Genomic DNA, 57,671 nt, shown 5'->3' on the forward strand with positions numbered 1-57,671 from the left:
GCATCCTACGACCAAGCACTGAAATTTAAACCAGATTACCACCAAGCTTGGTACAATCGCGGCAATGCGCTAATAAATTTAGGACGCACTGAAGAAGCGATCGCATCCTACGACCAAGCACTGAAATCTAAACCAGATGACCACCAAGCTTGGAACAATCGTGGCATTGCGCTAGATGATTTAGGACGCACTGAAGAAGCGATCGCATCCTACGACCAAGCACTGAAATTTAAACCAGATTACCACCAAGCTTGGAACAATCGCGGCTATGCGCTAAATGATTTAGGACGCACTGAAGAAGCGATCGCATCCTTCGACCAAGCACTGAAATTTAAACCAGATGACCACCAAGCTTGGTACAACAAAGCTTGCTGTTATGCCGTTCAAGGTAATATTGAGCAGGCGCTGGAAAATTTACAACAAACAATTAATCTAAGTCCTGATGAATGCCGTGAATGGGCAAAAACCAACTCAGATTTTGATAGTATCCGCGAAGATGAACGCTTTCAAGCCTTGATTCAATTACCACTATAAAAACTAAACTAATGTAGCGATTAATTTAGCGATCAGCTTCACACATTGACTGAAAATTAAATGCGATGCCAATACAATACTAAATATAAATTTCACCCATCTTCAGGAACATAAATCAAATGTCAGAAAACGCCCAAGAGCAAAAACAGCTATCTCTGAAAGAAATTGCTAGCCTATCTTTGGCAGAACGCCACAAAATACTAGAACCTTTTATCGCTGCCATTGCTGAAGATTTTTTGAATGAGCCGGAATTAGCAGAATTCTCGATTTTGGATAGTGAAGACTGGGAAACTGAAAATAAAAATATAATTCATCTGGAAGAAATTGAAAGCATTCGTAACCATGATGGCTTTTTGAACGGCTACGCACCAGAAGACGAAGGACTTTATGACGACTTCACTTCAAAACGATCATCCTGAGAAAATCATGTCACAACTTAAAATTGACTATCCAGAAACTTTACCAGATGCCTTACAACAAACACGAGAACAGTTTGAACAAGAAGCAAAAATGGCAATGGCAGTTAAACTCTTTGAAATGAAACGTATTTATTCTGGTTTAGCTGCACAATTAGCAGGGATAGATAGGGTAACTTTTTTACTTAATTTACACCGTTATGGTGTGGCAATGATTGATTTAACAGAAGAGGAGCTTATATCTGATTTAGCGAATGCTTGAAAGTAATATGCTCGATTTGTGAGTTAGTATCACCAAAATAGCTTCAAATAAATACCCACCGTGAACTAATTACTAATGCATCCCTCAAAGGAGAGAGATAGGAGCCGAAACCCTGTTGTAAAATAGACCTATAAGGATTCGGGGGGCCATTTAACTGGTCATAAACGCCTATAGAAACTATTTTTGGAAATCTCCAAGGTCTGAAGTCCAGCCAGCTGAAGCAACTACAGCGGCTGTATCACCAGCGCATACCGGGCGATCGCATCACCACGCCTGAGTTTTCCCAGCGTATGGCAGCAATTAGCACAGAAGTCAATCAGCCTATATGCGCCTACATCAACCGTCGCGGACAAGTGATTCGCGTCGGGGTAGGCACACCGCGTCAAACGCAAATACCACCGATGGAATTGCCCCGTTACGGTGCAGAACGACTCAGTGGTATTCGTTGTATCGCCACCCATCTGAAGCCAGAACCGCCCAACGAAGCGGCGCTCACGGCTATGGCACTACAACGCCTAGATGCCCTAGTTGTCCTAAATATTACTGGAACCGGATTTACACGGCGGGGAGGCGGTGCGACTGGGTATGTCAAAGAAGCTTATCTAGCTCATCTGACACCCCAAGAGTCTCGCACCCTGATTACTAGTCCTGCGGCTCTCAAAGTAGAGGAAAGCCAAATCCAAACCCCAAGTTGGAATATATCGCCACCTCTGGACTTAGACGATCTGGCAGACCAGGATTTAGTAGACTTGGTAGAAAATCTGGAAGCGGAATTCCAGCGCGAATTTATCGCCCAGGAAGTAGATGCTGACCACGATCGCGTGCTGATTGTGGGGCTGATGACCAGTGAGATGACTCCCCTACAATTCCAAGACACCCTAGTGGAATTAGCACGGTTAGTTGATACTGCTGGGGGAGATGTATTACAGACAATACAACAAAAGCGATCGCGCGTTCATCCCCAAACCGTAGTTGGCGAAGGTAAAGTGCAAGAAATTGCCCTAACTGCCCAAACACTAGGAGTCAACCTCGTTGTCTTCGACCGCGACCTCTCACCCTCCCAAGTCCGCAACTTAGAAATGCAAATTGGTATCCGGGTGGTTGACCGTACCGAAGTGATTTTGGATATCTTTGCCCAACGCGCTCAATCCCGTGCCGGTAAGTTGCAAGTAGAACTAGCACAGTTAGAATACATGCAACCGCGACTGGCTGGTAGAGGTCGCACTATGTCCCGATTGGGTGGTGGTATTGGGACTCGTGGCCCTGGTGAAACCAAACTGGAAACTGAACGTCGTGCCATTGGGCAGCGTATTTCCCGACTGCAAAAAGAAGTGAACCAGTTGCAAGCCCATCGTTCGCGGTTACGGCAGCGACGGCAGCATCGAGAAGTTCCTTCAGTGGCTTTGGTTGGATATACCAACGCTGGTAAGTCCACTTTACTGAATGCTCTCACGAATGCAGAAGTTTATACAGCCGACCAGTTATTTGCTACTCTCGATCCCACCACGCGCCGTCTGGCGATTCCTTATGGCGAAACAAATGAACATCAGGAAATTCTGATTACAGATACAGTAGGGTTTATACACGAACTGCCTGCATCGTTAATGGATGCCTTCCGCGCCACCTTGGAGGAAGTCACAGAAGCCGATGCCCTACTACATTTGGTAGATTTGTCTCATCCTGCTTGGTTGCGTCATATTCGCTCAGTCAGAGAAATTTTGGCGCAAATGCCAATAACTCCTGGCCCGGCCCTAGTGATTTTTAACAAGATCGATCAAGCCAATAGTGAGACACTAGCTCTAGCTAGGGAAGAATTTCCCCTAGCGGTATTTATTTCTGCGAGTCAGCGCTTAGGATTAGGAACCCTGCGTCAGCGCCTTGCCAAGCTGATTGAATACGCTGTTGACTCCCAGTAAATACCGAAAATAAATTTTGAATTTATAAAAACTAATGCCCTAGTTAATATAACTATGGCATTAGTTTTAGATATTTATATATGTCCAAAACTTATAAAGTAAATACCATAAGTTGATAGGACTTTTACTTAAAAACATTTTATTTAATACAATAAAATGTTTGATGTGGGCTTAGATTAAAACAGGATAGAGTCGCTAGAGCCAGTGGCAAAGCTCTAAAATTAATAAATATTAAATCAAGTTGAGGACATCATGGCTACAAAAGTAGAAATTTACACCTGGAGGACTTGCCCATTTTGCATTCGTGCCAAAAGTTTGCTGAAGAACAAGGGAGTTGAATTTATCGAATACAGCATTGATGGAGATGAAGTAGCCAGAAATAAAATGGCTCAAAGAGCAAATGGACGCCGTTCTTTACCGCAAATTTTCATCAATGATAATCATGTAGGTGGTTGTGATGATATCCACGCTTTAGACAGTCAAGGCAAGCTGGATGAGCTACTAACTTCTAGCAATAGCCTGTAAGTTTAGAAGATATTGCGATCGCTAGCGACAAGCCGCTGCAAATTACACGGCAGTCTCTACAACTCTAGAAAAAAAACGCCCTGCCTTGTGTACGGGCTTCCTCACAAAACTGATATCTGTCCACAAGACTTTACCTTCCAGGTTCTACTCACCAGTACACATGTACGTCAATTGGTGAGAGCATCAAGAGATAATAATTGAATAACCATTTAATTTCTTGGTGATTGAGGTATAAAGGGTGAAACTGGCTTTTATCATTGATCCTATCCATCTACTTGACCCGTGTCATGATACCAGTGTTGCCCTAATTGAAGCAGCCCAAATCCTGGGACATGAAGTTTGGGTGACTCAGGCAAATCTGCTGAGTGTGGTGGAGAGCAAAGCTTGGGCTGTCTTACAGCGAGTCGAACTTGTACCAGTACAGTTAGTCGAGGGACGCTGGGTAGCGGCGAATCCTTGGTATAAGTTGAGCGATTCCTTCTTAACTTCTTTAGAGACAATGGACGCCGTATTTATGCGGACAGATCCACCTGTCAATGATTCTTACCTATATGCCACTTATATTCTCGATTACATTGACCAAAATAAAACTCTGTTGATTAACAGTCCCAGTGGCATCCGAGGTGCAAATGAAAAAATGTACGCCCTCCAGTTTACCAAAGCGATTCCAGAAACCATTGTCAGTGCTGATAAGCAGTTTATCCGACAATTTGTAGAAGCAAAGGGGGCAGGGGTTCTCAAACCACTGGGTAACAAAGCTGGCGAAGGAATTTTGTTTTTGCAATCAGGCGATCGCAATTTTAACTCCATTGTTGAACTCAGTACCCTCCAAGGTAAAGTCCCAGTAATGGTACAAACTTATTTATCGGAGGCAAAAGAAGGAGATAAGCGGATTATTTTGCTCAATGGTGAACCAATTGGTGCGCTCAATCGCCTCTCTAGTGGAACTGATTTTCGCAATAATATGGCAACTGGTGGTACAGTCGCTCAAACCGAAATTACCCCAAGAGAGTATGAAATTTGTACCCAAGTAGCCGAACGCTTATGCCAAGACGGCTTAATTTTTGTGGGTATTGACGTTATCGGTGGCTACCTAACTGAAGTTAACGTTACTAGTCCCACCGGCATTCGTGAGATTGACCGCCTAGATGGTACTCGCCTTGGTCATCAGGTTATTCAATGGATTGAACAGACACTAAAAATCTAAAAATAATTTACATTTATTTTTTTGGTTGATGTCCTATTCCCTAGCAAACAGACTTTCTTCGGACACTTACGTAGGTAGGTTCCCTATGCTACTGCTTGCCAAACAAATATATTTACTTGTGCGGAATATAAGTTTAATAGATGGTGAGGGGTAGATGTATCAATGTCTAAGACGGGCTGTGACACTCTTGCGGACGCTCGCGGACTCGCTACCGCTACGCTATCGGTGATGCATCCTTAGTTGGGCAGGTATTCCTATTGTTTATCTTCTTAAAGCATAGCCGGACATGCAAGCCAGTAACACTCCTGCCCAAATTCATTCTATAAAGTAGTGTTGACGAGTTTTTTTACCAATTGACAAAATTGGGGACGGTAAAAGATTGCTTATCCCTGCCTTTGGTAAAACCCTGGCGGAAGTAGCAAATTTTATACAGCGTTCAGCCTGACCTGAAACTGCTAAGTTAATCTAAAATCCAAAATCTTTTAATTCCTTGGTGTACGTCGGTTTCTCAGAAAATCAGGTATATCTAATCCAGGTTTTTCTTTTGGTTCTGGAATTGGAGTTGGAGTTGGAGTTGAACTTGGAGTTGGAGTTGAGGTTGGGGGATTAACTACAGGTTGCTGTGTTGTTGGACGCTTTGAGGTATTAGGTGCTACTCGAACGTTAGCCACGCTTTGTTGTACCGCAGCTTGCACTTCACCTGTAAATCCGGTGGCAATTACAGTAATTCTTACCTCACCTTGAAGTCTGTCATCAATTACAGCCCCAAAAATAATATTGGCGTTGGGATCAACTACCTCATAGATTGCTTCTGCGGCTGCATTCACTTCATGCAAAGTGAGATCAGTGCCACCAGTAATATTAAATACAACTCCCCTAGCGCCTTCAATAGAACACTCTAGTAATGGTGAAGAAATAGCTGCGATCGCAGCTTCTCTAGCTCTGGATTTTCCAGAGCTAACGCCTATTCCCATCAATGCCGAACCTGCATCTGCCATCACAGCTCGAACATCAGCAAAGTCAACGTTTACTAAACCGGGGATCGTGATGATATCAGAAATACCTTGCACCCCTTGACGCAGCACATCATCTGCATAGCGAAAAGCTTCTTGCACAGGCGTTTGTTCGGGGATCACTTCCAGCAGTTTGTTGTTGGGAATAATGATCAGTGTATCTACTCTACTTTTTAGTCCTTCAATACCTTGTTCCGCTTGACTAGTGCGGCGGCGTCCCTCAAAAACAAATGGACGTGTGACTACACCAACAGTAAGAGCGCCCATTTCTTTGGCCACTTCTGCCACGATTGGTGCTGCACCTGTCCCAGTACCACCCCCCATACCAGCAGTGATAAATACTAAATCTGCACCCTCTAAAGCCGTAGCAATTTCGTCCCGTGATTCTTCAGCTGCCTTTTGACCGATAGCAGGATTACCACCTGCTCCTAAACCTCGTGTTAGCTTCTGTCCGATTTGCAATCGACTTGGAGCGCCAGCTAAGGTAAGAGCTTGGGCATCAGTGTTAATTGACCAAAACTCTACCCCAGAGACATCAGACTCGATCATGCGGTTAACAGCATTGCCACCACCACCACCGACACCAATCACTTTAATGTTGGCGACCCGACCAGGAACAATCTCGCCAATTCGGCTATTTTCCGGGGAAATTTTCTTATTATCGTGATTTTGCCCGAAGTTCAGTCCAGAGTTATTAAAGGGATTGGTCGAGTTAACTGCCAGAGAGAACCCCGGCTGTCCCGTAGATTGGGAATTTTTATAGTTAAGTCCTTGGTTATTATCAAGTGTCATTGGATTTGTGAAAGGGTAGATAAACGACTTTTTCAGGTGTTATTCACCTAAGAGTCAACTTTAGTTTGACAATGCCACAATACTATGGCGTTGTTCTTTATTGTTTTCACTACTGCCAAGCCTAACAGAATTGGCAGTGCGAAAATTTGCTATGGGATAAGCTTTTAATACAGCCGATCGCACAGCCAATTCTAGAGAAGTATACCTATATTTATCTAAAACTGACCTGTATAACTTCAACCAGACATTAATCTCTTCATTATTCTCAGCAGAGGGCATAACTTGTAAAGACACACTACAGCGTATCTTCTCTGCCTCAATAATAATATTGTTAATAGGTTTCACCATTGGGGGTGATTGCAACTTTAGACACAAAATTTACCTTCTACTTACTTATTCTTAAGGTTAAACTAAGCCAGATTTACTTGTCAGACTATACCTGATTAATTTGTTGTTTGGGTGGTCTCAATGGACACTTTGTTGGAGCAATAGTCTATCCTACAAGAACCCTGACTAGTGCGGCCAACAAATTTAGATTTCCTAAGAGATTTCGTTACCTAATAGGAATTACAGCACAGAGCAGTCCAAACTTATTGTCCAGAAGCAATGCTTACGCAACTTTGGGTGGCATTTTTCGTTACAGATTGAAACTTCGGTAAACTGTCTTTGGAAGTGTCCTCAACAGACCAAAGTCAGAGCCTTTTTGCCTCTACACTTGGATGGCGGCGTAAACCGTTCTCATTAGTGCCCTCTGCTCACGAGTCTGAATCTGAATTAAAAACTCAAGCAACTTTCTCGTTTTTGCACTGGGTTTAGTCAAAGAACGTATGGACAGAAGGCGTTTTGCACGCCATAGACCATCATTAGATTGTCTGACATCTTGCACCCTACTATTAGATGTTAGGGTAACAATTAAGGGTCTGTTACTCCCAATAGAGATTTTATGATTGATCTTCTCATTTTAATTAGAAGTTAATGCCGATTTTTGTGCGATTTGCTGGAAAACTGAAAATAATAAATATATTTATCAGCATAAAGCTTCTTAATTTACTAGGAGCTATCAAAATAATAAACATGCTAAATGTTTTTAGGGATTTTGGGAGTTAATTTTTGGTCTTTTTGGTTCATTTGTACTAATGGAAAATCGGGATTTTTTAGATCAATATACTCTATTTGACTGGAATTAAATTTTGTTGTTAAATGGCGCATTTGGGCGAGTACCTTAATTTGTTCAGATAACTGGGGGCCTGGCACACCGAGATGCACGTTTCCTAATTCTGTTTTCAAAATTAAATTTGTTGGATTTTGGCAATCAATTTCTATAACTTTCACGGGACTTTGGCTCACAGCTTCATGGAGTTGAGTCCAGTAAAGGCAGTATTGATTTGGCGAACCAATTACTCTGAGATTGGGTAATTTTTTAGTGGGATTCAGTGATGTATATTTTTCTAAAGGCATCCAGGCCCCACTTGCATCTAGTAAGCCGATTGTTACTTTTTTGTTACCACGTGTTTGAGTTACCGCAACAGGTACTCGTTCTTGGATTTCAATGATTAATCCAGGAGGAAATAGGCGGCGTCTGACGATCGCTTGGGCAATAGTTGGTTGTTTCTTCAAAGAGTTAGCGATCGCTGACGGTTCAATCCGCCACAAAGACTGAGGGTAAGACAGCACCAACAATGACTGAGTTGTTTGATCCGACAGCAATTTATTGCCTGATTTCATTACTATTTGTTTGGGAGCTTTTAGCATCCACACTGGTTGGACTGCCACCCACAACAATCCACCCGCCAAACCAGTAATGGCAAAGGTTCGCCAAATAGCTTGAATAATTCTCATCCGCCGCTGCCGACGCAATTTCTGACGACGCTGGGCTAGATGCGTGCGGGAAACTGATATTATGCCAGCCATTCACACCCCTTTTTGGTTGCAATCTAAATTCCTTGACAAGCTCGTATCATTATTAATTTCAGTAAACATTGCTGGCATCTTTTAGCCGCTCTCCTCAAGACTTTTTTTATTTTTAGTAACACTTTACAGTAACTACACAAGAATTATGGCGCTAGTCATTATTCCTATTAAAGTTTACGGTGTCCATTTTTAACTGACTGTAGTCTTTTTGACAAGTTATTTTTGAAGATTTTCCCTTAAAGATTACAAAATATTAATTGAAATGTATGGGATTTTGCCTTCTTGACAAATAGAATGCGAAATGATAAATAGGTATTCCTGGATCTCTGTATACCTTGCTATAATTCATACTAGTTAGAATCATTAGCTATCCAAACGGAGGATCATGAAATTTTGTAGCTTTTTTTACTTACTTCCTAAGCCATATAATTTTGTGGCAGGCCAAACAGAAGCGAGAGATTGTCAAAACCTCAATAGCAGGTGTAAAAAGGACAGATATGCTTAAAGACTGAGGGATCGAATGGTACGAATAAAAGATGAAATCCTTGCCAGACATGGGTGTAGGGCATAGGTGTAGGCTCGGAAAAATCAAGAAAAGTAAAAATAAGTGCGAACATAAATAAATTTCTTTGCTACGCAACACTGGCGCGAACGTCACTATACCCCACACCCTACACCCCACACCCAAAAGCTTTGCAGATAATGGGTTTGCATTATCTTAGTGCCATTCGCTATTAGGGTCAATTAAATCTCTAACCTACTACTGACAGTAATCTGGCGACAAGTGCTGTCTTTTGCAAGACACTACCACCTTGCGAGTTAATCTTGTGTCTATATCCTAGATCAGGATTAATTGTATAAAAAATCCAAACTAAACTGCATCTACATAAACCTCTACATACATGAAAACGACATTAAATCTGTCACGTTTTTATAAAGCATGTAACCCTAGCTACACGCTAAATATAAGTAACGTACTAGATCGGCAGTATTACATAGATTTTGCTGATGTACGTGGTTGCAAGATTGTCGAAGAATTGCAACGAACTATCGTTCGTATTTCTCCTGACGAGCCAACCTGTCAGTTATTTACGGGTCATATCGGCTGCGGTAAGTCAACGGAATTGCAGCGCCTCAAGACAGAACTAGAATTGGCAGGATTTCATGTAGTTTATTTTGAGTCCAGTCAAGACTTAGACATGGCAGATATTGATATCAGCGATATTTTGCTGAGTGTAGCCCGTCAAGTCAGTGCCAGTTTAGAAGGGATTAGCATCAAACTTAAACCTGGTTACTTTACCAATTTGTTTAAAGAAGTAGGCGATTTTTTGCAAAGCCCCATAGAGCTTTCTGGACAAGCTGAGTTGTCCTTGGGGATTGCCAAAATTACTGCGAAAACTAAAGATAGCACCCAGATGCGAAATCAACTGAGGCAGTATCTGGAACCACGTACCAATAGTATTTTGCAGGCGATTAACGAAGAGATTTTAGAAAAGGCTGTTGAACAGCTAAAGCTAAGGGGTCAAAAAGGACTGGTAGTGATTGTAGATAATTTGGATCGAGTGGATATGCGTCCCTTAGCATCGGGGCGATCGCAACCAGAATATCTCTTCATTGACCGAGGCGAACAGTTACGCCGACTTAAATGCCACCTAGTTTACACAATTCCCCTAACGTTAATTTTCTCCAATGAGTATGAGACACTAAAAAATCGTCTGGGGGGAGGAATTGCACCAAAAGTACTACCGATGGTATTAGTGCGGCAAAGAGATGGCAGTGACTACGAACCGGGAATGTCACTAGTGCGCCAGTTAGTTCTAGCTAGAGCTTTTCCAGAAGTTCCTTTGAATAGCAGACTGTTATTAATTACAGAATTATTCGATCACTCCCAAACCTTGGATCGTCTATGTCGTGTTAGCGGTGGTCACATTCGTAACTTATTAGGCTTACTTTATAGCTGCCTGCAACGACAAGATCCACCTTTTTCTAGGGATTGCTTAGAAGCAGTGATTAAGGACTACCGCGACGATCTGCTATTAGCTATTGATGAGTCCCAGTGGGAATTATTGTTTGAAGTGGTACAGCAACAGAGAGTTAAGGGTGAGTCTGACTATCAGAGCTTATTAAGAAGCATGTATCTGTTTGAATATCGCGATCCTGTAGGGCGTTGGTTTGGCATCAGTCCAGCCTTGGCAGAAACAGAAAAAGTTTTGGCTTGGCAACAAAATAAGTAACAGTCAATTGTCATTTTTCATTGGTCATTTGTTAGTGAACTAATGACCAATGCCCCATATCCAATGCCCCATATCCAATGCTCAATGCCCCATATCCAATGACTAATGACAAACAGCTACGCGTCTACACCAAAGAAAATCAGCATACTTTGCAAAGACTGATTAGAGCGATCGCACTTTCTGAAAGTCAATTTGCTCTGATATTAGTTCGATGTAACTATAGGCGATTACGCGAGCAAATGTTAGAAAATATTCGCTCGAACACCAAAGAAATTAATATCAGAGAAATCGTTCTCAATCCATCAACTACTTCTTTACACAGCACAATAATCTCAGACCTATCTTTAGATAATCCTGCCGTCCTTACAGACTCTTTACCGTCTGCTGTAATGATTTTCGGTATTGAGTCAACTACCGACCTAGAAAACTTACTTACAGGTGTCAACCAAGCACGACATATCTATGCTGCTACTTTTCCATTTCCAGTGGTATTGTGGCTACAAGATGATGTGGCATCATTGCTTTCAAGATTAGCGCCTGATTTCAAAAGCTGGGCTGCAACCACTATTAAATTTGAAATGGCCAAAGCAGATTTAATTGCTTTGATCTCTCAAGAGGAAGAATCTCTATTTGCCAAAGTTTTAGAAGCAGGTGCTGAAACTTTTTTATCTAATGCCTTCCTAGATTTAGATCCCAAATCCCAACACCGCCACGAAATAGAATCAGCGCGTAATGATTTGCTGCGCCTGTATGGCGTTAAATTAACACCAGGATTAGAAGCTAGTTTAGAATTTGTGTTGGGGCGAGATAAATACGCCAACGATCAAATTAATGGTGCTTTAGCCAATTATCAAAGAAGCTTAGCGTTGTGGCAGCAGGAAGCGAGGAGAGTAGCAGAGTGGGAGAGTAATTCTTCTTTGCCCCTCTCATCCCCTCACTGTATACCCCCCTCATCTTTACTCAAGCAAGCAATAGTACTATTCCACCTGGGGCTTTGTTATCACCGAATGGCAGACTTATATCAGAATACTAGTAGCTATTGCGAACATGCTCTGTCGTGGTTTAAACAATGCTTGGAGCTATTGGAGGAGGTACAAAGAGAAGACTTAGTTGCTAAATTCATTTTGCCTGCTTGTGAAATGCTGCAACGTCTACAAGCCTGGGATGACTTAAAAGAATTAGCTCAAAAGTCATTACACCTACATAAAACTTATGGAACTCCTGCACAAGTTGCTCAAAATTATGGTTTTTTGGCAAATGTAGCGGCTTCAGAATCGAATTGGGTACTGGCTCATGAATTAGCAAATACAGCGCTTTCTATCTCCGAAGAAGTAACACAAGTTTCTCTGCGAGACGCTTTGCAAAGACGACGACAAGAAAGTTGGTATCTTCTGTTGTTAGCACGCACACAACGGCATTTGGGTGAGTGCGAGGAAGCTATCAATAACTTGGAATGGGCGAGGGTAGTTTGTGAGCTACAACATCAGCCATTACTTTACTTAGAGATTTTAGAGGAACTGCGATCGCTTTACTTTTTTGAGTGTCATAACTATACAGAAGCCTTTAAGCTGAAGCAAGAAAAAATTAAAATAGAACATCAGTATGGGTTTCGTGCCTTTATCGGAGCAAGTCAATTACAGCCACAACGCCCCAGAATTAACCCAGTACTAGAACCTCACAAAATACCGTTTATTCCTGAAGAAATTGCTCAAGAAATATCTGCTTCTGGACGGCAACAAGATGTCAATCGCTTCATTGAAAGAATTGCCCGCGCTGACTACAAACTCACAGTTATTTATGGACCATCTGGTGTAGGTAAAAGTTCAATTCTCAAAGCTGGTTTAGTCCCAGCACTCAAGGGAAAAGTTATCGGTGAACGCATTCCTATACCGATTGTTTTATCTGTTTATACTGATTGGATAACAATCTTGAGCAGCAGTATTAACCAAGCGCTAGCATACACGGGAATATCGGTTAATATTGACTCTACACCCACTATAATACTAGAAAGAATCCGGTTAGCATGTGAGCGCAATTATACGATAGTTATCATATTAGACCAGTTTGAAGAATTTTTCTTTGTTAGTAATCCTTCTACACAAAGAATAGAATTTTATAAATTTTTTAGTGAATGTTTAAATATTTCTTATGTAAAAATAATTCTTTCATTACGAGAAGATTACTTACACCATTTATTAGAGTTTGAACGTTTGAGTCAGAAAAATAGTACTGGTTTATATGATTTGGGAGTAATCAATAAAAATATTCTTGATAAGGATATTCGCTACTATTTAGGAAAATTCTCTAGCCGAGATGCCAAAGCCATAATTCACAGTCTTACTCAACGTTCACATTATGAAATAAGTGAGGAATTAATTAACCGATTAGTCCAGGATTTGACAGGAGAACTAGACGAAGTACATCCAATTGAATTACAAATAGTCGGTGCTCAACTACAAATAGAAAACATTACCACACTTGCAGAATATAAGCTTTGTGGTGGCTCGGCAAAATTGGTAGAACGCTGGTTGGGGGAAGTTATCAAAGACTGCGGTCAACAAAACGAAGAGTTAAGTTGGAAATTATTATTTGAGTTAACAGATCAAAAGGGGACGCGACCTTTAAAAACTAAAGCTGATTTAGCGGCTGCATTAGTTAATAATTATGATATAGATACGATATCAAGTTTTGACAAAGTTGGAGAACTGATTTTAGAAATATTGGTAGGTTCAGGATTGGTATTGCGAGTCAGAGAAGAGTTAGGCGATCGCTACCAGTTGGTTCACGATTATTTAGTTGAACCAATTCGCCAAAAGAACAACTATGGGATGCTCGCCGAATTAGAAAAAATCAAACTTGAAAAAACTAGAGCGGAAGCAGCCCAACAACTTAGTCAAAAGCAACTCAATTTGGTATTGCAACGACGACTGCGGGAAGCACGGATAGCAGGTGCAATCCTAGCAATTATGGGGGGAACAATAGCAGCGTTATGGTGGCAAGCCGACTTACAAAAAAGAGCAGCAGTCCGTCAAACTCTACGAGCCGAAAGCAGTGAAACCAACTTGAAAATTAGTGCGATTACTGCTGCTAGTGAAGCTCTGTTTGCATCCAATAAAGAATTTGATGCCCTATTAGAAAGTTTGCGGGCTTGGAGAGGACTTAAACAAGCAGATGGAGTTCAGCCAGATACCCGAATGCGGGTGGTGACAGCCCTGCAACAAGCAGTTTATGGGGTAACAGAGGTTAACCGCCTGGAAGGGCACACTGATGTTGTCTGGGGAGTAACTTTCAGCCCGGATGGCCAGCAGGGCAAACGCATCTAAATTACTCTTGATCACAACCAAGGTTAAGAACCAACGAAAAAATCAGCATTTATCGTTTGGTTTAGTTTCCCAAGCTCAAAGTGATCGCTTCAACCTGTGTCAATAAGCAACAATTAATGCGACTATTTGGGAGCTTATTGAAAATACAATCCTTTTGTTGACATGATGCGGCCGCCCTGGGATGGCCAGTTGCTAGCATCAGGTAGCCGAGATCGGACGGTGAAAATTTGGCGTCCTGACGGTATCTTACTCCAAACCCTCAAAGGTCACACTGATGCTGTTAATTGTGTAAGTTTCAGCCCTGATGGTCAAACCCTAGCGTCGGCCAGCCTCGACAAAACAGTGCAAATATGGCACAAAAACCCGGTTACAGGCCAATTTGACCCCAAGCCATATAAAACCCTGAAAGGACATGGTGATTCAGGTGACAGCGTTAATTTCAGTCCTGATGGCGAGTTGTTAGCTACTGGCAGTAAGGATACAACAGTAAAACTCTGGCATAAAGACGGTAGCTTAATAAAAATACTGAGAGGACATCGAGGGTCGGTTAACTGGGTCAACTTCAGTCCCGATGGTCAATTCATCGCCTCGGCTAGCGACGACAAAACAGTGAAAATTTGGCGACGGGACGGTAGCCTCGTTACAACTTTGCAAGGACATCAGAAAGCTGTGACTGTAGCTGTTTTCAGCCCAGACGGTAAATTGTTGGCATCAACAGGTCTAGATAAGACAGTAAAACTTTGGCTCAGGGAAAGTAACAGCAACAAAGACGGTTTTGACTTTCGTGCTTACAAAACTTTACGACACCATAGCGATATAGTGTGGAGTTTGAGCTTTAGTTCTGATAGTAAAAAGTTAGTTTCTGCAAGTGAAGACAAAACCATAAACCTCTGGCATATCACTGGTACTTTACTCAGAACTTTCAAAGGACACAGTGATCGTGTTGCCAGCATCGCTTTCAGTCCAAATAACAAATTGCTGGCCTCAGGAAGTTTCGACAAAAGTATAAAACTATGGAGTTTAGATGCTCCAAGACCGTCTATTCTTCAAGGGCATCGGAAGCCAGTTTTGAGCGTTGCTTGGAGTCCCGATGGCCGGATGCTATCTTCTGGTAGTAGTGATCGCACTGTCAAACTTTGGCAACGATACACCAGTAATGGCGAGGTCAAAACCCGACTTTACAAAACTTTAGTGGGGCACACAAATAAAGTTTCTAGTGTCAGTTTTGACCCCAAAGGTGAAATGCTGGCCTCAGGAAGTTATGACAAAACAGTTAAACTTTGGCTGCTTGACGGTACTTTAATCATGACTCTCTATGGACATAGCGATAGTGTGATGAGCGTGAATTTCAGTCCTGATGGTCAGTTTTTGGCATCAGCTAGCAAAGATAAAACAGTGAAACTTTGGAACCGTGAAGGCAAGTTACTCAAAACCTTAGTGGGGCATCAGGATTCGGTAAATAGCGTAAACTTTAGCCATGATAGTCAGGTTTTAGCCTCTGCCAGTGATGACCAAACTGTTAAGCTTTGGCAACGGGATGGTACATTGTTAAAAACTTTTTCACCCCATAACAGCTGGGTGACAGGTGTCAGCTTTAGTCCCACTGACGAGTTACTGGCTTCTGCCAGCTGGGATAACACCGTAAAACTGTGGCGACGGGATGGCACGTTGTTAAAAACGTTATTAAAGGGGTACAGTGATAGCGTTAATGCCGTGACTTTCAGCCCCAATGGTGAATTACTCGCCGCCGCCAGTTGGGACAGTACAGTGAAACTCTGGAGCCGTGATGGCAAATTAATTAAAAGTCTTAATGGGCATCGCGCTGGGGTATTAAGTGTCAGTTTTAGCCCAGATGGTCAAACACTAGCATCAGCCAGTGCTGACGGGAAGATAATTCTATGGAATTTAAATCTTGACGATCTGCTTGTTCGTGGTTGCGATTGGGTGAGCGATTATCTCAAGTACAACCACAATCTTGAGGAGCACGATCGCCTTCTTTGTGATGGCATAACCCGGACAAACCCTTTTTAATTACAAATTATGAATTAGGTTGAAGCCTCAAGGAGCAACCACTCTTGGTTTAGCGGTTGATGAGGCGATCAAAGTTGTTAATTCAGAGCTAGAAATAAATTTCGAGCTAATCAGCCAAAAGAGCGATCGCTCTCCAAAACTTCATGGCTATTTTCTTCGGGAGCCTCTGGCAAATTCGCTAAAAAGGCTTGTAGCCTCATGCGCTCAATATAGGGCCAGCCTCCCTCAGACTCAATATCTTTCAGCAGTGAGTAAAGTTGGCGGCGGTTAACAGGCAAACTCTCTTGAAAAACCCCATCCCGGATCTCTCGGTGTAACTGCTCTAATTGCCGCAGCAAAGCCAAAAGAGCTACAGTATCGCCTTCACAAGCTGTAGCGGCATCATACACTACAGTTGCGATCGCTTGCAGTTTACCAGACAAATTCTCTGATTCAATATTTTTGCGATCGTTCATGCCATCCTTTCCGTATAAATGAGGTCAACTCAAATTTACCGGAGATTTTCAATTTTCCCTAGTTTGTCAGTTGTCTCCCTGTTACCGGATTTCATTATTTGCCTTAGTTAGGGGTGAATATAACTAGATTTGTATCTTTATTAAAAGCAATTGCGATCGCTCCAAAAAGAGCGTAGTAACCTTTAGCATAGGCTCTACAGAAGCTAGATGCGATCATAAGGAGACTTTCTTGGATTTTGATAACTTTGATTTTGAGTTAAAAAAAATCGTATGATCTGGCTGATTTACCCATCAAACAATGGGCTGTATGTAGTGGCGTCACATACATGATACAAAAAGACTTGGGCGACGACGCTTTTGCCATCAGCAAAAGCAAAGTGCGAAGCAGACACCCCTGTTCGCACTCTTCAAGGCAAGCATTTATGCTGCTCTGTGTGAGGTTTATTCATCCACCCGCCCAACTTTAATAAATGCCACCAACAGTAAAACTGCTGGTTTTTTGCTCCCCTAGTGACACACATCCGAAATGGATGCAGTGTGCTACTTAGTCTGGGGTTTACACCCCAAGCTCAAGAGAGCGACACGTTTAACTACGTTTAGCAACAGAAAAGTTTGAGCAGCGGCTAACAAACTAGACGCCCGGACACTTGCTTGAGCTCTCTTAATCAGAGCAAAGCCGTGTCTGACCAAAGGTAGCTTTTCGCAGAGTAGCGGCTTCTCATTAGAGATCAAAGCTTCGATGCAGTTTTACAACTTAGATATTAATTTTTGAGATTGAGGTTGACCATGAGGTATCGCGCTTTAATTGTTGCATTCTTGGCTTTATGTCTGGGGCTAATAACTGCTTGTAGTGATGCTCCTGCTAGTAGTAGTGGTAGAGATGTACTGACTTACGATCAAATTCGCGGGACTGGCTTAGCTAACAAATGCCCCCAACTCGGAGAAACACGCCGTGGCTCCATTCCCATTGATTCTAGCCAGTCTTATGCCATCAAAGAACTTTGCTTGGAACCAACTAGCTTCTTTATCAAAGAAGAACCTGCTAATAAACGCCAAGAAGCAGAATTTGTTGCTGGCAAATTGTTGACCAGATACACTTCCACCATTGACCAAGTGCAAGGCAACCTAAAAATCAACTCAGATGATAGCCTGACCTTTGTGGAAACTGATGGTCTTGACTTCCAAGCCATCACTGTGCAACTTCCTGGTGGTGAGCGAGTACCTTTCCTCTTCACTATCAAAAACTTGGTTGCTCAAACCCAACCCAGTTTGACCAGTATTAACACCTCCACGGACTTTGAAGGCACTTTCAAAGTTCCTTCCTATCGTGGTGCTGCCTTCCTAGATCCCAAAGGTCGTGGTGTCGTCAGTGGCTACGATAATGCCGTGGCTCTCCCCGCCCAAGCAGATGATGAAGAACTTACCCGCACTAACGTCAAGCGTGCTGAAAATCTCAATGGCAAGATTTCTCTGCAAATCGCTAAAATAGATGGCTCTAGCGGTGAAATTGCTGGCACTTTCGAGAGCGAACAGCCATCTGATACAGATTTAGGTGCTGGCGAACCTAAAGAAGTCAAGATTCGCGGTCTATTTTATGGACGGGTTGAATTGACTCGTGGCTAAATCCTTGAAAGTAAGGCAACTGACTGGCACTCAAAACGACAATTCTGTAAGTATCAGACTTGATCGCAAAAGTTAAACTATCCACCCTCTTTAAAAAAGAGGGTGGATAGATTTTTTACAAAAATGGGAAAAAGTTAAATCTGAGTAAAATTGGGGGCAAAATAGCTCTGGCAATTGGGAAAATTTTTATCCCTCAGTCCTATGGGTCATTTGATTCATCTCTTTAACCTTTTGCCTTTCATTAAAACACTATAGACTTAAGTACAAAAAAGGGTGAGATGCCCTTTTTTTTATTGGCTTGCGTAAATATACATAAGATTTTTTTAAATTATTAGTAATTTTTAATTATTAGATAAATTTTCGTTGAAAGAGTACGTAGTTTCACTGTAAATCTAACTTTTGCTTATTAAACAAAAGCTCAACTACTGTTGTTTTTTTTCTCTAAATTAACTTCATCATTAATTAATTCAAGTTAAGTACAATCTCGGTTTGATATTTAGTGATTAATTTAATATTTTATTTCTATGTGGTTCTAAAACAGCTACAGGTCATACCAAAGATAAAAAACCAACTAAATAGCTATTTCGCCCATTTAAATTTTGCTCGATTGTCAAGTAACCTATGGAGTTTTGATAGAAAATCTTTATTATCTACCATAGCAAATGCTTAGGAAATATAGCGCAATATTTCCTTTAATATCGTGCGATCGCAGCTGAATTTAAAAGCGAATAATTGATTCTTTATTTGCTCAATAAACCCGGTGCTATGCCTACCACAGTCACCACTGAACTAAAGCACGAAATTTGGCAGTTGTTGCGAGAATATCAGCAATCTCCGTCAGAAAATATCCGCAATCAACTAGTAAAACTCAATTTTGGACTGGTGAGAAAAGAAGCTCACTACTGGACAAATCAATGTCATGAAACTTACGATGATTTGCTTCAGGTTGGATGTTTGGGTTTAATCAGAGCTATTGAAAGATTTGAAATTTCTAAGGGACATGCCTTCAGTTCCTACGCTCTTCCCTATATTCGGGGTGAAATTCAACACTATCTCCGAGATAAAGGTGTCACCGTGCGAATTCCTCGGAGATGGTTAGCGCTCCAACAGCAAGCAATAGGAATATCACGTTCTTGGCGTGAAAAACACAATCGTCAACCAACCGACTCGGAATTAGCAGCTGCACTGGAAATTTCTCCAAACGAATGGCAAGAAATTAAATTAGCATGGGTTAATCGCGCTCCCTTGAGTCTTGATGTGCCAATCCAAGATGGAGAAGAAGGTTCTACCTGCTTGGGAGAATTGGTTCCAGATCCTCACTATCGCAGCTTTCAACTCGCACAAGAAGACCAACTTCGCTTACAACAAGCGTTAGTTCAACTAGAAAAACGCACCCGCGACGTGTTGGAATGTGTGTTTTTGCAAGATTTGACACAAAAACAAGTTGCAGAACATCTGGGCATCAGTGTAGTAACGGTTTCCCGTAGAGTCAAGAAAGGACTGGATTTGATGAAAGAGCTTATGGGTGTGGCAGAAGATTGACTGCTAGCAAACACCAAGCCGCAGTTATACTGGGTAGGCAGTGCTATAAATAACCCTTGAAATGTAAAAAATTAGGTTATAAAGGGAACATACTTTGCCTTTGATCCAAATTTTAGGCATGTTGATTTCCACTTTTCAATTTTCCAATGGCTTTTGAGAAAGGCTCATGGGCAGAACTTCAAAAATTACAATTGCAGCTATTCTAACTTTGGCGATCGCTGGATGTGCTTCTGAAGATACACAACAAGCTATCAATCCTGTGCCAATTCCCAAAATAGCAAAAAAGTCGCCACCAGCGGCTCAATCCTTTAAGAATCCAGTGATACCTGCCAAACAGGTTTCACAAGTTAATCTTGCATCCGTTAACTTGATTCAATCCACTAATGCTACAGAGCGGGCACGAGAACTTGTGGTATCAAAAGATCGAAGCGATCCTTTTACACAACTTTTCGGGCAGACTCTTCCCGGAATGGCTAAAACATCTGGAAGACCAGTTCCCGTGTTGCCTAAGCTACCTACTGCAACCATAGTAAAACTAAAACTTCCAACACGCAGCATTGCTTTAAATCCAAACAAAAACAACGTTTCTTCTCTACCAAAAAAAGTCAATCCTACCTTGACTAAAAAAGTCAATCCTACCTTGACTTCAGTATTGCCTAAGGTTTTGCCTCAAGTTGTCCCCAACCCCACTTTAGTCTCTGTATTGCCACCGCCAGCACAACCTGAGTTAGCAAGGGCAGTAGTTGTGACTGGTGTAGTTCTAATTAGTAAGGAACCACAGGCAATTATTAAAGTACCCGATGAACCGACAAGTCGCTATGTACAGGCGGGACAGCGATTAGCAAATGGCGTACTGATTAAACGTATTGAAATGAATCAGGGCTACAACCCGATCGTGATTTTGGAACAATATGGTATTGAAGTTGCCAAAATGGTAGGGGAAGGGGCTGTCAAATCAACGTCGTCAGCTGCATCTGCTACCGGCAATGCTATCTCAGTGACAACGCCCCCCCAAAATACCTTTAATGTGGGAGCTTCATAAAGATGGAGACTAAGGAAAAAGTTGAATTTGCTGGTTTGCCTTTAGCTGTTTATAGAGAAATAGCAGCTCATTTACGTCAAGTTGAAGGGGTGGAAGTGGATTTAATTCCCCAGTCATCCCAACAGTTTGATTACAATCAAAGTCAAATTGCTGGCTTGAGCCTCTGGTGGACAGCAAACTCTAGCTTAGAAAATCGGCAACGAGTTAACCAGATTTTGGCTTACTATCAAAATCGCTATATGAATCCTATTTGATTTGTGAGAAGTGCAACCCACAGAACCCCGACTTATTAAAGAAGTCGGGGTTCTTGTTGTTCGCGAATCATCCTAAAATTCATTCCACAGAACAGCGATCGCAGTAAGCATTATTTAACATAGGTTCATAAAGAATACTGTCCAACGACCTTATAACACGCAGCAAGGTGAGGATTTCAAAAAGCAACGTTATGATAATTAATGCATTAATCGAGCTTGGGTCTAATAATAAATAAGTTGGCGCAAATAAACCTTCTGAGTACGGAGACGATTAATCGCCTTTGTACAGCAGTCAAAAACCATTGCTCTTGACTGTATATTTAAGTGCTGCGTCCAACCAAAATCAGCCGTTGTACAAATTTCCATAAGGATAATTGAAGTGACTAGGACTAATTCAGACTTTCTTTCCTCCTGCGATCCGGCGATCGCAGGATTAATCAACGACGAACTACAACGTCAGCAAGACCATTTGGAGTTGATTGCTAGTGAAAACTTTACCTCCGCCGCTGTACTGGCGGCTCAAGGTTCGGTACTGACAAATAAATATGCTGAGGGTTTACCTGGTAAACGCTACTATGGCGGTTGTGAATTTATCGACAAAATCGAGCAACTAGCGATCAACCGCGCTAAACAGATATTTGGTGCGGCTCATGCGAATGTACAACCTCATTCTGGCGCACAAGCCAATTTTGCAGTATTTCTATCGCTGCTAGAACCAGGAGATAAAATTATGGGGATGGATTTGTCTCATGGGGGACATCTCACCCACGGTTCCCCTGTAAATTTTTCAGGTAAGTGGTTTAAAGTTAGCCATTACGGTGTCAGTCAACAAACAGAACAGCTTGACTATGACCAAATTCGCGAGCTGGCGCTAAGGGAGCGTCCTAAGCTCTTAATTTGTGGTTATTCGGCTTATCCCCGTGTAATTGACTTTGAAAAGTTCCGTAGTATTGCTGATGAAATCGGCGCTTACTTACTTGCCGATATTGCTCACATTGCTGGTTTAGTTGCTAGTGGTCTTCATCCCGATCCCATTCCTCACTGTCACGTAGTAACAACAACTACCCATAAGACTCTACGCGGCCCTAGAGGTGGTTTAATCTTGACTGGCGATGCAGAACTAGGTAAAAAGCTAGATAAATCTGTTTTTCCTGGCAGCCAAGGCGGGCCATTGGAACATGTTATTGCTGCTAAGGCAGTAGCTTTTGGAGAAGCCCTCAAGCCTGAATTTAAAACTTATTCTGCCCAAGTGATTGAAAATGCTCGTGCTTTAGCCGAACAATTGCAAAATCGTGGTCTAAAGTTAGTATCTAACGGCACTGACAATCATTTAATACTGGTAGATTTACGTTCTGTGAGTCTAACTGGTAAGCAGGCAGATCAGCTAGTAAGTACCGTGAATATTACTGCTAACAAGAATACTATTCCCTTTGATCCGCAGTCGCCATTTGTTACTAGTGGTCTGAGGTTAGGTTCGCCAGCAATGACCACACGGGGCTTAGGAGTAGCAGAATTTACTGAGATTGCAAATATTATTAGCGATCGCCTGCTTTCTCCAGATTCTGAGGTAGTAACCCAAGATTGTCGGCAAAGGGTGGCAGCATTGTGCGATCGCTTCCCCTTATATCCTCACCTGGAAATTCCTGTACCAGCATTAGCATAATTGGGCATGGGGCATTGGGGAGCCAGTACGTTGGGCGGGCAATGCCCGACTTGAAGCAACTGGCGTCATGGGGCATTGGTCAATAGTTCTTCTTCCCCATTCCTCATTCCCCACTCCCCATTCCCCGCTCCCTACCTCCCTTCCCCAATCCAATGAGTGCAGAAATTATTTGTGTTGGTACTGAACTATTGCTAGGAGATATCCTCAACGGCAATGCTCAATTTTTAGCGCAACAATTAGCGCAGCTAGGTATTCCCCACTACTATCAAACAGTGGTTGGGGATAATCCAGAACGGTTGAAGCAAGTTATAGAAATTGCTATTTCCAGAGCGCAAATTCTCATTTTCACTGGTGGACTCGGCCCAACACCAGATGATCTCACCTGCGAAACCATCGCCGATTTTTTTAAAGTCCCGTTGGTAGAACGTTCTGATATCATTGAAGACATAACCCAGAAATTCGCCCAACGAGGTCGGGTTATGTCACCAAGTAACCGCAAGCAGGCTTTGATTCCCCAAGGTGCAGAAATTCTCCCCAACCCCACTGGAACAGCACCCGGTATCATTTGGCAACCCCGTCCTGAAATCACGATTTTTACCTTTCCCGGTGTTCCCAGTGAAATGCACCTGATGTGGGAAGAAACAGCCGTGCCATTTCTCAAAAGTCAAGGTTGGGGTAAAGAAATTATTTACAGTCGGAGTTTAAAGTTTTGGGGTATTGGTGAATCTGCTTTGGCGGAAAAAGTTACTTCTTATTTGAAGTTGCCAAATCCCACAGTAGCTCCTTATGCAGGTAAGGGAGAAGTAAGATTGCGAGTTTCTGCTAAAGCCACTTCCGAAGCAGCCGCAGAAGAACTAATTGCGCCCATTGAGAAACAACTTAAAGAAATTGCCGGACTGGATTTTTACGGTGTTAATAATGATACTCTTTCTACCGTAGTCGGTCAGTTGTTGCGGGCATCAAAAGAAACGCTTTCGGTGGCAGAATCTTGTACTGGTGGCGGACTGGGGCAAATGTTGACCGAGATTTCTGGAAGTTCTGATTACTTTTGGGGTGGAGTAATTTCTTATGACAATTCGGTGAAGGTTCGGCTGCTGGGGGTTAACCCAGAAGATTTAGATAAATTTGGGGCGGTAAGCGCGATCGTTGCAGAGCAAATGGCAGTTGGAGTCAAAACCCGCCTTGCAACAACTTGGGGATTGAGTATTACTGGTATTGCTGGCCCAACTGGAGGGACAGATACTAAACCGGTGGGTTTAGTTTACGTTGGTTTAGCTGGCCCAAAAAATGAAGTAGCAAGTTTTGAATATCAGTTTGGTACAGTGCGAGGTCGAGCTTTAATTCGTCATGTCAGTGCCAATGCAGCGTTGGATAATCTGCGCCGGAAGTTGTTGACGAGGTAGAAGTATATTATGTTTGTCATACAATTTGTATGACAAACGAACCTAAGGATGCGAATTAATGCGCGATTAGATCACGAGTATGCTGACAAACTAGCCTTTATTCAACAGCAGACTAATCAGGCAGTAACAGATGTAATTAAGTCTGCCTTCGAATTGTACTACCAACAACTTCAGCAGCAGCAAAAGAATCCTCTCTCGATGCTCACCTAAACAGGCTTTATTGGTTGCGGTGAGGCACATCCGAATCTGTCTGTAAATTACAAATCAATTTTGAAAGATGGCTTAAAAGCTAAATATGGTTATCGTTGATACTGGCTTTTTGTTAGCATTGGCAAATCGAAATGATTCGTGTCACACTCAAGCAATAATGGTACTTGCCAATCTTCACGAACCTCTGATTACGATTTGGGCTGTCGTTACAGGATTAATGGATGTGCTGCGCTCCAACTTTTGCGTAGAGATTGCGATCGCTATATTTTTCTAGCCTACTTTATTACTCAAAATCAGCACTGTACTTGTTGAAACCTTGGCTTACTAAAAACATGACATCTTCAATCTGGTCTAAAGACGAAAATTTAGTCTCCACATCACCATTGCCCCAATGACCAACATTCGTTATGTCTTTGCATAATCCCTTAGGGTCATTAATTTCGTCAAATCGTAAATTCAAGGATAAACGAAGTCCGCTTTTTTGGGGAACAATATCCACAAAATTTGTTTTAATTTTATAGGCAATATAATGCTTTTTAAAATCTTCTCGAACTGATGCATCCAAGTTTAATATTCGTTTACGAATTACCTCAAATAATTTCAAGGTTTCCCCTTGAAGGGTTTCACCATGATGAGTGCGAAGTGTTTGGTTAACTTTTAAATTCTCAGTTTCCAGATTAACTGCTGGAAAAGACCAAATTTTTACAGCATTATTTGCTAATAATACTGCTCTTTTATTGATTTCTATTTCGTTCCAGTGTTTAAGATTTCGTAACCCCTGGTTCAACCTTAGAGGACTATCTGCGAATCCCCCATTTTGCATATCCCGCTTTTCTATAAATGGGCGATCGCTCAACTCAGGGTTATATCCAGTTAAAGTTAGATTGCCAATAGTGTGTAAATACCTAGCTTGAATTTCTTTCCAATCTTCTCCCAAATCTGCTTGCCATTCTAAAGAAAGTTTTAGATTTTGTGGGAGAATATGTTCAACAGTATATTCTTCAATATTTACTAACTCTTTACGCTGATAATTTTCTAGTTTACGAAACAGATAGTTGCGGTTGCGAAAATTGTAAATATCCTTAACTATGAATTCTCGACGAAACTCCTCATCATCTGGAAATCTTTGGTAAGCACCCTTACTAATCAAGGCAATTTGTAAACTTTCTAAGTAATTTTCTCTATCAATCTCTCGGCTTATAGTAGCAAAGTTTTTATTCATAGAATTTGTGGGAATACCGCACACAGCCCGCCGAAAGACGTAGCTTTCTACCATTCTAAGAATGCTGATGAATTCTTCCCGCTTTAGAAGATTTTGAACATAATCATCATAAACTTCTAGTAGAAAAGGATATGCCACATCTACTTTAAGGGTATTGATATCTGCTAATACTTGTTTAATTTCTAAGTCAGTTTCCTGTTCAAAAGCCATCTTAACAAAATATTTAGAGTAACAGTAGACATCCTCCACTATATCTTTAATAAATATGCCTTTTTTAGCCTGCACATATACTTTAAAGCTGCGGTAAACATCTCTAATGTTAGGAATAGAACCAACTGGAGATTTTAAGGTCAAGTAGTCGCGGATGAAGCGGTCAAACTGCTCTGTCGAAGCATTTTTATTAAAACTCTGCTCCATTGGAAACCAGTAGCTATTATAAATTTGCTCTTGCTCGTTAGGTTCTAATCCCATGAGTACGTAATTCCGTATCATATCCGCTTGCGAGAGGTCAAGCCCTGTAGAGTTGAGGCTCTCAAAAATTAGCTGCGGATCATCTCGATATCGATCTAGCGATATGTCTACAATAATTAACTTTTTGATTCCGTTATAAAGGATATTCAAGTCAATTTCTTGCTTACGAATCTGATTCTCAAAAAACTGGTGGTTTTCCTTGATCCTGGGAGATACTGTAGCAGGTAACTCACGATCTTCTATTTGCCGAATAAATGTATCTTTATCGCTTTGAGTTAACAGTAGCTTATATTGCTCTTCTCCTTCTTCTTCCTTATTGAACAGATAATAACTCTCGATTTTACGACGGCTAGTTTCTAACTTAGCTTCAGTTTCTTCTAGAGCTTTACCAAAAGCTGCCAGTAATAAAGAGAGCGTAGTTAGTCGTTGCTGTCCATCAATCACTAGCAGTTGTGGAACCGAAGTCACATGATAAAGACCACGATCAATGTAGACTACCGACCCAATGAAATGTCCTGATGCCTTCTCGTCCCTCCCAGTACGCACTATGTCATTCCATAATTGCTGACATTGCTTGAGCGTCCAACAATAAGTACGCTGGTAAATGGGTATTACAAATTGATGTTTCCCTTCAAGAAATTTGAGAAAGTTGGTTTCAGTTGCCTTCATAGTTTTAGCGTATAATTGCGAAACTGAGATTATTAAAACCTTCTGCACAAGCGAATGATACCTAATGAGCTAGGTTTGATTTCGCTGTGTCATTGTCAGCGGTGCTAAAAAGCTTACAAATAACCTTATTCAAGTATTCCCTTCTCTAAGTTACTGGTAACACTTTTTACAGAAATTCTTGGAAGATATCTACAGCTAAAACTACTATGCAGGAGTTAATAAAGTAATATTTAATACAAAAAATAGTAATCATCAGCCATCCTATACCTACCCATCAGCACAATTAATCACGGGATCGCTTGCTGTATTCTTCACAGTTTGTTACAAAAGTACAAAGAACTTCTAGAGACCCAAAACCACATGTTCGGCGGACTTACTGGTTTACAAGATCCTAAAGGCACAGATTGGGGAGAGCGAATGCTCAACACAGTCGCTAGCCAAACGATTCGCCACCTGTTTAGCATGAGCGAGTCAGTAGAAGTCTTTGTGCGCTGCTACCCCTCCAGCAAGCTCTTGCAAGGCAGCATTGATAGCTTCAAAATGAGCGGTCGTGGCTTGGTGATTCGGAAAGATTTCGCGGTTGAGGAGATGTCTTTTGAAACTGATGCGGTTGCCATTGACTTCGGCTCGGTTTTAAAGGGCAAACTCAGTCTGAAGCAACCCACTCAAGCGATTGCTCAAGTAATCTTATCAGAAGCAGGCATCAACCAAGCCTTTAATGCGGAACTGGTGAAAAAGCGCCTGCTTAACCTCACCGTACCATCATTGACAGCATTATCTGGCGGAGAACCAGTCTCCTTTACGGAAGTTCAGGTACAGCTATTACCTGAAAATCGGTTGCAGCTTGTAGCAAAAGCAGATTTAAACAATGGCGAACTTGTACCCCTGAGCATGATCCTAACTATAGGCATTGAAAGGCGGCGGCGAGTTTCTTTCAAAGATCCAAAAATCGAACTTGACCAAGTACCAGAAGCACAACGCGAAATCTCGCAAACCTTGAGCGTGGCGCTAGCAGAAATTTTAGATAATATGGTTGATCTCGATCGTTTTGACCTTGATGGAGTGAAAATGCGGCTCAACCGATTAGAAACTGAAGGTCAAAAACTTATTTTCAGTGGATATGCTGAAATTGAACGTATTCCAAATAGCGCTTAATGCAAGATTACACGCAAATAATCAAAGTAAAGTGAAACTTTAAACAAATTAAACTACCGCCTAGATGATTCTAGACGGTAGTTTAATTTTTAGGTTTTGAAGGGAGTTAGGAGTTATTAATTACTAAGTTGTAATTAATTTTTATTATCATTCTTAACTCCTGTACAGACGCGATTAATCGCGTCTGTACTTTCTATCTTCCCACACCTACATATTGGAATCCAGCGCGTATCATTGCTTCGGGGTCGAGGAAGTTACGACCGTCGATGATAACGGGGTGGGCCATCAATTTTGCCATCTTCACATAGTCGAGAGTGCTGAACTGCTGCCATTCGGTGACAAGTACTAAGGCGTCACAGCCGTCAGCTAGTCTTTCGGCATCGGTTTCTACTAGCACGCCAGAAAGCCCATGACGTAGACCTGTTTGGGAAACAATGGGGTCGTAGGCTTTTACTTTGGCTCCCAGTCGGTTTAGCTGCTCAATTAGGTTGAGTGCTGGGGCGTCACGCAAATCGTCGGTATCGGGCTTGAAGGTCAGTCCGAGTAGTCCGACTGTTTTGCCTTTAAGAATTTTCAGAACTTGTTGGAGTTTTTCCAAAGCAATCAATCGCTGGCGTTCGTTGACACTGACAGCAGATTTCAGTAGCTGGGCTTCATAACCATAGTCATCAGCAGTGTGAATCAGTGCGGAGACATCTTTGGGGAAACAAGAACCACCCCAACCAATACCAGCTTGTAAAAACTTGTTACCAATGCGAGAATCTAGACCGATACCTCTGGCTACTTGAGTAACATCAGCACCGACGCGATCGCAAATATTAGCAACTTCGTTAATAAAACTAATCTTAGTGGCTAAAAAGGCATTAGCGGCGTATTTAATCATCTCCGCCGAACTGAGGTCTGTTGCTAAAATTGGCACAGGAGGAAGAGATTGATCGGCAGCGAACTTGCGTTCAACAATTGGGCCATACAGTTGTTGCATCAATGCTACAGCTCTTTGACTATTGCCCCCTAATACAATGCGATCGGGGTTGAAGGTGTCGTAAACTGCTGAACCTTCTCGCAAAAACTCTGGATTGCTGACTACATCAAATTCGGCTGCAAACTCAGATAATTTATCATCACTCGGCACTCCACCTGCGGGTATGAGTGTTTTCTGCCGCTCTGCAACACCATCCAGAATAAGCATCCGCACCCAGTCACCTGAGCCAATGGGTACTGTAGATTTATTTACTATGACTTTATAACCACCGTTGAGATTTTCCCCAATCCCACGGGCTACAGCTTCAACATAACGAGTATCACTTTCACCAGTGGGTAAAGGTGGCGTTCCCACAGCAATAAACAGAATTTCTCCATGAGAAACGCCAGCAGCAAGATCACTAGTAAAATGAATCTTCTCTGCTTGAATGGCTGACTGCATAATTTCTGAGAGTCCCGGCTCAAAAATTGGAGACTGCCCAGACTTCATTAACTTAACTTTTTCTTCGTTGTTGTCTACGCAAATTACATCATGCCCAATATGAGCCAAGCAAGCACCTGTAACTAAACCAACGTAACCAGTACCAATAACGCAAACACGCATTTATTTAACTCCTCACTTTTTTGGGGTTAATTTTCAAAAAGAAGTTCTCAATTTTACACTTACACACTTAAGAAAACTCAGTAACTAACATAGACTAGCTACCAATCGGATTAGCCTGGATGAAAATTTAGAGCGACGTTAGAGGCCACTCAGCTGGTTGAATTATTGGCATCGCTTTGAATGCGATCGCGAAAATCTTCTATTGTCAGTTTTAAACCTTCTTGCAGAGGAATGGTAGGTTCCCAATTTAACCAAGTTTTTGCCTTTGTGATATCAGGCTGGCGACGTCGGGGATCGTCCGAAGGTAGTGCCTCGAACTTAATCTGCGCGTCTGGATTGATCATATTTTGCACAGTTTGTGCCAATTGTAAAATCGTGTATTCACCAGGATTGCCCAGATTGACTGGGCCAATGTAGTCGCTATTCATTAGGCGGATGAATCCTTCTACCAAATCAGAAACGTAGCAGAAACTACGAGTTTGCGAACCATCACCGTACACAGTTAAAGGATTACCCTGCAAGGCTTGAACTATAAAGTTGCTCACTACCCGACCATCATTTTCTAACATTCTCGGCCCGTAGGTGTTGAATATCCGAACAACTCGAATATCAACTTTATTTTGCCTGTAGTAATCAAATGCTAGAGTCTCAGCAATTCTTTTACCTTCGTCGTAGCATGAACGTATTCCAATGGGATTGACGCTACCTCTATACTCTTCAGTTTGGGGATGAACTTCTGGATCTCCGTATACTTCGCTAGTGGAAGCTAAGAAAAACCTTGCTTTCACACGTTTAGCTAGCCCCAACATATTCAGTGTTCCCATCACGTTAGTTTTAACGGTTTTAACTGGGTTGTACTGGTAATGTACTGGTGAAGCAGGACAAGCTAAATGATAAATTTGATCCACTTCTAACCGAATTGGTTCGGTAATATCGTGGCGGATCAATTCAAAGTACGGATGGCCTAACCATTTCAGAATGTTGCGTTTATGACCAGTGTAAAAATTATCCAAGCATATTAATTCATGCCCAGCAGCCATTAGTCGGTCGATGAGATGGGAACCAATAAACCCAGCACCGCCCGTAACCAAAATTCTCATAGTTTCCCAGTTACTTACAAATATTTTCAGTAGCTATTGCACTTACTTTTAGATTACCCACCTTGGGTACAAAAATACAAAACAAAAAAAAAAGAACAAGGCTCAATCAAAAAGTATTGTTGAACTTACCTATTTTTTCACAGTTGTAGTTTTGTTATATTTTTACCTGTTTTCTTAAGAATTAAATTAGCAAAATAACAAAAATTGTTTAAAAATTGTTTATTGTTTAGCCGATCTTTATCAAATCTTCAAACATATAAAGTATTTTTACGGTTATTAAGGTTTTAGTTGGATACAACAAGTTAGTTGAGATCGTGGTGACACTCATGCTACAAGTAGATGCAAATAATACAGATGTATATCTCTACAGCCAATTCATTTATTGCTAAGATTTTTGGAAATGTGATACCTCTAGTGGACTACGCTAACGCAGCCCAAGTCCACTTACTTGAACTGTATTCTGCCTTACATCATACAGCAGATGTAATGCTGCTAACCGTGGTAGACATAATTAAATTTGTGGTTTGAGTGCGTTGCGGTTCTCCAAGCATGATAATTGAGCAGGTGAGTTGTCTGGCTAACTGGGTTGTGACATCGCTAATGGCTAACCCTCCAGGACTGGTACGATTACGTATAAAAGGTAAAACTACTAAATCATATAATCTTGCTGCCTGCAAAATTGCTTGGGCAACATTTTCGTGAGCGATGATTTGAATTTCTGGGGCATTGGCCAAAACCAATTTAGATACCAATAGGGAGAGATGCGATCGCCTCCAAGCAATTTTACTCGAACTAGTGCGGCGATCGCACACATTCAGCACAGTAATGTGGCTCTGATTTGCCTCGGCTAGGATCTGGGCAAATTGTACAGGTTGTAATATCGGTGCTGTTAAGTTTTCTATTGGTACTAAGATCCGCTGAATTTTTTTCGGTGATTCTACTAGACGTGTCACTGCTACTGGACAATGGGATGCCCAAAGCACACCATCAATCACATTCCCAAATAAACGCGCTCGTAACCCAGTCCGTTTACCCCAACCCATAACAATTAAATTAGCCTTTTGTTCGCGAGCCGCTCTGCTAATTCCTTGAGCAAAGGCATCATCAATTCGCAGCACTGGTTCTGCAGCTACACCCAAGGCTCGACTTTGTGTCGTGGCTTTATTCAATAACCACTCACTCCGTTGTAGAGACGCTTCTAACTGGGGCGCATCCATGTGAGCAGCAGCAGTAGCGATCGCTAGGGGTATAATTTTGCCCTGAGACTGACGCGCTAATAACGTCGCCATTTCAATCAAATACTGCTGGGTCTGAGGATTATATACAGGCACGACTATAGTAAAAGCACTGTTTGTTTCTGATGCGTTCTCCTCAGATAGAGGTGGTACTGGATCTTCGGCTGGCGGGGAATTCAAACCAACAGCTATTCGACTGGTCATCAACGGTCCCAAGGTTGATGTGACGAGCATTAAGACAATCACACTGTGTAATACTTCTAGTGGCAGCAACCCAGCCCGATATCCCACTAACGTTGCTGCTAACGTTGTACCAACTTGGGGAAGTGAGAGCGACCACATCGTTAGAATTTCTTGCCATTTATAGTGGTAAACCAGTTTTGTCAACAAAGCTGCAATCAATTTACTGACAATCAAACCAACTACGATCAACAGTGTTAACTTGAGCGTGTTCAAATTGTTCGCAAAGGTGGGTAAATCTATCAGTAAACCAAGGTCTACAAAGAAAATGGGAATGAACAGCACACTGCCAATAAATACCACCTTTTCTTTGACAGGGCCTTCACCCACAGCTTCATTCACTGCCAAACCCGCTAAAAAAGCACCAACAATTTTTTCTACCCCAATCAATTGAGCGCCCATAGCTGCCAGAAACACAGAAAGCAACACAAACAAAAACTTGTTTCCTTCATCGTCTCCAGACCGCTTGAAAAATTCTTTGCCTGCCCAATCAAAGCCTGTAACAACAGCAACAGAGTAAATAGTTAACCAACCTGACAAGGTGAGTAGTTTAGCAAAGCTGAATACTCCGGCATGAACGACAGCTACACAAACGGCTAATATCAGTACTGCACCAATGTTTGTAAAAATCGTAGCTCCAATGGTGACAGTAACAGCTTCATTGTTTACTACTCCCAAACGGCTGATTATGGGATATGCCAAAAGGGTATAGGAAGTGAATAAAGAGCCAATTAAGATCGAAGTATTCCAGCCATAGCCTAAAATCAACCCTATCAAGGTTCCGATGAGCAGGGGAACACTGAAAGTCAAGCTAGCAAACCCAAAGGCACGACTTTTTTTCCGGCGAAACTGTTCTAGATCGACTTCTAGTCCGGCGACAAACAGCAAATAAATTAACCCAATGTCTGATAGTAGGTTAATCATCGGTGAGTCAGACTGAAAAAGATTCCAACCTGAAGGTCCAAGCACTAGCCCTGAGAAAACCAAACCCACTAATCCTGGTAATCTTAGCCGCTCAAATATGATCGGTATAACTAAGATGACCGCCAGTAAAATAGCAAAGGGAACAATTGGTTCTTTGCCAAGAACTTGGGAAGTTGGTTCCAGAACAAGAACTTGTGATATTAGTTCCATATATAGAAATTGAAGGGGCTATGGTAAAACAGCGATTACCTTGGGGGCGATCGCCCGATCAATATGAATAAATAGAGAAGCCACCTGACGAAAAATCAAAAATTTTAATTTACACTAACTAGGCAATTATTTAAGAATTAACTACCTACGGGTGGATTTGACTCAAAATGAACCGTAAGCGATCGTAGTCATCTTTAAGTAAAACACTTAAGCTACGTCCAGCTTTAATTAGCCATTCTCGCTCAGCTTTGCGTAACTGGTATACATCTCGAATGGCAGCTGCGGTTAAAGACTCTATTGGCGCACCATTTATACAAAGTAGTGTGCGTAAAAAATCTAGTTCTTCAGTAAATTTAACGATAGCTTCTGGTTCACATTGATAAACAGCTTGATGAATTTGCGGGGGACGGGGTGGAAGATACTGATATACTCTTTGGTTATAACTTTGATTTTGCGAAGATAGTTCAAATCCGACGATCGCAGCTCGGAATTCTGTGCGAAGCATAGCAAATATTTGGGGTTGTTCCTCCCGTAAGTCTTGCAAGGACAACCCCAACGCTCTCGCCCGATGGACAGAATCTATCGGCATAGTCGTGGCATAATACACTACAGCATAAATTTTATTGCCAGATTCTTCATCTACAGAACAGACCCAACTACCAAAGGGTGGCATGGAGGGAAAGCTTAAATCTTCCGGTTCCAAACACTGAGCTAAGAATTCAGTACTGGTAGTTTCAATTACCTCTGCAATATGATTGGGATGGCGATTGCCAGTGGCAAACTGTGGTAGGGGGAGGCGCATAGTAATTTAGTCATTGGTCATTGGTGAGCCAGTGCGGTCTTGGGGGTTTCCCCATGAGCAACTGGCGAACCCGAAGGGTCATTAGTCATTAGTTTTTGCCAAATGACAACGGACAAATGACTAATGACTAATCTTATTTGGCTTTTTTACGTCCGGCGGTGGTCTCTACGAGTTCCAATTCGCTCAGGCGGAAGGTAACTAATTTATCCCAGTTACCACCCTCAAATAATACGGCTACTTTGCCATCAGTAAGTCGTTGCACGAGTCCTTCGTAGCGATAATAAGTATCTGCGGGATTCTTGACGCGAACAGTTGCTCCAGGCAGAATCATGTTTATAGCCTCGCTTGTTTCCTTTTAATAGCTTAATACTTGTCATTAGTCATTTGCCCTTGGAGAAGTGTAAATGACGAATCAATAATACTTCTGCCTTTGGCGAAAATTTGCTACTGATTCTACTATTCCCAAGGAAATGAAGTTGGTTAGCATCGCAGAACGCCCATAACTCATCCAAGGTAAGGGAATTCCTGCCACAGGCGCTAAACCTACAGTCATGCCAACGTTCACAATCACCTGAAACACAATCATCGACAAAACGCCAATAGCCAACAAGGAACCAAAGTTATCTTTGGCGGTTTGGGCAATATGTAGTAGGCGCAAGCAAATTAAGCAGAAAACAAATAGCACTACCAAACAACCAACAAAACCAAATTCTTCTCCCACTGCTGAGAAAATAAAGTCTGTATGCTGTTCGGGTACGAAATTCAGTTGCGTCATTGGCCCCTTGAACAGACCCCATCCCCATATCTCACCAGCACCAATAGCAATGCGAGATTGAATTAAATGATATCCAGCACCGAGTGGATCGTGATCGGGATTCATGAATACAGTTAGTCGGTCTTTTTGATACTCTTTCAAAACATGGTTCCAGGCGAAGACTCCTAATTCGCCACCCAGTATATTGAAAGTCCACGCACCGATAGCACCTAAACCAAATCGACGCCAAGGAAGAGTTTGCCAGCCCATAATAGCCATCACAACTGACCAAATTAGTCCTAATGGGCCAAAAGATAGTTCTTTGAATAAAACTATTGGCTCTGTTAAAGGCCAAGATATACTAAACAAAATGGCGGCAACCACCGGAGAAATCATCAGAATTAACCAGCCTGGGTTAGCATTTGCCCAGTAAAGCATTCCTAAGACGATCGCACCAAATACCAGTGATGTTGCTAAATCTGGCTGTAAAAATACCAATCCCCAAGGTATAGCGGTAATTGCTAAAACGCGGAAAATACCTTCGAGGCTAGAAGCAGTCCGTCTGTGTAGCAAAGCTGCTAAGGTGACGATCATGCCGATTTTGGCAAATTCTGAGGGTTGCACGTTAAAGCCGCCGATACTAATCCACCGCTGTGCCCCTTTGGCGCTAGTACCAGCAATCATCACGGCGATTAAACTGAAGTTAGTTAACGAATAAGTTACCCAGTGCCACTGCATCAACAGTTCGTAACGGATGCGAGATAAAAACAGGGCTATAAGCACACCGATACCCGCTACCATCCAGTGCCACCACCAGTCAGTCACTGGTTGCTTAAGTTCCGTACTGAGAATCATTAGGCCGCCAAAGATACTGACAGCAATCGGCAAACAAAAAAGTAGCCAATCTACATGCTGCCAGGGCTTAACCCAAGACTTCCAGCGAATTTTGGGGAGCGATCGTTTTAACAACATTGTGCTAGTTTAGACTTTAGCTTTAATTGTTGGGAATTGGGAATTGGGAATTAGTCAATAATCAATAGTTATTCTTCCCCAACTTTCCTAATCCCTAACATCCAGTCCCTAGTATTCCCAAGCTATAGCCCAGGAAGTAGATAGAAATTAAAATTTATAATTATGTCAGGGCAGCAACTGATACTTTACCAGCAATGGTAAGAGCGATCGCTGTTAATGCTTTTGCTGAAGCTGAATCTGGGTCGCCAACAACTATCGGCACACCGCTGTCACCACCAACTCGTGTGGAAATCTCTAGCGGCACGCACCCCAACAGTGGTACTCCCAATTCAGCAGCTGTTTTGGAGCCACCACCTGAACCAAAGATGTCATATTGCTTATCTGGTCGATCGGGGGGAATAAAATAGCTCATATTTTCCACGATCCCCAATACCGGAACATTCATCTGCTGGAACATCCGCAATCCCTTGCGAGAATCTAACAGGGCTACGTTTTGTGGCGTGGTGACAATTACTGCCCCTGCCATTGGTACTGCTTGAGTTAAAGTTAACTGAGCATCTCCGGTTCCCGGTGGCATATCTACAATCAAATAATCCAGTTCTCCCCATTGCACTTGATAGAGAAACTGGCGAATTACACCATTGAGCATAGGCCCCCGCCAAATTACTGGTTGATCTCGGTCAATCAAAAAGCCCATTGAAACTAATTTGACGCCGTGATTAAAAGCAGGTTCCAGGATTTCACCTGTTTCAGTGGAACGCACAGTAATTTGAGCATCAGACAAACCCAGCATGGTGGGGTCATTGGGGCCATAAATATCAGCATCTAACAAGCCGACTTTCGCCCCAGTTTGGGCTAAAGCCACTGCTACATTCACTGCCACTGTACTTTTACCAACACCACCTTTGCCGCTGGAAACAGCAATGATATTTTTGACTCCAGAAATACCAGTGCGGTCAGGTAAACTTTTTTGTTGCGGTGTTTCTGCCGTCACTTCTATTTTGACATCTGTAACGCCTGGGAGTTTTTTGACAGCTTTTTGACAGTCTTCGACAATAAATTCACGTAAAGGACAGGCAGGAGTGGTTAACACTAAAGTGAAACTAACCTTACCACCATCAATTTTTACGTTGCGAATCATATTCAGTTCTACCAGACTTTTGCGGAGTTCTGGGTCTTCTACTGGTCGCAAAACTTCTAAGACAGAGTGGGAATCGAGGACATCGTACATAAAAATTCAAAATTCAAAATGAATAAATACACTTGTGGGGAACATCTTAGCTATTAACTGGATGCCTTCTTAAGTAAGGTCAGCTTAGTATTATCACTGTCACTGCCGTGATAAAACTTAACAAATTGCATTATTACCTAATTGAATCTTAACTTTCTTTGGGCATTGGTTATTCTTCTTGTCCCCCTTGTCTCCTCCAGTCTCCAATCATCCAGTACCTAAAAATCAAAACAACTATCATTAAGGGATTTTTTCTTAGCAGATACCCCTGATAATGCCGTCTTTTCTACTGCCTCGACTAAAGACCGTGCAACTCTGTCTGCATAAGGACGGGATAAAGACCAAATCAAGGGCGATAACCAACCCCGTAGTGTTACAGAATAAGATAAACAAGTACCACAAACCGTTGACTCTACTTGGTAAGTTACCCGTTCTTCTATTCCAGGAATCGCCATCACTCGGATACTCAGCATCTCTCTGGGATTGACACGTTCCACAAAAATTCTGATGGGAATTGGCGAAAAGCGTGTTACAGCTTGAAAAATCAATCCTGGTTTGGGTACTAATCCGCGGGGGACATTAGTACTCTTAAGTTGTGGATGCCAGGAAACATCTGTTAAGTCAACCACTTTTTGCCACAGTTCATCTACAGAAGCAGAACTAATCTCTCGATATGTCCACACCAGAGAAGCACAAAACCGACGACGTTTGCGGCGGATGAATTTGGATAACCAACCTTGCATTTTCCTAATCCTCCTCCTAGATACTTTCTGGTAACTCTGGTATGGTGTGCAACTACGTTTACCTTTAACCCTTAAATTAAAACTTTCTCAAAAATACCCTAAACATAGCAAGCCTCGATTAGATACAGCCTTTAACAGCTGATATCAGCAATATGGCAAAGAAGTTCTGAGTCAACCAGTCAAATCTTTGATACCTCAAGCTTAAGACTAAAATTGAGTCTTTATACCAAAATATTCCAATTAAGAATTTCAAAAAAAACTAATTCAATATACAAGCCTATACGCATTTGAGGGAAAATAACTCTAGTGATGCCCATCAATCGTATAAATGCTTAACCAGTAAGAAAAAAACGGGTTGGGTAAATAGAGCTTGATTGTTGGTGCGTGTTTCCCCCAAATTTGAAAATGAAAAATTTGTGGCTTTCTGGAAATTGTAATTTAGGTTCGGGAATGTATGTTGACCAACTCGCAAATACCAACTGTAGAAGCAGAATCATCCAAGTCTTTGCCAGCAGCTGACGCTCAGACTAGGGTCAGTCAGTTTATGAAACAACTGCAAGACGAAATTACCGAATCATTGGCAAAACTAGATGGTGTGGCTAAGTTTAATGAAGATAGTTGGGAACGCCCAGAAGGAGGTGGAGGGCGATCGCGCGTGCTGCGAGATGGTGCAATATTTGAACAAGCAGGTGTAAACTTTTCTGAAGTTCAGGGTTCCCATTTGCCACCCTCAATTTTAACCCAACGCCCGGAAGCAACAGGGCATGGCTTTTATGCTACAGGCACTTCACTGGTATTACACCCTCAAAATCCTTATGTGCCCACAGTGCATCTAAATTATCGCTACTTTGAAGCGGGCCCAGTGTGGTGGTTTGGTGGTGGTATTGACTTGACACCTTATTACCCGTTTGCTGAAGATGCGGCATATTTACACAAAACATTAAAGCAGGCTTGCGATCAACACCACCCAGAGTATTACCCAGTGTTTAAGAAGTGGTGTGATGAATATTTCTACCTGAAGCATCGTGATGAGACACGGGGTGTTGGCGGTCTATTTTTTGATTACCAAGATGGCCAAGGTGCTTTATATCGCGGGCCAAATCCCAACGGGGAAGCGGCTATTTATAGCAACCAAGTGGGAACACCAGCAACCCGAAATTGGGAAGATTTGTTTGGCTTTGTACAAGGCTGTGGCAGAGCATTTTTACCAGCCTACGTACCAATTGTAGAACGGCGACATGGGATCGAGTATGGCGATCGCCAACGGAATTTTCAACTCTACCGCCGAGGACGGTATGTAGAATTTAACTTAGTTTATGACAGAGGTACCATTTTTGGTCTGCAAACCAACGGACGCACCGAATCAATTCTTATGTCCCTACCTCCCTTAGTGCGCTGGGAATACGGCTATCAACCAGAACCTAATTCCCCCGAAGCCGAGTTGTATAAAACTTTCCTTAAACCTCAAGATTGGATCAACTGGACAGCAGATTGAATAAGGCATTGGGCGTTGGGCATTGGGCATTGGTTATTAATTCTTTAGCCCTCCCTTCCTCATCTCCCTATGTCCCATGCCCCATACCCTATTCCCCATGCCCTATTCTTTACTATTTTGGTGAGTTAAACTACTAAAGTTAAGCACTTAGCCGAAAAAGGTGACAAATTTAGCTATAGCTTGTTAATCTCATGACAGCATTAGAAAATTCTGTCACCAGTTAATCATAAAAGGAATGCCACGGGGAGGGCTTTAGTGATTCATATAGACCAAAAAACTTATACAACCCAAGACGGAAACACTGTTATCGTCTTGACACCAGCAGGCCGTCTGGATATCACCACTGCTTGGCAATTTCGCCTGAAGTTACAAGAGTGTATTTCCAAACTCAGTCGCCATGTAGTTGTAAATCTGGCCCAGGTTAATTTTATTGATAGTTCTGGCCTCACGTCTTTGGTAGCTGGAATGCGTGATGCTGATAAAGTCAAGGGCAGTTTCCGCATCTGCAATGTACATCCAGAAGCCAAACTCGTGTTTGAAGTGACGATGATGGATACTGTTTTTGAAATCTTTGAAACAGAAGAGGAAGCTTTAGAAGGTGTACCGCGTAGCATTGCTAGCTAAAAAAGAGTTAGAAGTTAAGAGTAGAGACGCGATTAATCGCGTCTGTACAGGAGTTAATTCATAACTCAATAACTCATAACTTTATCAAAAAAGTAAAGGTTCAAAACCTCGCCTGCAAGTGGCGCGAAAAAATCCTTGTATCTCAAGGTAGGTAAAAACCCCACCCCTTGTGGGTGGCTGAGTTTAATTGCGAATTGCGAATTGCGAATTGCGAATTGGATTTATCTTATTGAATACTGATTTCGCTTCGTGTAGCGATAAGGCCCCATAATCGCTCCCCAGGTTGCTTTTCCAGTTGCGGGATCAATTCCTTTGTCGTAGCTGTGAAATTCTGTCGCTGTAGCTGCAAAACCTAAAGAAACATGGACGCTATTGCCAAGATAAGTAAAGCTGCAACGAGTCTCTGGTAGCGGTGTAGTAGCAAACTTATAGCGATCTGGGGCTAGTTTATCTTGAGTCACTGCTAGGATACAACCTGGTAGTAAATCTAATTTTTCGGGTGTGAGTGTGTTTAGTAGAGCAGGGTTATTACCTGCGCCTTTTAATGCATCTGGATCTTGAGGCATATAATATTGTACTTCCACAGTTGGGTCAGAGTCGCTGCTTTGACGCAACCGGATAATTCGTTGGCGGTAGGGTTGATCTAGGGTAATAACATTAGCCTGTTCGGCAAATAAGGTGATGCTATCTTCTGTGAACAGATTAACTGGTCTTTGCCACAGGCACAGGTGGACATACCAAACTGGTTCTCCTATGGCTTGTTCTTGATTATCAAATTCACCAGCTAGATACTCACCTAAAGCAATTAACTGTGGCGATAAGTTCATAAGTACAATAAATAAATCATCAAGGATAATAATTTTTGGCTATTTTTCAGGAGAAAAGGTCTTATTTGCTGTAGCTGCCAGCTTATAAAATACTTCTGGTGTGTATATATTGTAAATGAAACCGTCACCCGCTAAAAGCTCAACTTGGCAAAGTAGCCTTTAAGCGAGAAAATAAAGATACGTCGCCCTTAACATTTCTTTTTTCTTTGTGAATAACGTCCGTACAGTCTCTGATACAAAGCGAACTTTCTATAATCTTCACACCCGTCCGATCAACACTATTTATCGTCGGGTAGTAGAAGAATTGATGGTGGAAATGCATCTGCTGTCAGTAAATATCGATTTTAGCTACAATCCAATTTATGCCTTGGGTGTCGTCACTACTTTTGACCGCTTCATGGAAGGCTATCAACCAGAACGGGATCAAGAATCAATTTTTAACGCCTTATGTCAGGCTATAGAACAAGATCCGCAACAATATCGACAGGATGCCCAGAGATTGCAAACCGTAGTTAAAGGTTTGCCAGTTAAAGATTTAATTGCGTGGCTGGGCCAAACTACTTACTTAGATAGAGATGCTGACTTGCAAGCAAACCTGCAAGTGATCGCCAACAATCCTAACTTTAAATACAACCGTCTGTTCGCAATTGGTGTATTTTCGTTATTAGAACACTCAGATCCGGAATTAGTCAAAGACGAAAAGCAACTCACTGAGGCGCTGAAAGCGATCGCTGCTGGCTTGCACCTCTCTGATGACAAACTCAACAAGGATTTGGAGCTATACCGTTCTAACCTAGACAAAATGGCGCAAGCGCTAGTGGTGATGGCAGATATCCTCTCAGCCGATCGCAAAAAACGCGAGCAACGTAAACAACAATCAACTATCCCAGTTGCTCCCCCAAGTTCCAACGAATAGTTACAATTTGGCAGTGATGAATTAGGAGTTATGAGTAAGGAATTGTTAATAACTCCTAACTCCTAACTCTTAGCTTTAGACACCCAATATTTTGTAGATTAAGCTGTTAATTATAGTCAGTGTAAATGCCCCAATAACAGCACTCCAAATCCCGTAACGCAAGCGAAAGCCCTCTACTAACCAAGCAGCAATACTAAAACAAACCACGGCAATCATAAATGTGAAAATGCCAGATAATAAGTCCAATGTTAGTAGATTTGGTACTGCAAAAATGAGGCTTAAAATCGGTCTGACTATTGCCGTCACAATACCAAGCACTGCGGCAGAAAGAAACGCTTTACCAGGAGTATCAATTTCAACTCCCAAAGGCAACTTACTAATTATCAACAAACTGATAGCTGTTACGACCCAAACAATTAAAAGCGTCACGATATTCATGCCACAACCCCTGATATTAATTAGTAATTTGTAATTAGGACACACTGAAAAACGCTTGATATAAGCGCTTTTCAATCTGTTAACCTATTTGGACATCCTTCCCCAATTTGGTATGAAATGTGGATGGTAATTGGTGATGAATTGCTCAGTTTATAGGTGGAAAAATCTTTAAAGCTCAACCAATTATTTGTAAATTAGCACCTTTTTTTCTCTAGCCAAGATTTATTCTAGATATCTTTAGGTTTTGGAAAAGGCTTGAAGGGGGAATGGGGAGTGATGAGTGGGGGACAAAGGAGACAAGGGGAATAACCCATGCCCAATGCCCTATCTCCAATTCCCCATTTCCCTATCTCATCTTTTAAGAGGAGGTTGGGTTTTTTTGGGTGCTACAGGCGCTTGAGGCGCTGGTGAGTTAGGAACCACGGGAGAAATACCAGGAGTGATGCTAGGAAAGGGTACAGAATTAGGTGCTAAGGGGAATTTTGGGGTAATATTTCCTTCGGGATTAATGCCTGGAAGTGGTGCAGCACCAGGATTGATTGGGAAAGAGGGGACAGTAGGCTGGTTAGGCGAGTTTATAGATGGTTGAGATGGGCCGGGAATAATTCCCAAAGAAACGCGATCGCCCCCTACTTGTCGTAGCAAATCCAATGTCTCAATCACATCGTTGTAAGTTGCTGTGCGCGAAGCATTCAGCACGACAACGGCATTAGGGTTTGCTTGGAGATACTGTTTTAAACTCTGTCTCAAATCCTCCCGTTTTACTGGTTGTTTTTCTATGTAAGTATTGCCCACAGCATCGATGGTCACAATCACACTTCCACTCTGTGATGTTATTCCAGAGATTGAACTGGGGCTGGCTTTAGGCAAATCAACATTTATTGCCTGTTGCCGTGTAAATTGTAAAGCCGCTAATAAAAAAAATGTCAAGATACAAAAAACAACATCAATTAAAGGGATGATTTGAATTTGGACTTCTTCAATTGGAGTATGTAGATTAACTTTCATGTCTCACTCTCAAGCCTGGTTCAGGGGTTGAATTATTGACTATTAATATTGACTATTAATTAGGTGTATTCGGGGGTTCGGGAGGTTCAGAAACTCTAGTCTTTCCTGGTTTGCGGGGTGGAGTGAAATTTTCTGGCACAATTGCTGATGTCCTATTGCTAAAGTCAGGAGGAGACTGGCGATAAAGCAATTCCATCTCATTCCCTGCCTTGCGAAAAACTTTAACTTGGTTGACTACAAAACTTTGAAATAGGCGGTAAAATACCAAACTAATGATGGCAACTATTAGCCCACTTGCCGTACTAATTAAGGATTCACCAATACCAGTAGTCACGCCAGCGGTAGATTCAGTTCCCAAATCACCAATCCGAATTGAGCGCAGAGAGTGGATTAAACCCAAAACCGTGCCCAACAATCCTAGCAACGGCGCTAGAGCAATCACGGCTTCTAAAAGTTTTTCGCCCCGCCGCATCCCAGCTAATTCGTCTTCTGCCGTAGCCTCTAGTGCTAGTCGAAAGGTTTCCGTATCACTTTTCGCTAAACGTAGAGGGGCGTACAGAAAACGCCCGACAGGCTGATGGCTTGCTTGTCTTGCCATGTCCGCAGCTACTTCCCAATTATCCTGGGCAGCATCCAGGATGCGATTGACTATTTGCTTTTCCTGAGTCAACATTCGCAACCAGAACCACAAACGCTCGAAAATCACACTCAAAGCCAGAATCGATAGAACTAGCAATGGCCACATTGCTGGCCCACCCTTATAAAACAAATCTAAAATATCCACTGTTTAAGTTTCCTCCCTCCACGACTAAAGCAAATGTGTTAAGGCATTTTAATTCTAGAGATTAATGCAAAATGAGGGTCTTCCAAAATATAAATTTCTCGATAACCTAAAAAAACAGTGCAAGGATGACGTATTTGACTGAGACTGTTATACAAACTTGCTGCTGGGTAGGCAATTGAATGATAAAGCAGTAATTTTTGGCATACTTTTGCTAGACTTCCTTGTAATACCAATTTGAAAAGAGAATGCAATACATAGATAAGACCCCACCCAACCCTTCCCAAAGCTTGAGGGAGGGTGCGCGTCAGTGAAGATGGGGTGTCAAGTCGCAAACATTTTTTGAATTGATATAACCTGAATCACCACAGGATATTTTCACGTAAAGGAGAAAAAATTTTGGCAGCAGTCCGAGTCCGCCAGCATGTTAATCCACTTGGTAAAAAGTATCAAACACCAGCAAGTCCCCAAGACTGGGAAAAAATTTATGCCAAGCCAAATCAACCACTACATTTAGATATTGGCTGTGCGAAGGGACTGTTTTTGTTGAATATGTCCAAGATAGAACCTAACTGGAATTTTCTCGGCTTGGAAATTCGGGAACCGTTGGTGGTGGAGGCGAATAAGTTACGTTCTGAGTTAGGTTTAACAAACCTGCACTATTTATTTTGCAATGTGAATAACTCACTGCACCCGCTTTTATCTTTCCTCCCTCCAGGAAGTTTACAACGCGTTACAATTCAATTCCCCGATCCTTGGTTTAAAACCCGCCATGCTAAACGCCGTGTAGTCCAACCAGAACTAGTGGCAGACTTAGCTAATTATCTTGCGGTTGGGGGGTTGGTATTTCTGCAATCAGATATGGAATTTGTTGCTGTGGAAATGCGCGATCGCTTTGCTGCTCACCCAGCTTTTCAGAAAGTTGGTGCAGGAGAATGGTTGGCTGAAAACCCCCTACCAGTGCCCACAGAACGCGAAATAGGTACACAAAAAAAGGGTGAACCTGTTTATCGGGTTTTATTTGAAAGGGTGAAAAGTACTGATTAGAGATGTTTATAATATCAACTCTGTTCCCTAATTCTGAATTTGAAGTTTTCTCGATCAGCCTGAAAACTATTTAATAATATTACTTAAGTCTTACTTGTTATATTGTCATTAAACATTGCCCAGGATTGGAAAAATTTTTGGGACATAAATGTTTTATTAAAGCCAAAAAGTTAATTAAATATTGTCTGATAATTGCTGCAAAAGTTTGCTGCTGAAGTAATTGATATATAACCTTTATCAATGAATAGTTATTAATGAAAAATTTTGAATTATTGTTTAGTGACATAAAAGGTTTATTTATGTCTGCTTATAAATTTTCAAAACATAGTTAAATCATTATTATCATGCTTAAAATATAGACAGATTAGGTAATTACAGTACTTAGTAATTTAGCCTATACCTAGTTATATGTTCAGAAAAGAAACACAATGGAAAGAAATAAAAAGAATTCAGATATTCAATTGAACATTAGTAATCTGATTGATAATGCTGTTAACAATGCAGTAGCACGAAGGAACCTAGTTGAGGATTCAGAAGATACTTTGCTAACTCTGTCTGATGAAGAAATGGCAAAGGTTGCAGGTGGTTTAGTTCTTTTAGAACCAATTATTTGCGGAGGATTGACTCCACCTATCTTACCAGATTTGATCTGATTTAAGTTAATAGTCAGTATTAAACTCTTGAACATTTAATTTGCTTATTTAGGTTGATGGAGAGGAGTTTGATCCGAAACTAACTGTACATCTCCATCAGCTTAAAAATACAATTTACTACAGGTTCAATTTATGGAAGATATCGCTACAGAAAAGACTACACTTTGCCCTAGTGCTAGACCAGAATGGCAGGACAGTGTTGTTTTTGGCGTCGTTGGTGGCACAGTCACAGAACCCCGTGTAGCTTATCTTAAGCAGCCACAAGCTGTTACAGATGAACTGATAGCAAAGGCTAGTCCAGTAACACCCACTGAAATTTTTCGGACGGCTGCACCCTGTGCAACTAAAAGTTGTCAACATTTTGATGGCAAAGATTGTCGTCTGGCAATGCGAGTTGCAGAAAATTTGCCGGCGGTAGTAGAAGAACTACCACCTTGTTCCATACGCCGAGATTGCCGATGGTGGCAACAAGAAGGTAAGGCAGCTTGTATGCGTTGTCCGCAAGTTATTACAGATAATTACAATCATTCTGAATTATTAGTTAAAGTGGCGACACCAACTGTTCGCTAAACGAAGCTATAAAGTTTATTTAAGTAATTTAGGGAGAATATCATGTTAATAAGCATTTATCAGAAACATTTCACAAGTCAAATTGAAATTACGAACTTGATTGAAGAAGCTGTTGTGAATGCATCGGTAAGACGAAAACAAACTTTAGATTTGTAATTTTTATACCGTAGACATTTGATTAATTTGGAATGGGTGGTTTGTTGACGCCGTGCGGTACTAGTTTTAAGAACCCTTGCATAAACAGCCTGTGGTAGTAATTCAACTACCAGAGTTTTCTATACATCAAAATTGGTTGATACATTTAAAAATTATGACATTTCTCTTAAACTCTCATAATGTTGTCGATTATTTAGTTGAACAGGGATTATGTAATCAGTCCGAGCAATTACCCATTAAGGTAGAAATAGTTGCAGCTAAAAACTTTAATTTATTAGCTACTTTACCAGGCGATCGCAAACTTCTAGTAAAACAAGAACGACACAATCAGGAAGGGAAAGCGGCTGGTGAATTTTTAAGTGAGTGGCGAATTCAAGATTTTTTACAACGATTTCCAAATCTTGACAACTACCGCTTGTTTTTACCAGAGGTACTGCATTTTGATGCTGATAATTCTATTATTGTTTTCAGATATCTGGATGATTATCGAGATTTAAAGGATTTCTACACCAAGGAAAATAGCTTTCCTACAGAAATCGCTACTGCAATTGGTAATATTTTAGGGACTATCCATCGTGATACTTTCAACCGCCAAGAATATCAGGAATTCTTTTCTAAAAATTCAGATAATTTAATGGTTGATCAAGTATCACATTTAGTTCAGAGATTAGAACGGGTTGAACCGGAAATTTTTGGTTTAGTTCCTGGGGATGGGTTAAAGTTTTTTGCTCTATATCAACGTTATGATAGCTTGGGGCAGGCGATCGCAGAATTGGGTAATGCTATAACACCCTCTTGTCTGACACACAATGATTTGAAACTAAATAATATTCTTTTGTACAAGGATTGGCAGGATTCCAGTAACAATATTGTCCGGCTAATTGATTGGGAACGCTCGGCTTGGGGAGATCCAGCTTTTGATTTGGGAACACTTCTTGGCAGCTATGTACAAATCTGGCTGGGTAGCTTGGTTATCAGTAGTTCTTTGAGTATTGAAGAGTCTCTACGCTTGGCTATAACACCTTTAGAACTACTTCAGCCTTCAATTGGTACATTAACCCAAGCTTATTTAAACACTTTTCCAGAAATTCTAGAATATCGCCCTGATTTCTTGCAACGGGTGGTGCAATTTACAGGTTTTGCTTTAATTCAACATATTCAGGTGATGATTCAGTACCAAAAATCTTTTGGCAATATGGGGATTGCTATGCTTCAAGTTGCTAAGACGCTATTAAGCCGTCCTGTACAATCGATGCCAACAATTTTTGGTGCTGCTGTTGAATTAACTCACCTGAGTAGTTCTGTTGCTTAAATCATTTTGTTATTACTAAAGTAGTTATGCAATTATTAAATTCTCCTCAAACTCAGCTAGAGACTAGTTTAACTGAGCAATTACTAGATGTTCTGCAAGATATTGTTCGGAAAATTGAGATAAAATCTGATTTCTCCATCCACCATCCAGATTACAAACCCTTGGAATTACCATCTGAGGTAGTTGAACGTTTTCAGAAGATGCCAACCCAGATGCAACAGAAATATCTGAGTCTGCAATTGCGGAGTTTTCTTTACGGTATCTATTACAACGGTTCTATGCAAAGTACGTTGGCACTAGATGGGGAGGGAAATGGTTTGCCCCTAGATTTGGAAAATAATACTGTTTTAGGGGTAGATATGGGGTTTTATAAACGATTGCATGAAAGTAATTATGGAGAGGGCTACTTTGACTCTGGTTGGTCTGTTTTGAGAGAAGAAAGTGATGGCAGTTTAGCCGTGACTAAAGGCGGTTTGAGGCTGCATATTGAACGGAATAAGCATCTTCAACCTATTGAAATGGCAGCTATGGTAGGTGATTCTGTGGCTATCCAGATGCCAAAGAATCTGGTGCAAAATGGCTTTTACATGGCAGTTAGCAATGTCGTATCTAAAAGTCATGAAAATCTGGTACGGGTGTACTTTAACTTCAGCCCAGAAGGTGCAGTGGCAGTGATGAGTAGCCTGACGCGGCGGCTGAATGCCATTCCCATTTTCTTCCACTTTAAGGTGCTGTATAACCCAGATGACTACAAGCGTTACGATTCAGGGGTACTGTACTTTGAAAAAGGCAACTATGAAGCTGTCTGGCAAGTCCTTGAGGCTGTCTATGCAGAAAACCAATCGCATTTTCAGCCGGAGGTACCACTATTCACCATGCAACTTGCACCAGGGTTAGGGTTAGCAGAAGAACCAGACCAAAAGTTTGGGGTTCAAGAAAGCTTTGGGATGAATCGCTGTCAGATTGTGGCAAATGGGTTGCTGGAAGCTTGGTATCAAGGGGATAACTCAATTGAGGGGCGGATGAGGGCTATAATTGAGCAATTTTCTTCTTTGGGAATCGAATTGCAGCGTTCGTATCTTAATGCCAACTCTGAAGATATTTATACAATGCTAGATTTCTAAAATTTTCATTCCAAAGGAGACTCAAAAAATGCTGAAAAAGTTGTTGATAGCTGCTACAGGAGCAGCATTTATTACTTTTGGAGTTGGAGAAGTTTCAGATGCAGCAAGCTTAAGTGTCATAGCCAGTGGTCTTGATGGCCCACGGGGGCTAACCTTTGCTCCTGATGGATCTCTCTACGTTACGGAGGCGGGTACAGGAGGTACAGGAGCCTGCATTCCAGCACCTGGAGGCAGTGGATTAACAATGTGTTATGGCGCAACCGGTGCTGTAACACGGATTGAGAATGGTACACAAAAGCGTGTGGTTACAGGTCTACCATCTTTAGCAATATCCATTCCACAATTACCTGTTAGTTTTGATGCTACTGGCCCTCATGATATACAATTTGATTCATCTGGCAAGGCTTATGTAGTTGTTGGTTTGGGTTCAACTCCAGAGCAACGCGATAATGTTCTGAAAATTCCTGACTTTGGACAACTCATTAAAATTGATCAGCTTAACGGTGGATCTTCGTGGACAAAGCTGGCTGATCTAGCAGCTTATGAGGGCTTATACAATCCCGATCGTACAGGTTCAAATTTATATAATCCTTACCAAAACAGCATTGATAGCAACCCCTATTCTTTTGTAATTAAAGAAGACACTGCTTATATCGTTGATGCAGCCGCAAACGACCTTTTCAAAGTCAAAACTGATGGAAGTGATTTGGCGGCGGTGTCTATATTTCCTGAGAGGGGTGTGACCGACCCAGCTACAGGTGAAACTATTGGAATGCAATCAGTGCCTACTGCGATCGCAACTGGCCCTGATAATACTTTATATGTAGGAGAATACACGGGGTATCCTAATCCAGATAACGCAGCCCGTATCTTTAAAATTGGCCCCGATAATCAACCTGTGGTTTACGCTGATGGTTTCACACAAATAGCTGATCTTGCTTTCGATAATCAGGGTGGGCTATATGTCTTAGAATTTGCCTCTACTTCATTAAACTCTCCAAACACTATTCCTTCTGGTGCTTTGATTTATGTAGCTCCTGATGGTACTTACAAAACTATCGCCAGTGATGGGTTATTGTTCCCTACTGCTTTAGCGCTTGGTTCTGATGGTGAGATCTATGTTTCAAACAAAGGTTATCTTTCAGGACAAGGTGAGGTTGTTCGTATTTCCGTTCCTGAACCTAGTTATACAGCAAGCATGTTAGCTTTTGGTATTTTCATTACAGGTTCGCGCTTGTTATGTAAACAAAAATTAAGCAGCAATGTCAAAAGCTGTATTGAGTGATTGTTGAAAATAACCTTTGACAAAGATGAATTAATTTAATCTGGCAGCAGTGCCAGATTTTTTATTTTTTGAAATGATCTCACTTTCTTTAAACTACAGTCTCAACTAATATCATTTCCAAAAATATTTGCAACAAATAGATAGATAGATAGGCTGTAGGAGTGTACATCTGTACAACACCACTCACACCCATATATCTGTGTCAGGTATTTTGTAAAATGGTACAACAGCAAACTCGCCAACTGTTATAAGTGACTTTTCGGTATTTTATATCAAGTCAATAAGGAAACATTTATGTTACTAAAAACTAACTGTATATACTTATTGTAGCGATTTTTAAATGGCAATATGTAATTAATGGGATTAGCAAAAACATAAACCCACCCTTGCAAGAACAAATTCAAGTTAAACTTCAAAGGAGATAAAGCAATGGCTACAATTAAAATTGATAATCTATCCGTAACTGGAAGCGAATTTTTTTCTGATTCTGAAACCTATTTAGATCAGTTGTTAGAAGTATCACTTTCTGATACTCTCAGCATCAAGGGAGGAATCGGCACAGTTCTACTCTTCTTATTGTTACTATAGCAATGTAAGTTCGATAAACTTTAGTGAACTGTCGTTTAGTCTAGCAGCAAACTCTTCAACTATTTTGAGGGGTTTTTTAATATTTACTAGTATGTCAATAGTGAAATAATTATGTCCTCATAAAATACTTTTAACAGTTGCTCTTACACGTTTTAAATGCAAACATATAATTACAGGGATTGGGCAAAACATAACCTAATACTTGTTTGAACACAATAATAGAAAATCTCAAAGGAGATAAAGCAATGGCTACAATCAAAATTGATAATCTATCCGTAACTGGAAGCGAATTTTTTTCTGATTCCGAAAGCTATTTAGATCAGTTAACAGAATTGTCAGAAAGTGATACTCTCAGCATCAAGGGAGGAACCGGCACTATTATTATAGTAGTTGCCATTACTCTTATAGCAACTGATGCTTATTAAGCATTATTTAGTATACAATTGAGGTTAAATTTACCTCTTTTAAGTATAATATCATGTCCGGTTGATTACTTACTAAACCTGAAAAACTCCACTCTTCCAAAGCTACGCTTTATCTTCCCTCCTCTTGCTAAGGGGAGGAGATTAAGGGGTGGGGGGCAATGACTATGGGAATCATAACTAATTATGCGGACATGATATAATTTCAACTAATAGCAAGCTCCTCAAATATATGAGGGGCTTTTTAGCTAGATTAAAAGTGGAAATTCTGTCAGACAAGCTGAATTTTTGCCTAGACTTGTAAATCTAACTATCTAACTACCTGAGTCAAAATTTTTCACCAATTTAACTGGCTCAATTTGTTGCTTAATCCACTCATCAAACAAATCAGTGATAATTCGCTGACGCAGTTTGTTATCCAATTCTGGTTGGATAATCTCCTCCACAAAAATTAGATGTAATCCCTTAGAAGTTACTATCGGTTTGAGAACCTGAGGCGGTGTAACAGCAAAGACAGCAGCAGAAATCTCCGGCTTTAAATCTTGGCGGCGTACTATCCCCAAATATCCCCCTTTTCGGCGTAACTCAGTATCCTGGATATATTTGTGAGCAACATCATAGAAACTCATCTCACCTTCCTTAACAGCATAGAAAAGTTCTATTGCCAAGTCTTCATCATCTAATACAACCTCATACATTACCACACCAGCGTAGTCTAACTGATGTTCTAAGAAGTATAGTTCGATTTTATCTGTAAACAAATGTTGACTTAACTTTCCGAAAACGACACCACTGTAAACAATTTCTTCAAAATCATCTAAAGACAAACTATGTTTTTCCAACCAAGTCCATGTCTCTTCAGCACTGGTTATTTTATTTATTAAGCGGAATAAGTCTGCTGCTTTTTGTAATTCTTCTGTTTCTACTTTTATCCCAGCTTCTTCAGCAGCAGAGCTAATCACTTTACGGCTAACAATTTGCTCAACTATCTCAGGAATTTTGCAGGATATTTTAACTTGTTGAAGAATATCTTCGTTGGTAATGGTAATTGATTGTGACATGATGTTGCTCTTAAATTAGTTAGGTGGATTTAAAAGTGACATACTAACCTTTCCGCTTTGCCTTCAAAGGAAAGGGGTTAGTAGCTGAGGTCTAGGAATACATAGGTATAGTGAAACTTTTACAATTTCATCCCACCCTGCTGCAACTGCTTAAATGGGTCAAGTAGAAAATCAATAATTCGACGCTGGCGCACAATTACCTCAGCTGTCGCCGTATCCCCAGGATGCAAGGCAATACATTTATTAGCAGAGGGAATACAATTTTGTTTTAGGGCAATTTCCAAGTTATAAGCTGCTACCTTTCCATTAGGTGTATCCACTTCTATGGTAGTAGGAGAAATCTCTAACAATTTTCCTTCTACCACCCCATAATCCTGAAACGGATAAGCATCAAACTTTAACTTTACTGGCAATCCTTTTCGCAAAAAACCACTCTCAGTTGTTGCCATTTGCGCCCGAATTATTAAAGGCGAACCTTGAGGTGCAATCTCCGCAATCATTGTTCCAGGCTGCACCACAGACCCAGCCCGTTGTATCGGTAGCTGAAACACTCTACCATTCACGCTGGCTCTTAACTCTCGTTGTCCTAACTGAAATTTTAACGATACAATCTGACTCTTACTTTGAGCAATTTCTGCTTGAAGCGTAGTAATTTCTGTCTCCAAATCCTTCTGTTGTTCGTCGATTTTTAGCAAAGCTAACTTACTGGAACGAGTTAAGGTCTGATAACTCCTTTCCTGTTCTTTCAGTCGCAACTGTGCCTGCTCAATATCTGCATTTGCTTGTCGAATAGTCCGCTCATAACTACTCTGTTGTTCTACCAAACGTAGTTTAGCCTGTTCAATATCTGACTGATTTTGTTCGTATAACTGTTGCTTGTCTTTAGCTATATCTTGTTTCTGGACAAGATTAATTTCTGGAACAACCCCTGACTGCCAAAGACTGCGATAGCGTTCAACTTCCCGCTCGGTACTCGCTAAACTACTGTTTACTAACTTATTAGCAGTTTGACTATGCTCAAGAGTTTGCCGTGCCTGATTGACTTGAGCTAATTTTTCGTCTTTTTGTAAATCATAGGAATTCCTCAGAGCATCTATATTCTGTCGCGCTTGGTCAATTTGAGACTGCTTTTCTAACTGTTGAGATTGATTTTGTTGCTGCTGCGTTGTGAAAGATACAACTAACTGACTTTTAGATGAATTTAACTGAGAAAGTCGATTTAATTGTCCCTCCAACTTCTCCTGTACCTGCCGCAATTCCGCTTTAACTAATTCCGATTCCAACACCAATAAAGTCTGCCCAACTTTAACTGAATCACCCTCCTTTACCCGAATTTCCGCAACAGTACCTGCTACAGCAGCATCCAGCCTAACCGTCTTTCCTCTTGGCTCCATTTGCCCTCTTGCCGTACCTGTTTCATCCACCTTAGATAGCATCGCCCAAGGTAAAATAATCGACACAAATACCACTAAAAAATACAGTAATCCCCTTGTCCAAACCTGGGGCAAGCTATCAAGTAAATCCTTGGTTGCGTCTGCCCAATCATCAGTTGATCTAGCTGGTGTTTGCTCCTTTAAAATTTCCTCGTGCTGTTCTACCTTATAGATTTGGGTTTGAACCCTTCCATTCAATGTGTTTGGCATGATTTTTCCTGATATCAATTTTGGATTTTGGGAATGGGGAGACAAAAAATTTTCCTGCTTATCCTCTTGTTTCACCCCGCAACATCCATCTGCTGATGATTGAGATAAAAATAATGTCCCCGCTTGGCCATCAACTCTTGGTGAGTCCCACTCTCAATCAACACGCCGCGATCTAGCACTAAAATCAAATCTGCATTCCGCACAGTTGAAAGGCGATGGGCGATTACTAAGGTGGTTCTGCCTTTGAGAATTGTGTTTAAATTCGTTTGAATAATTCTTTCTGACTCTGCATCCAGATGGGAAGTCGCTTCATCCAAAACCAACAGCTTGGGATTGCCTAACAACGCTTTAGCGATCGCAATTCTTTGTCGCTGTCCTCCAGACAACATCCCCCCTCCTTCACCAATCTGGGTTTCATAACCCATAGGTAACTTTTTAATAAACTCATCAGCACCAGCCAATCGCGCCGCCTCAATAATCTCTGCCAAAGTTGCCCCAGGATGTGCCAAGCTAATATTTTCCCGAATCGTTCCGCCAAACAAAAAGGTATCTTGATCAACTACCCCAACCTGTTCGCGTAGAGAACGCAACGAAAGACTGGTAATATCCTGCCCATCAATCAATACTTTGCCATCTGTGGGCGGATATAACCCCAAAACCAGCTTAGAAATCGTGGTTTTCCCCGAACCACTCCGTCCTACCAGGGCAACCATTTGCCCACTGTATATTTCAAAACTGAGATTTTCTAAAACATTGATATCGCTCTCAGGGTGATAGCGAAACGTCACGTTGTCAAAGCGAATGTTACCTTGAATGGGTGGTAAAGATTGCCGCGCTTGGTGTTGCAAATCCTCTTCTGGTTCTGCATCCAACACATCATTAATGCGTTCCACGGCAATCACCACTTCTTGCAATTGATTCCACAAAACTGTTAATCGTTGGAAGGGTCGAATAATATTTCCCAGCAACATATTAAATGCTACCAATTGCCCAATGGTTAGCTGGTTGTGAATCACTTGGTACGCCCCAAACCACAGCAATATGGTAGTTACTACTGCTTCAATTGTGTTGCTAAATATTTGCAGGCGATTGCTGATAATTTGCCCAGAAAAGTTAGTTTTTATTTCCTTACTTAATAACTCTTCCCAATGCCAACGCACTGTCTGTTCTACTGCTGTGGATTTAACTGTTCTCACACCAGAAAGGGCTTCAATCAGATAGCTACTTTCATTAGCAACAGCATTAAAGATTTCCCGATAAATCTTTTGTAAAAAAGGTGTGGCAATCAATGCCAGCAGGAAAAAAGGCGGTATAATCACTAACACCAGCAACGCCATTTTCCAACTGTACCAAAACATCAATCCTAAATAGATAAAGACAGTAACTAAATCCAGCAGGATGGACAACGCTTCACCGGAGAGGAAGCGTTGAATTTTACGATTTTCTTGTACACGAGAGATAATATCCCCCACATAACGCGACTCAAAGTAACTCAAAGGTAGCCGCAAGGTATGGCGAATAAATCCTACAATTAGTGCTAAATCAAGCTTATTCGCCGTATGGTCTAACAGATATTGCCGCAACCCCGTCATTGCCACACGGAATAAACTAAAAATTAGTAACCCTAACCCCACCGCCGTTAAGGTTAGTTCAGAACGCTGCACTACTACTCTGTCTAAAATTAACTGCGTGAATAGGGGCGTAATCAGTCCAAAAATCTGGATAAATACTGAAGCAACAAACACTTCCAGCATTACCAAAGAGTGAGGCTTTATTAACTCAAAGAATTGCCAAAAAGGAGTTGTAGTCTCTTTGGTATCCTTCAACCAGGCTGTGGGTTGCACCAGCAGTGTATAGCCAGTCCAGTTGACTTTAAATTCGGCGTGGCTGAGGGTGCATTGACCAATGGCGGGGTCGGCGACAATGACGTGTTTGGGCGTAATTTCGTAGACAACGATGTAATGCTTGCCTTCCCAGTGAGCGATCGCAGGCAATTTTTGCTTCGCCAATTGGTCAAGACTTGCTTTCACCGGTCGCGTGCTAAACCCAATACTTTCCGCCGCCGCTGATAACCCCCGCAGTGAGGAGCCATTGCGATCAACATTGGCAATATCCCGCAGGCGATTTACACTAAAGTTTTTCCCCCAATAGCGAGACACCATCACTAAACAAGCTGCACCGCAATCCGATCCACTCTGTTGGGCAAAAAACGGATAGCGCCGAATCACTCGCTGTAACAAATGCCCGACTCGCTGCGTGGAGTTGGGAAAATAGGCTTTGCTAATCTTTTTCTGGCGTGGCTCTACTGCTGGCGTTGACAAAATCTTCCTTTCATGCATCCGTTTGGAGTCAGATGGGGGATTATCTAAGTCCACCTGTTGAGGGTTACGAAATAGCGCCTTAGCCCACAAATGCTCCCGAATTTGGGGATATTTAGTCATCAATGGCCACAACACTTCACTCGGAACAAAGCACAGTTGCAAGTTTACTGAAGCTCTAGCAGCGTAAGGTTTAAAGTCACCCTCATTAAACAAGGTAAATTCTCCAAATGAGTCACCTGCCTCTAAAGTGGCGATTAACTCATCGGCGCTATCTAGCAACCTGACCTTACCAGCGATCGCAATATAGATTCCTGGTTGAGCATCACTTCCTTGCCAGAACTTGCCAACTTTCGGATTAATAAATTTAACTTGTTGAAGACAGTGTTGAAATTCCTCTGTCGAAAGAGAATAACCCAGAGTTTTGTTGAACAGTTGCAGAGTTACTAACTGAGCGGATATATCTTGCGCCATGAATGTCTAAATCTTTTCCTAATTTTGCAAAGTTAATAGGTAAAAATTCGGTATTATCTGGAATAGCTGCGGATTTAAGGTCAGCAATCAAAATTTTGGAACCTTGAGCTTGTTCATTGCTGTTTGCTTCAGAATTGCTGGGTTTTGGTAGTGTGGATAATCCCATCTGTTTGAGCAGTCGCTTGATATGGCGATCGCTCACCTCAATCCCAAATTCTTTTGCTAGATGTTTCCCAAGCCAGTTTGCTGTCCAGCGTCGAAAAGAATAGCCATGATCGCGGGGACTACTATTAATCAGTTCTTTCAAACGTTGTAAATACTCGTCATTTACCGCCTTTGGGCGACCAAGGGGGCAATCTTGCCATTTGTGGGCCATCCCAGTTCGGGCTATGTGTGTCCAATGTCGTGCTGTTGCTGGACAACACCCCAAGCTTTGACAAATCGACCTTTGAGTTTTTCCCTCATCTGCCAACAACATGATTTCAATGCGTTGGCGGTAGGATTCAAGTAAACTTTTTTGCAAATTTTGTAATAGCAGTTTCCGCTGAAACGCTGTTAAATACTTACCAGTACATCCACTTAAGTAGTTAGTTTCAGGTTTACCTTGGTAGTCAGACATAAACGTAGAATTGTTAGTTTTGTAAACGCATAAAAGCCTTGTACTTGGGATATAATTTCTCAAGCACTCACAAACAAATCTATTTAGGGGCTAGTGATTACCCTAATAGCGCACAATTTTTTATGTATTATATGTATTGTATGTCAGGTATATATCAAGCTACAAATCATATATGTGAATTCAGTAAATTAACCGTAAAACTTTTATGAAATGTTAGGCTCAATACGACAACGTAGTATTACCACTGAATACTTTATTTACAAGTAAAAATATTTGCGATCGCTAAATTGTGGGTTAATGCCAATCCCGTTATCCCGGATTGAGAATAGCCATGCATCTTCTATTTTTGCTCCCATATAGAGTTGTGGCGGTTGATCGCTGTAGAACTTTATGACATTACGATAAGGTTCTGGAATAGATGCATCAACTGGCTACTATTCTTTGCAATTCTTCATTTTTTAATTAAATCTGACATTTTGCACTATTCTCAATCAGCATTAGATGCAGGAAACAATACGGTTCAGATAAGGTTTTTTCTCCCCCTGCTCAAGAACAGCCTGCCTCAAGAGATAAATTTTCTTAACCCAAGTGTATTGGTGCAGAAAACACATCTACAGGATATTTTAGGTAAATGAGGTACA

General features: G+C 41.5%; 48 protein-coding genes and 2 pseudogenes. 28 read left to right on the plus strand and 22 right to left on the minus strand.

Translation table 11 applies throughout. The features are described 5' to 3' along the window. The 6 genes from ACFE93_RS12635 to gshB all read left to right on the plus strand — a co-directional run. The coding region (locus tag ACFE93_RS12635) for a tetratricopeptide repeat protein (RefSeq protein ID WP_375473617.1) at nucleotides 1–534 on the plus strand (534 nt) is incomplete at its 5' end. Nucleotides 535–653: 119 nt separating this feature from the next. Further along, complete coding sequence (locus ACFE93_RS12640; RefSeq protein WP_375473618.1) at nucleotides 654–953, plus strand: hypothetical protein; 300 nt, start codon at nucleotides 654–656, stop codon at nucleotides 951–953. 4 nt (nucleotides 954–957) lie between these two features. After that, on the plus strand, nucleotides 958–1,212 hold the full coding sequence (locus tag ACFE93_RS12645; protein ID WP_375473660.1) for a UPF0175 family protein: 255 nt from the start codon (nucleotides 958–960) through the stop codon (nucleotides 1,210–1,212). A gap of 170 nt (nucleotides 1,213–1,382) precedes the next feature. Then, nucleotides 1,383–3,128: a GTPase HflX gene (hflX, locus tag ACFE93_RS12650; RefSeq protein WP_375473661.1), complete on the plus strand. Its 1,746-nt coding sequence runs from the start codon at nucleotides 1,383–1,385 to the stop codon at nucleotides 3,126–3,128. 252 nt (nucleotides 3,129–3,380) lie between these two features. Continuing rightward, the gene (gene grxC, locus ACFE93_RS12655) at nucleotides 3,381–3,653 is read left to right on the plus strand and encodes a glutaredoxin 3 (protein ID WP_375473619.1); all 273 of its coding nucleotides are present in this window, start codon (nucleotides 3,381–3,383) and stop codon (nucleotides 3,651–3,653) included. A 238-nt stretch (nucleotides 3,654–3,891) separates the two neighbouring features. Then, nucleotides 3,892–4,860, plus strand: a complete 969-nt coding sequence (gene gshB / locus ACFE93_RS12660) for a glutathione synthase (RefSeq protein WP_375473620.1) — start codon at nucleotides 3,892–3,894, stop codon at nucleotides 4,858–4,860. Nucleotides 4,861–5,342: 482 nt separating this feature from the next. Here gshB and ftsZ read toward each other — a convergent pair whose 3' ends face one another. The 3 genes from ftsZ to ACFE93_RS12675 form a co-directional block, all read right to left on the minus strand. Continuing rightward, on the minus strand, nucleotides 5,343–6,665 hold the full coding sequence (gene ftsZ, locus ACFE93_RS12665; protein ID WP_375473621.1) for a cell division protein FtsZ: 1,323 nt from the start codon (nucleotides 6,663–6,665) through the stop codon (nucleotides 5,343–5,345). Between the two features lie 60 nt (nucleotides 6,666–6,725). Beyond that, nucleotides 6,726–7,013: a hypothetical protein gene (locus ACFE93_RS12670; protein WP_375473622.1), complete on the minus strand. Its 288-nt coding sequence runs from the start codon at nucleotides 7,011–7,013 to the stop codon at nucleotides 6,726–6,728. 729 nt (nucleotides 7,014–7,742) lie between these two features. Beyond that, nucleotides 7,743–8,576, minus strand: coding sequence for a cell division protein FtsQ/DivIB (locus ACFE93_RS12675; RefSeq protein WP_375473623.1), 834 nt, complete (start codon nucleotides 8,574–8,576; stop codon nucleotides 7,743–7,745). A 902-nt stretch (nucleotides 8,577–9,478) separates the two neighbouring features. Here ACFE93_RS12675 and ACFE93_RS12680 point away from each other — a divergent pair. Beyond that, entirely contained in the window at nucleotides 9,479–10,810 is a 1,332-nt protein-coding gene (locus tag ACFE93_RS12680) for a P-loop NTPase fold protein (protein WP_104905655.1), read from the plus strand. Between the two features lie 98 nt (nucleotides 10,811–10,908). After that, nucleotides 10,909–16,134, plus strand: a pseudogene (locus ACFE93_RS12685) (hypothetical protein); the annotation flags it as partial. A 140-nt stretch (nucleotides 16,135–16,274) separates the two neighbouring features. Here ACFE93_RS12685 and ACFE93_RS12690 read toward each other — a convergent pair. Then, nucleotides 16,275–16,619, minus strand: a complete 345-nt coding sequence (locus ACFE93_RS12690) for a hypothetical protein (protein ID WP_375473624.1) — start codon at nucleotides 16,617–16,619, stop codon at nucleotides 16,275–16,277. A 786-nt stretch (nucleotides 16,620–17,405) separates the two neighbouring features. On the opposite strand from ACFE93_RS12690, the gene ACFE93_RS12695 reads away from it, so the two are divergent. The 8 genes from ACFE93_RS12695 (at nucleotide 17,406) to ACFE93_RS12730 (ending at nucleotide 24,630) form a co-directional block, all read left to right on the plus strand. Next, the gene (locus ACFE93_RS12695) at nucleotides 17,406–18,242 is read left to right on the plus strand and encodes a photosystem II manganese-stabilizing polypeptide (protein ID WP_375473625.1); all 837 of its coding nucleotides are present in this window, start codon (nucleotides 17,406–17,408) and stop codon (nucleotides 18,240–18,242) included. Between the two features lie 765 nt (nucleotides 18,243–19,007). Beyond that, nucleotides 19,008–19,784: an RNA polymerase sigma factor SigF gene (locus ACFE93_RS12700; RefSeq protein WP_375473626.1), complete on the plus strand. Its 777-nt coding sequence runs from the start codon at nucleotides 19,008–19,010 to the stop codon at nucleotides 19,782–19,784. Between the two features lie 166 nt (nucleotides 19,785–19,950). Next, nucleotides 19,951–20,826, plus strand: coding sequence for a hypothetical protein (locus tag ACFE93_RS12705; protein ID WP_375473627.1), 876 nt, complete (start codon nucleotides 19,951–19,953; stop codon nucleotides 20,824–20,826). A 2-nt stretch (nucleotides 20,827–20,828) separates the two neighbouring features. After that, complete coding sequence (locus ACFE93_RS12710; RefSeq protein WP_375473628.1) at nucleotides 20,829–21,080, plus strand: hypothetical protein; 252 nt, start codon at nucleotides 20,829–20,831, stop codon at nucleotides 21,078–21,080. Nucleotides 21,081–21,459: 379 nt separating this feature from the next. Continuing rightward, nucleotides 21,460–22,743: a serine hydroxymethyltransferase gene (gene glyA, locus ACFE93_RS12715; RefSeq protein WP_375473629.1), complete on the plus strand. Its 1,284-nt coding sequence runs from the start codon at nucleotides 21,460–21,462 to the stop codon at nucleotides 22,741–22,743. A gap of 152 nt (nucleotides 22,744–22,895) precedes the next feature. Continuing rightward, nucleotides 22,896–24,146 carry a competence/damage-inducible protein A gene (locus ACFE93_RS12720; RefSeq protein WP_375473630.1) on the plus strand — a complete coding sequence of 417 codons (1,251 nt, stop codon included), beginning with the start codon at nucleotides 22,896–22,898 and terminating at the stop codon, nucleotides 24,144–24,146. A 48-nt stretch (nucleotides 24,147–24,194) separates the two neighbouring features. Continuing rightward, entirely contained in the window at nucleotides 24,195–24,356 is a 162-nt protein-coding gene (locus ACFE93_RS12725; protein WP_375473631.1) for a hypothetical protein, read from the plus strand. Between the two features lie 85 nt (nucleotides 24,357–24,441). After that, the gene (locus ACFE93_RS12730; protein WP_375473632.1) at nucleotides 24,442–24,630 is read left to right on the plus strand and encodes a hypothetical protein; all 189 of its coding nucleotides are present in this window, start codon (nucleotides 24,442–24,444) and stop codon (nucleotides 24,628–24,630) included. A gap of 9 nt (nucleotides 24,631–24,639) precedes the next feature. On the opposite strand, the gene ACFE93_RS12735 is transcribed toward ACFE93_RS12730, so the two are convergent. Beyond that, complete coding sequence (locus ACFE93_RS12735) at nucleotides 24,640–26,718, minus strand: DUF262 domain-containing protein (protein ID WP_375473633.1); 2,079 nt, start codon at nucleotides 26,716–26,718, stop codon at nucleotides 24,640–24,642. Between the two features lie 360 nt (nucleotides 26,719–27,078). Between ACFE93_RS12735 and ACFE93_RS12740 the strand changes: the two genes are divergently transcribed. After that, entirely contained in the window at nucleotides 27,079–27,873 is a 795-nt protein-coding gene (locus ACFE93_RS12740) for a DUF2993 domain-containing protein (protein WP_375473634.1), read from the plus strand. Nucleotides 27,874–28,066: 193 nt separating this feature from the next. On the opposite strand, the gene ACFE93_RS12745 is transcribed toward ACFE93_RS12740, so the two are convergent. From ACFE93_RS12745 to ACFE93_RS12780, 8 genes are all read right to left on the minus strand, one after another. Beyond that, nucleotides 28,067–29,458 (minus strand): UDP-glucose dehydrogenase family protein, encoded by a 1,392-nt coding sequence (locus tag ACFE93_RS12745; protein ID WP_375473635.1) that lies wholly within the window; start codon nucleotides 29,456–29,458, stop codon nucleotides 28,067–28,069. A 149-nt stretch (nucleotides 29,459–29,607) separates the two neighbouring features. Next, the gene (locus ACFE93_RS12750) at nucleotides 29,608–30,558 is read right to left on the minus strand and encodes a UDP-glucuronic acid decarboxylase family protein (protein ID WP_375473636.1); all 951 of its coding nucleotides are present in this window, start codon (nucleotides 30,556–30,558) and stop codon (nucleotides 29,608–29,610) included. 470 nt (nucleotides 30,559–31,028) lie between these two features. Further along, a complete protein-coding gene (locus ACFE93_RS12755) occupies nucleotides 31,029–33,167 on the minus strand; it encodes a cation:proton antiporter (RefSeq protein ID WP_375473637.1) in 2,139 nt (712 codons plus the stop codon). A gap of 145 nt (nucleotides 33,168–33,312) precedes the next feature. Further along, entirely contained in the window at nucleotides 33,313–33,969 is a 657-nt protein-coding gene (locus ACFE93_RS12760) for an HAS-barrel domain-containing protein (RefSeq protein WP_375473638.1), read from the minus strand. Between the two features lie 133 nt (nucleotides 33,970–34,102). Next, nucleotides 34,103–34,300, minus strand: a complete 198-nt coding sequence (locus ACFE93_RS12765) for an NAD(P)H dehydrogenase subunit NdhS (protein WP_100898602.1) — start codon at nucleotides 34,298–34,300, stop codon at nucleotides 34,103–34,105. Nucleotides 34,301–34,381: 81 nt separating this feature from the next. Continuing rightward, nucleotides 34,382–35,695: a rod shape-determining protein RodA gene (gene rodA, locus ACFE93_RS12770; protein WP_375473639.1), complete on the minus strand. Its 1,314-nt coding sequence runs from the start codon at nucleotides 35,693–35,695 to the stop codon at nucleotides 34,382–34,384. 160 nt (nucleotides 35,696–35,855) lie between these two features. Continuing rightward, a complete protein-coding gene (locus tag ACFE93_RS12775; protein ID WP_375473640.1) occupies nucleotides 35,856–36,926 on the minus strand; it encodes an Mrp/NBP35 family ATP-binding protein in 1,071 nt (356 codons plus the stop codon). A 218-nt stretch (nucleotides 36,927–37,144) separates the two neighbouring features. Next, nucleotides 37,145–37,669, minus strand: coding sequence for an SRPBCC family protein (locus ACFE93_RS12780; protein ID WP_375473641.1), 525 nt, complete (start codon nucleotides 37,667–37,669; stop codon nucleotides 37,145–37,147). Nucleotides 37,670–38,123: 454 nt separating this feature from the next. Here ACFE93_RS12780 and hemF point away from each other — a divergent pair, with 454 nt between their 5' ends. Beyond that, nucleotides 38,124–39,164, plus strand: a complete 1,041-nt coding sequence (gene hemF, locus ACFE93_RS12785) for an oxygen-dependent coproporphyrinogen oxidase (protein ID WP_375473642.1) — start codon at nucleotides 38,124–38,126, stop codon at nucleotides 39,162–39,164. A 255-nt stretch (nucleotides 39,165–39,419) separates the two neighbouring features. After that, nucleotides 39,420–39,788 (plus strand): STAS domain-containing protein, encoded by a 369-nt coding sequence (locus tag ACFE93_RS12790; RefSeq protein ID WP_012411454.1) that lies wholly within the window; start codon nucleotides 39,420–39,422, stop codon nucleotides 39,786–39,788. A 221-nt stretch (nucleotides 39,789–40,009) separates the two neighbouring features. Here the strand turns inward: ACFE93_RS12790 and ACFE93_RS12795 are convergent, their stop codons facing one another. Further along, nucleotides 40,010–40,615, minus strand: coding sequence for a chromophore lyase CpcT/CpeT (locus ACFE93_RS12795; RefSeq protein WP_375473643.1), 606 nt, complete (start codon nucleotides 40,613–40,615; stop codon nucleotides 40,010–40,012). 208 nt (nucleotides 40,616–40,823) lie between these two features. On the opposite strand from ACFE93_RS12795, the gene psb29 reads away from it, so the two are divergent. Then, nucleotides 40,824–41,531: a photosystem II biogenesis protein Psp29 gene (gene psb29, locus ACFE93_RS12800; RefSeq protein WP_375473644.1), complete on the plus strand. Its 708-nt coding sequence runs from the start codon at nucleotides 40,824–40,826 to the stop codon at nucleotides 41,529–41,531. 75 nt (nucleotides 41,532–41,606) lie between these two features. Here the strand turns inward: psb29 and ACFE93_RS12805 are convergent, their stop codons facing one another. The 3 genes from ACFE93_RS12805 to ACFE93_RS12815 form a co-directional block, all read right to left on the minus strand. Continuing rightward, nucleotides 41,607–41,969 (minus strand): phage holin family protein, encoded by a 363-nt coding sequence (locus ACFE93_RS12805; protein ID WP_289798955.1) that lies wholly within the window; start codon nucleotides 41,967–41,969, stop codon nucleotides 41,607–41,609. A 351-nt stretch (nucleotides 41,970–42,320) separates the two neighbouring features. Further along, nucleotides 42,321–42,977: a biopolymer transporter ExbD gene (locus tag ACFE93_RS12810; RefSeq protein WP_375473645.1), complete on the minus strand. Its 657-nt coding sequence runs from the start codon at nucleotides 42,975–42,977 to the stop codon at nucleotides 42,321–42,323. Between the two features lie 55 nt (nucleotides 42,978–43,032). Further along, nucleotides 43,033–43,761: a MotA/TolQ/ExbB proton channel family protein gene (locus tag ACFE93_RS12815; RefSeq protein ID WP_375473646.1), complete on the minus strand. Its 729-nt coding sequence runs from the start codon at nucleotides 43,759–43,761 to the stop codon at nucleotides 43,033–43,035. 396 nt (nucleotides 43,762–44,157) lie between these two features. Between ACFE93_RS12815 and trmB the strand changes: the two genes are divergently transcribed. The 8 genes from trmB to ACFE93_RS12855 all read left to right on the plus strand — a co-directional run bounded on the left by trmB (nucleotide 44,158) and on the right by ACFE93_RS12855 (nucleotide 50,918). Then, nucleotides 44,158–44,805 carry a tRNA (guanosine(46)-N7)-methyltransferase TrmB gene (gene trmB, locus ACFE93_RS12820; protein ID WP_375473647.1) on the plus strand — a complete coding sequence of 216 codons (648 nt, stop codon included), beginning with the start codon at nucleotides 44,158–44,160 and terminating at the stop codon, nucleotides 44,803–44,805. Nucleotides 44,806–45,233: 428 nt separating this feature from the next. Beyond that, complete coding sequence (locus ACFE93_RS12825) at nucleotides 45,234–45,458, plus strand: hypothetical protein (protein ID WP_375473648.1); 225 nt, start codon at nucleotides 45,234–45,236, stop codon at nucleotides 45,456–45,458. A gap of 132 nt (nucleotides 45,459–45,590) precedes the next feature. Continuing rightward, nucleotides 45,591–46,028, plus strand: a complete 438-nt coding sequence (locus tag ACFE93_RS12830; RefSeq protein ID WP_375473649.1) for a nitrogen fixation protein — start codon at nucleotides 45,591–45,593, stop codon at nucleotides 46,026–46,028. Nucleotides 46,029–46,338: 310 nt separating this feature from the next. Then, entirely contained in the window at nucleotides 46,339–47,496 is a 1,158-nt protein-coding gene (locus tag ACFE93_RS12835; RefSeq protein WP_375473650.1) for a phosphotransferase family protein, read from the plus strand. 26 nt (nucleotides 47,497–47,522) lie between these two features. Then, complete coding sequence (locus ACFE93_RS12840) at nucleotides 47,523–48,620, plus strand: T3SS effector HopA1 family protein (protein ID WP_375473651.1); 1,098 nt, start codon at nucleotides 47,523–47,525, stop codon at nucleotides 48,618–48,620. 28 nt (nucleotides 48,621–48,648) lie between these two features. Then, nucleotides 48,649–49,905 (plus strand): ScyD/ScyE family protein, encoded by a 1,257-nt coding sequence (locus tag ACFE93_RS12845; protein ID WP_375473652.1) that lies wholly within the window; start codon nucleotides 48,649–48,651, stop codon nucleotides 49,903–49,905. Nucleotides 49,906–50,334: 429 nt separating this feature from the next. Continuing rightward, on the plus strand, nucleotides 50,335–50,493 hold the full coding sequence (locus ACFE93_RS12850) for a hypothetical protein (RefSeq protein ID WP_375473653.1): 159 nt from the start codon (nucleotides 50,335–50,337) through the stop codon (nucleotides 50,491–50,493). 245 nt (nucleotides 50,494–50,738) lie between these two features. Continuing rightward, complete coding sequence (locus ACFE93_RS12855; protein WP_375473654.1) at nucleotides 50,739–50,918, plus strand: hypothetical protein; 180 nt, start codon at nucleotides 50,739–50,741, stop codon at nucleotides 50,916–50,918. Nucleotides 50,919–51,229: 311 nt separating this feature from the next. Here the strand turns inward: ACFE93_RS12855 and ACFE93_RS12860 are convergent, their stop codons facing one another. The 5 genes and pseudogenes from ACFE93_RS12860 to ACFE93_RS12880 all read right to left on the minus strand — a co-directional run. Continuing rightward, a complete protein-coding gene (locus ACFE93_RS12860) occupies nucleotides 51,230–51,976 on the minus strand; it encodes a peptidylprolyl isomerase (protein WP_375473655.1) in 747 nt (248 codons plus the stop codon). A gap of 119 nt (nucleotides 51,977–52,095) precedes the next feature. Further along, the gene (locus tag ACFE93_RS12865) at nucleotides 52,096–53,619 is read right to left on the minus strand and encodes an HlyD family efflux transporter periplasmic adaptor subunit (RefSeq protein ID WP_375473656.1); all 1,524 of its coding nucleotides are present in this window, start codon (nucleotides 53,617–53,619) and stop codon (nucleotides 52,096–52,098) included. 71 nt (nucleotides 53,620–53,690) lie between these two features. Further along, complete coding sequence (locus ACFE93_RS12870; RefSeq protein WP_375473657.1) at nucleotides 53,691–56,411, minus strand: peptidase domain-containing ABC transporter; 2,721 nt, start codon at nucleotides 56,409–56,411, stop codon at nucleotides 53,691–53,693. After that, nucleotides 56,305–57,030, minus strand: coding sequence for a transposase (locus ACFE93_RS12875; RefSeq protein WP_375473658.1), 726 nt, complete (start codon nucleotides 57,028–57,030; stop codon nucleotides 56,305–56,307). Before ACFE93_RS12875 ends, ACFE93_RS12870 begins: the two co-directional genes overlap by 107 nt. A gap of 275 nt (nucleotides 57,031–57,305) precedes the next feature. Then, nucleotides 57,306–57,466 (minus strand): annotated as a pseudogene (locus tag ACFE93_RS12880) (ATP-binding protein); the annotation flags it as partial. Between the last annotated feature and the right edge of the window lie 205 nt (nucleotides 57,467–57,671).

The sequence above is a fragment of the uncultured Nostoc sp. genome, from assembly GCF_964247315.1.
Taxonomy (GTDB): Bacteria; Cyanobacteriota; Cyanobacteriia; order Cyanobacteriales; family Nostocaceae; genus Nostoc.

Coding starts and splice junctions, on each gene's coding strand:
- ACFE93_RS12700 (WP_375473626.1), top strand. CDS start 19,008: ATGCCTACCACAGTCACCACTGAACTAAAGCACGAAATTTGGCAGTTG.
- ACFE93_RS12775 (WP_375473640.1), bottom strand. CDS start 36,926: ATGTACGATGTCCTCGATTCCCACTCTGTCTTAGAAGTTTTGCGACCA.
- ACFE93_RS12865 (WP_375473656.1), bottom strand. CDS start 53,619: ATGCCAAACACATTGAATGGAAGGGTTCAAACCCAAATCTATAAGGTA.
- grxC (WP_375473619.1), top strand. CDS start 3,381: ATGGCTACAAAAGTAGAAATTTACACCTGGAGGACTTGCCCATTTTGC.
- ACFE93_RS12710 (WP_375473628.1), top strand. CDS start 20,829: ATGGAGACTAAGGAAAAAGTTGAATTTGCTGGTTTGCCTTTAGCTGTT.
- ACFE93_RS12810 (WP_375473645.1), bottom strand. CDS start 42,977: ATGAAAGTTAATCTACATACTCCAATTGAAGAAGTCCAAATTCAAATC.
- ftsZ (WP_375473621.1), bottom strand. CDS start 6,665: ATGACACTTGATAATAACCAAGGACTTAACTATAAAAATTCCCAATCT.
- ACFE93_RS12835 (WP_375473650.1), top strand. CDS start 46,339: ATGACATTTCTCTTAAACTCTCATAATGTTGTCGATTATTTAGTTGAA.
- ACFE93_RS12845 (WP_375473652.1), top strand. CDS start 48,649: ATGCTGAAAAAGTTGTTGATAGCTGCTACAGGAGCAGCATTTATTACT.
- ACFE93_RS12680 (WP_104905655.1), top strand. CDS start 9,479: ATGAAAACGACATTAAATCTGTCACGTTTTTATAAAGCATGTAACCCT.
- ACFE93_RS12640 (WP_375473618.1), top strand. CDS start 654: ATGTCAGAAAACGCCCAAGAGCAAAAACAGCTATCTCTGAAAGAAATT.
- ACFE93_RS12860 (WP_375473655.1), bottom strand. CDS start 51,976: ATGTCACAATCAATTACCATTACCAACGAAGATATTCTTCAACAAGTT.
- ACFE93_RS12840 (WP_375473651.1), top strand. CDS start 47,523: ATGCAATTATTAAATTCTCCTCAAACTCAGCTAGAGACTAGTTTAACT.
- ACFE93_RS12825 (WP_375473648.1), top strand. CDS start 45,234: ATGGAAAGAAATAAAAAGAATTCAGATATTCAATTGAACATTAGTAAT.
- ACFE93_RS12740 (WP_375473634.1), top strand. CDS start 27,079: ATGTTCGGCGGACTTACTGGTTTACAAGATCCTAAAGGCACAGATTGG.
- ACFE93_RS12755 (WP_375473637.1), bottom strand. CDS start 33,167: ATGGAACTAATATCACAAGTTCTTGTTCTGGAACCAACTTCCCAAGTT.
- ACFE93_RS12705 (WP_375473627.1), top strand. CDS start 19,951: ATGGGCAGAACTTCAAAAATTACAATTGCAGCTATTCTAACTTTGGCG.
- ACFE93_RS12870 (WP_375473657.1), bottom strand. CDS start 56,411: ATGGCGCAAGATATATCCGCTCAGTTAGTAACTCTGCAACTGTTCAAC.
- ACFE93_RS12745 (WP_375473635.1), bottom strand. CDS start 29,458: ATGCGTGTTTGCGTTATTGGTACTGGTTACGTTGGTTTAGTTACAGGT.
- ACFE93_RS12675 (WP_375473623.1), bottom strand. CDS start 8,576: ATGGCTGGCATAATATCAGTTTCCCGCACGCATCTAGCCCAGCGTCGT.
- ACFE93_RS12765 (WP_100898602.1), bottom strand. CDS start 34,300: ATGATTCTGCCTGGAGCAACTGTTCGCGTCAAGAATCCCGCAGATACT.
- ACFE93_RS12735 (WP_375473633.1), bottom strand. CDS start 26,718: ATGAAGGCAACTGAAACCAACTTTCTCAAATTTCTTGAAGGGAAACAT.
- ACFE93_RS12760 (WP_375473638.1), bottom strand. CDS start 33,969: ATGCGCCTCCCCCTACCACAGTTTGCCACTGGCAATCGCCATCCCAAT.
- ACFE93_RS12720 (WP_375473630.1), top strand. CDS start 22,896: ATGAGTGCAGAAATTATTTGTGTTGGTACTGAACTATTGCTAGGAGAT.
- hemF (WP_375473642.1), top strand. CDS start 38,124: ATGTTGACCAACTCGCAAATACCAACTGTAGAAGCAGAATCATCCAAG.
- ACFE93_RS12805 (WP_289798955.1), bottom strand. CDS start 41,969: ATGAATATCGTGACGCTTTTAATTGTTTGGGTCGTAACAGCTATCAGT.
- ACFE93_RS12855 (WP_375473654.1), top strand. CDS start 50,739: ATGGCTACAATCAAAATTGATAATCTATCCGTAACTGGAAGCGAATTT.
- ACFE93_RS12730 (WP_375473632.1), top strand. CDS start 24,442: ATGGTTATCGTTGATACTGGCTTTTTGTTAGCATTGGCAAATCGAAAT.
- rodA (WP_375473639.1), bottom strand. CDS start 35,695: ATGTTGTTAAAACGATCGCTCCCCAAAATTCGCTGGAAGTCTTGGGTT.
- ACFE93_RS12850 (WP_375473653.1), top strand. CDS start 50,335: ATGGCTACAATTAAAATTGATAATCTATCCGTAACTGGAAGCGAATTT.
- ACFE93_RS12875 (WP_375473658.1), bottom strand. CDS start 57,030: ATGTCTGACTACCAAGGTAAACCTGAAACTAACTACTTAAGTGGATGT.
- ACFE93_RS12750 (WP_375473636.1), bottom strand. CDS start 30,558: ATGAGAATTTTGGTTACGGGCGGTGCTGGGTTTATTGGTTCCCATCTC.
- ACFE93_RS12795 (WP_375473643.1), bottom strand. CDS start 40,615: ATGAACTTATCGCCACAGTTAATTGCTTTAGGTGAGTATCTAGCTGGT.
- ACFE93_RS12670 (WP_375473622.1), bottom strand. CDS start 7,013: ATGGTGAAACCTATTAACAATATTATTATTGAGGCAGAGAAGATACGC.
- ACFE93_RS12695 (WP_375473625.1), top strand. CDS start 17,406: ATGAGGTATCGCGCTTTAATTGTTGCATTCTTGGCTTTATGTCTGGGG.
- ACFE93_RS12690 (WP_375473624.1), bottom strand. CDS start 16,619: ATGAACGATCGCAAAAATATTGAATCAGAGAATTTGTCTGGTAAACTG.
- ACFE93_RS12830 (WP_375473649.1), top strand. CDS start 45,591: ATGGAAGATATCGCTACAGAAAAGACTACACTTTGCCCTAGTGCTAGA.
- ACFE93_RS12725 (WP_375473631.1), top strand. CDS start 24,195: ATGCGAATTAATGCGCGATTAGATCACGAGTATGCTGACAAACTAGCC.
- ACFE93_RS12780 (WP_375473641.1), bottom strand. CDS start 37,669: ATGCAAGGTTGGTTATCCAAATTCATCCGCCGCAAACGTCGTCGGTTT.